This window comes from Pseudomonas guariconensis (assembly GCF_015680235.1).
Classification (GTDB): Bacteria; Pseudomonadota; Gammaproteobacteria; order Pseudomonadales; family Pseudomonadaceae; genus Aquipseudomonas; species Aquipseudomonas guariconensis_A.
In genome coordinates this window covers 1-55,393 of record NZ_JADLJL010000023.1, presented here as the reverse complement: position 1 = coordinate 55,393, position 55,393 = coordinate 1, and the positions used below count along the sequence as shown (strand labels likewise).

The window sequence follows — 55,393 nt, the reverse complement described above, 5'->3', positions numbered from 1 at the left end:
CAGTTGAACGGCTGGGTCATGGCCAGGCAGCGCATGGCGTTGAGCAGGTCCTTCTTGCCATAGACATAGAAGGCCCGGGCCAGTGCCTCGCGGTAGCTGTCCACCGTGGGCTCGTCGAACAAGAAGCCCGTGACGCCATTCTCGATGGTGTCTGCCAGGCCGCCGGTGTTGCGCGCCACCGGCAGCGAGCCGAAGCGCTGCGCGTACATCTGGCTCAGGCCGCACGGCTCGTAGCGCGACGGCATGAGCAGGAAGTCGCTGCCGGCGAACATGCGCCGGGCGTCGGTTTCGTTGAAACCGATGCGCACGCCCACGCGGCCCGGGTAGCGTAGGGCCAACTCGCGCATGGCCTGTTCTTCCTCCGGCTCGCCACGGCCGATGATAGCGATCTGGCCTCCTTGGCTGACGATGTAATCGGCAACGCCGAGTGTCAGGTCCAAGCCTTTCTGGTAGACCAGGCGCGAGACCACGGCGAACAGCGGCCCTTCGGATGCCTCAAGTTGGAACAGCTCGCGCACTTGTTGTGCATTGCGCGCCTTGCCGTCCCAGTCGTTGAGGCTGAAATTGTGTTCCAGGTACTTGTCGGTGGCCGAATCCCAGCTTTCATCGATGCCATTGGGAATGCCGCCGAGCAGGCCTTGCTGGGCCTTGCTGGCGAGGAAACCGTCCAGCCCGCAGCCGAACGCCGGGGTGGTGATCTCCCGGGCGTAGGTGGCGCTCACCGTGGTGATGTGGCTGGAGTAGGCAAGGCCCGCCTTGAGGAACGACAACTTGCCGTAGAACTCCATGCCCTCCTGTTGCAAGGCATGGTCGGGGATGGCCAGCTCAGGGCAGCAGCCGCGGCTGAACACGCCCTGGTAGGCCAGGTTGTGAATGGTGAACAGGGTCGGGGTGTTCAGGCCACGCCAGTGCATGTAGGCCGGTGCCAGGCCGGCCGGCCAGTCGTGGGCGTGCACCAGGTCGGGGCGCCAGTGGATCATGCTTTCGCCGGCGGCGATCTCCGCAGCAGCCAGGCCCAGGCGGGCGAAGCGGATGTGGTTGTCGGGCCAGTCGCGGCCATTGTTGGCGCCATAGGGCGTGCCGTCGCGCTGGTACAGTTCGGGGCACAGCAATACATAGATGACCAGGCCGTCGGGCAGGTCCATGCGCCCGATCTTGCACGGCGGCAGTGCCGCATGGCCGCCGAGTTCGCCGACGATATGGATGGGGTTGTCGCTTTCCACCACTTGGCGGTAGCCGGGGATCAGCAAACGTACGTCATGCAGATGGGAGAGGGCCCGTGGCAGGGCCGATGACACATCGCCAAGCCCACCGGTCTTGACCAGGTCGGCGATTTCCGACGTCACGAACAGGATCTTGCGCTTGTGGAGATTATGACGCCGCTGGGCGCCGGGTGCCTTGGCTGTCGTGGCGAAGTCCGGCAGGAGCGGTTCGCGGTTGTCCGGGTTGAATGTGTCTACGTGAGGCTCGACAGCGGCACTGATCATACTTCTCTCCGTCCCTTGTGTCGGGTGGCTGGCACCCTTTGCGTTATGTCGTGTTGGTTCTCTCTGGTCGTACGTCTTCGTAGTGCGTTCCTTGCCCCTGAGTCGTGCGCGCAAGCACACCGTGCAATCGGCATTCCAGCCGAAGGCAGTCGGACTGTTTGGGGTGGGTGGGCCGAGGCTGGGGTCGTCCCGTTGCTCTGGCCTACTTAATTCCTGACCTGCCGCTTTGTTGGAAAGTTTCGATTTTTTTCCGTCGGGTTACCCAGACGGTTTGGCAGGAGGAATCCCGAGTGTAGGAGAGGTTGCGTTACAAATGTGACCCGCTGGTCATTTATAGGGTGACCGTAGGTCTGCGCAAACGTTGGCGGGTTGTTACCGGATATGAATAGCTTGAGAGGGGGCGGCGCTGGATCTTAAGAAGGGAAAAACATGCAAGGTGGGAGCCGACAAGCTCCCACGCGAGGGAGGGGATGAATCAGAGACTGACGGCCTTGTCTTCGCAGCGGGCCTGTTCCAGCAGCAGGTTCAATTGGGCGACCTGCTGGCGCAGTTGGTCGCGTTCATCCTTCAGACGGCGCAGTTCGTCACGGCGCACGGTGACATAGAGGGTCTGGGTTGGAGTAGCAGGCATCAATGTACCCATGTAAACACCTCGCAATTCTGGACGTTTTTTTGGGAGCGGGCGAGCCCGCGAATGTGCCGGTACTGGCGACAAACCGTTCTAGGTTGAACACGACTCCCTATCGACGAGCGTTCCTTACAAGGGTAGACGCTCGTGCGGCGGGCATTCTGAATTCTTTTCCTGGCCTTGGGAACTTTTTTGTTTATCGTTGTCGCCCCGTTCGTCGGTGAACCCTCGGGCGGAGCGCTGGACTAATCTGAACACCTGAACCGCGTTGTCATCTATTTACCAAGGGGAGCTTCGGCACATGCAACTGGGAATCGTCGGGCTGGGCCGCATGGGCGGCAATATCGCGAGAAGGCTGATGCTCGCAGGGCACCGCACCGTGGTGCATGACCGTAACCGTGATGCGGTCGTGGCATTGGAGGGCGAGGGCGCCCAAGGGGCCCACGACCTGGGTGCACTGGTGCAGAAACTCAAGGCCCCGCGCGCTGTGTGGGTGATGCTGCCAGCCGGCGAGCCCACCGAGCAGACCATCGCCCAGCTGGCCGAACTGTTGGAGCCGGGCGATGCGATCATCGACGGTGGCAACACCTTCTACAAGGACGACATGCGCCGCGCCACCGAGCTGGCCACGCGTGGCCTGCATTACCTCGACGTCGGCACCTCCGGCGGCGTGTGGGGCCTGGAGCGGGGCTACTGCATGATGATCGGCGGCGAGAAGGCGGTATTCGAGCGCCTGGAGCCGCTGTTCAAGGCGCTGGCCCCGGGCGTGGGCGACATCCCTCGGACCCAGGGCCGCGAAGGCGAGCATGGCCGCGCCGAGCATGGCTACATTCACGCCGGCCCCGCCGGTGCCGGGCATTACGTGAAGATGGTGCACAACGGCATCGAATACGGCCTGATGCAGGCCTACGCCGAAGGCTTCGACCTGCTGCGCAGCAAAGGCGGCCCGGAACTGCCCGAAGACCAGCGTTTCGACCTGGACGTGGCCGAAATCGCCGAAGTGTGGCGCCGTGGCAGCGTGGTCACCTCCTGGCTGCTGGACCTCACCGCCGATGCCCTGGTGGCCGACCCGCAGTTGGCCCGCTTCAGTGGCTCGGTATCTGACAGCGGGGAAGGCCGCTGGACCATCGATGCCGCCGTCGAACAGGCCGTGCCGGTGCCGGTGCTGTCCAGCGCGCTGTTCGCCCGCTTCCGTTCCCGCCAGCAGCAGGGGACCTACGGTGACAAGATTCTCTCGGCCATGCGCCTGGGCTTTGGCGGCCACGTCGAGAAAGGCAAATGAAGCCACAGAAGATTCCTGCCGCGCCGCCGTGCACGTTGTTCCTGTTCGGTGCCAACGGCGACCTGGTCAAGCGCCTGCTGATGCCGGCGCTGTACAACCTCAGCCGCGATGGCCTGCTGGACCGCAACCTGCGCATCGTCGGCGTGGACCACAACCCGGCCACTGCGCAGGCGTTCGCCGATCGCTTGCATGAATTCATGGCCGAGCGCGACAAGGGCGAAGGCGCCAATAAATGCCTGGACGACAAGCTCTGGGCGCGCCTGGCCAAGCGTCTGGACTACCAGACCGGCGACTTCCTCGACCCCGCCACCTACGCAGCCATCGCCCGGCGCATCGACAAGACCGCCCACGGCAATGCCATCTTCTATCTGGCCACCTCGCCGCGCTTCTTCCCTGAAGTCGCGCAGCGCCTGGGCGATGCCGGCCTGCTGGACGAGTCGGGCGGCGGTTTTCGCCGGGTCGTGGTGGAAAAGCCCTTCGGCACCGACCTGGCCAGCGCCGAGGCCCTCAATGCCTGCCTGCTGGGTGTGATGACCGAGCGCCAGATCTACCGGATCGATCATTACCTGGGCAAGGAGACGGTGCAGAACATCTTGGTCAGCCGCTTCTCCAACGGCCTGTTCGAGTCGTTCTGGAACAACCATTACATCGATCATGTCCAAATCACCGCCGCCGAGACTGTCGGTGTCGAGACCCGCGGCGCCTTCTACGACAACACCGGCGCCCTGCGCGACATGGTGCCCAACCACCTGTTCCAGCTGCTGGCCATGGTCGCCATGGAGCCCCCGGCCGCGTTCGCCGCTGATGCCGTGCGCAGCGAGAAGGCCAAGGTGATCGGCGCCATACGCCCCTGGTCGCAGAAGATGGCCCTGAAAAACTCCGTGCGCGGCCAGTACGTGGCCGGCAAGCAAGGCCGCAAGCGTCTGGCGGGCTACCGGCAGGAGCCCAACGTGGCCCCTGACAGCCACACCGAAACCTACGTGGCCTTGAAGGTGATGATCGACAACTGGCGCTGGGCCGGCGTGCCGTTCTACCTGCGCACCGGCAAGCGCATGAGCGTGCGCGACACCGAAATCGCCATCTGCTTCAAGCCCGCGCCTTATGCCCAGTTCCGCGAGTCCGAACTGGAGCGGCCCAAGCCCAACTACCTGAAGATCCAGATCCAGCCCAACGAGGGCATGTGGTTCGACCTGCAGGCCAAACGCCCTGGGCCGGAGTTGGTCATGGAGAACGTCGAGCTGGGCTTCGCCTACAAGGACTTCTTCCAGATGACCCCGGCGACGGGGTACGAGACGCTGATCTACGACTGCCTCACGGGCGACCAGACCCTGTTCCAGCGTGCCGACAACATCGAAAACGGCTGGCGTGCGGTGCAGCCATTCTTGGATGCCTGGGCCGGTGGCGGAGAAGTCCATGAATACGCCGCCGGCGAGGACGGCCCTGAGGCGGGTAATGAGCTGCTTACGCGTGACAAGCGGGAGTGGCATACCTTGGGCTGATGCGTCGTCCGTACCGGCCCAATCGCGGGGCAAGCCCGCTCCCACAGGTTTCGGCGTCGGCACGGGCCCTGTGGCAGCGGGTTTGCCCCGCGATCAGGGTGCGTGGCGCCCCCAAATGCGCAGTCCAACAAAGGAGCCCCCATGCCTGCCCCGATCGAAGACTACGCCCTGTTGGGCAACTGCCGCAGCGCCGCTCTGGTCAGCCGCGACGGCTCCCTGGACTGGCTGTGCCTGCCACGCTTCGACGCCCCGGCGGTCTTCGCTGCGCTGCTGGGCAATGAGGAAAACGGCCGCTGGCGCCTAGCCCCCTGCGATTGGGTGGAAACCACCCACCGGCGCTACCTCGACGACACCCTGATCCTCGAAACCACCTATACCACCGCCAGCGGTCGCGCCCGTGTCCTGGACTTCATGCCGCTGGGCGAGCACAACGCCGTGGTCCGCATCGTCGAAGGCCTGGCCGGTGAAACCGGCTTCGAGATGGACCTGGTACTGCGCTTCGACTATGGCCGCAGCGTCCCTTGGGTGGAAAAGATCGACCCTCTTACCTTGAGCGCCGTCGCCGGCCCCGACCGGCTCATCCTGCGCAGCACCGAGCCCGTCCATTCCCACGATCACCACAGCGTTTGCCGTTTCCGTGTCCATGCCGGCCAACGCCAGGTGTTCAGCCTGCGCCATCAACTTTCGCACTTGCCCCCGCAGCCTGACTTCGATGCCGACCAGGCCCTGGAAAACAGCCATACCCAATGGCAAGCCTTCGCCGCTCGCTGTCCCGACGTCGGCCCCTGGACGCCCCTGGTCCGCCGCTCCCTGCTGACCCTCAAGGCCCTGACCTACGCCCCCACCGGCGGCATGGTCGCCGCCGCCACCACCTCCTTGCCCGAGCGCGTCGGCGGCGAGCGCAACTGGGACTACCGTTACTGCTGGCTGCGCGATGCCACCATGACCCTGTTGGCGCTGATGAACCTCGGCTACTTCGACGAAGCCCAGGCCTGGCGCGAATGGCTGCTGCGCTCGGTGGCCGGCAACCCGGAACAGATGCAGATCATGTACGGCCTGGCCGGTGAGCGCGACCTGCCGGAGTTCACCCTGCCGTGGCTCAGTGGTTACGAACAGTCCCGACCCGTTCGCATCGGCAACGCCGCGGCCCAGCAACTGCAACTGGACATCTATGGCGAGCTTGCCGACGCCATGACCCAGGCCATCCGCGGCGGCCTGCCTCGACACCCACGCAGCTCGGCCATTGCCCGCCTGATCCTGCCGTACCTGGAGCGCATCTGGCGCGAGCCCGACGAAGGTCTCTGGGAAGTACGCGGGGGGCGGCAGCATTTCGTGCATTCCAAGGTCATGGCCTGGGTCGCTTTCGACCGCGCCGCAAGCCTTGCCGAAACCACCGAGGAAGACCGCGAGCGCGGGCGGCACTACCGGCAGGTGGCCGACCAGATTCACCGCGAAGTCTGCCAGCAAGGGCTCGACCCAAAACGCCAATGCTTCGTGCAGGCCTACGGCTCGACGGAGGTCGACGCCAGCTTGCTGCAGATCGCCTTGACCGGCTTCCTGCCGGCGGAAGATCCACGGTTCCTGTGCACGCTGGCGGAAATCGAAAAGCGCCTGCTGCGCAACGGCTTGCTGCTGCGCTATGACAGCGACCGCTGCAGCGACGGGCTGACGCCGGGGGAGGGCGTGTTCCTGGTGTGCTCGTTCTGGCTGGCGGATGTGTACGTGTTGCTCGGCCGCCAGGAACAGGCGCGGGCTCTGTATGAGCGATTGGCGGGGCTGTGCAACGACGTCGGCCTGCTGGCGGAGCAGTACGACCCGGTGGGCAAGCGTATGTTGGGCAATTTCCCCCAGGCGTTCAGCCATATCGGGATCATCAATACCGCGCTGAACCTGCACCGGGCACAGTGTCCAGTGCGGGATCGGGCGAGCTGTAGTTGAAACTTGCCGGTTGTCGTGGGAACGGGGTTACTCGCGCTGCCTCTGCATCAGCGCTGTGGGAGGATCAGCCGCTGCCGAGCAATGACTTGATGAACTGGGCAAATACCTTGATTCGGGTAGAGTCCCGATTGATCGGCAGATACACCAGGTTGATCGATGCATCTGCCGACGTCGGGTTCACCTCGAATCGAGGCAGCAACCGGACCAGGCGCCCATCCTGTACGTCTTCGGCAACCAGCCAGTCGGCCAACAGCGCGATACCATGGCCGTCCACCGCTGCCTGGCGCAGGACGTCGGAATTATTGCTCTGCATCCGCCCTTGCACCGCGACAGGCAGCGTTTCGTCGTCGATCTGGAAATGCCAGGCCCGCATGGGCCCGCCGTAGTCGAACCGCAGGCATGCGTGGCGGGTCAACTCGTTCGGGTGGGCAGGTAATCCGTGCTGTTCCAGGTAGCCAGGGCTCGCCACCAGCCACCGCTGGAAATGGCCAATGGTGGTGCAGACGACGTCCTCGCTGGAAATGCTCGACCCGAGGCGCACGCTCAGGTCGATGCGGTCTTTGAAGAGATCGACCCGCTCATCGCTCAGACTCAGGGTCACCTCCAACTGCGGATGGCATGCGAGCAGTTGGGCCAGGTGAGGCGAAATCAAGCGGCGGCCGAACTCAACGGGCACGCTGACCCTGAGCTTGCCTTTAGCTTGTGGCCCACGGTCGGTCACCATGCTGTCTGCAGCGGCCAGCGCGTCGAGGATGGCAACGGCGTTGTCAAAATAGGCCTGGCCTAGGTCGGTCGGGCTGTTTCGCCGCGTGCTGCGGGTCAGCAGGGTGGCGCCCAGCGCCGATTCCAAGGCTGCAACCTGCCGGGTGACCGACGAGGTCGCGACGCCAAGCTTTCGCGCTGCGGCAGCGTAGCTACCGCAGCGCACCGTTTCGACGAACATGCTCAGCGCGAGAAATTTATCCATAGGTGCAACTCTGTCGAAGGGGATCCGCGAGCGGTAGCGCGTCTGCGCACAGTGCCCGAGGATATCGACAGCCGAGACGATAGTCATGCGCGAGGACTAACGTCTGTGCCGGGCGAGGAAGATCATCAGCGCCAGGGTTGGAATCGCGGCCGCTGCGTAGAGCGAAGAAGACCACCCGAAACGTTCATACAGCGGGCTTGCCAACACCGAGCCCAAGGCTCCGCCGACAAAGATGCAGGTCATGAACACAGCGTTGAGGCGTGCCCGGCTGTGTGGGTCCAGCGCGTAGACTTCGCGCTGTCCCAGAACCATGTTCATTTGTACGGCAAAGTCCAGGGCGACAGCCGCAGCTACCAAGCCCAGATAGCCAAGCCCAGGAATGCCGGCGAGCAGCAGCGAGAGGGGAGCCAGCAGCAAGGCGACCAAGGTGCTCGCATGGCCATGGCCGGCATCGGCAAGACGCCCGGCGATGGGCGCGGCAATCGCACCAACGGCACCGACCAGGGCAAACACCGCCACACCGTTCTGGCTGAAACCGTAATGGCGGATCAGCTCGATGGGAACGATGGTCCAGAAGAAGCTGAAGCTGGCGAACAGCAGCCCTTGGTACAGCGAGCGCTCACGCAGCACGGCGTGTCGCCTGGCCAAGGCGAAAACCGAACCGATCAGACGACCGTAGGTAGTGCGCTGGTTCGGCATACGTTCGGGCAACAGCATCGCGACCAGGCCGGCTATGACTACCATCAGTACCGCAGCACTGTAGAACATGCCTCTCCAACCGAAGTATTCGGACACCAGGCTCGATACCGGGCGGGCGAGCAGGATGCCGAGCAACAGGCCACTCATGATGTTTCCCACCACCCGACCCCGGGTACTTTCCGGGGCCATGTGGGCGGCCAGGGGCACAAGGATCTGCACCGCTACCGAGGTCAGGCCGATCAGCAGCGACGCGGCCAGGAACAGCGAAGGCGAATCGGCCAGGCCGGCCGCGGCCAGGCAGGCGCCGACAACCAGGGTGAGGCCGATGACCAGGCGCTTGTTTTCCAGGAGGTCGGCCAACGGCACCAGGAACAGCAGGCCGACGGCATAGCCCAACTGGGTCAACGCCACGATCAGGCTGGCATGTTCGGGTGTAAGCCCGATGCTGGGTGCGATGAGTTCAACGATGGGCTGGGCGTAATACAGGTTTGCAACGACGGCACCACAACAGAACGCCAGGAAAAGGATCAGTGCCTTGGACAGGGCGGGCGAAGTGTCGGCCTCTATCGAGGGTGAAGCGGTAATCTCAGGGCTGCTCGCTGACATGGCGAGATCTCCGTTTGGGGGGAAGTCAACGACAAGCCTATGTGTGCAGGCGTGCTGTTGGTATCCGAGCTTGCCGCAATGAACCTATGCGCGTTGCGCAACACTGGCCGTCGTCGTTGCGCTAGAGCAACTCGACGGAACGCACCGGTTTCGCCCATCGTCTGAACAGACAGGCATTCGAGTCCTGGAGGTCAGTCCCGCCTATGACGTTGTTCATTGGTTGTGCCGGTTGGAGCTTGTCCCGCGCCTATGCCGAGGCGTTTGCGCAGGTGGGCAGCCATCTGCAGCGCTACGCGGCACGGTTGGGTGCGGTGGAGATCAACAGCGCGTTCTACCGCCCGCACAAGCCCCAGACCTACGCCCGATGGGCCGCTTCGGTGCCCGATCATTTTCGTTTCTCGGTGAAGGTGCCCAAGACGATCACCCATGAGCAGCGTTTGCATGCCTGCGATGCACTGCTCGAAGCGTTCCTCGAACAGTCCGGGCAACTGGGCGAACGGCTGGGCTGCCTGCTGGTGCAATTGCCGCCTTCGTTGCAATACGACCCGCACGTCGCCCGGCGCTTTTTCGAGGCTCTACGCAGGCGTTATGCCGGGCCGCTGGCCCTCGAACCACGGCATGCGTCATGGCGGTCCGCAGGGCCGATGCTTATCGACCTGCAGATAGCCCAAGTGGCCGCCAGCCCAGCGCGTTTCGAAAACGATGCCCAGCCCGGCGGATGGCCTGGGCTGGTCTATTGGCGTTTGCATGGTGAGCAACGGATCTATTACAGCGAGTACTCCGAGGCCTACCTGCAGCGTCTGGCCGCGCAGCTGCGAGCGAGCTGTGAGGCAAACGTGACGACCTGGTGTATTTTCGACAACACCGCTGCCGGGGCCGCCTTGGGTAATGCTCTGGCACTGCAGGCAAGCCTGGACCTGGTCCGATGAGCTGCGCGCCGAAAACGGTATTCACCGTGGGGCACTCGACCCGATCGATCGAGGTCTTCATCGCATTGATGCGCAGCTTCAGTGTGCAGGTGGTGGTCGATATCAGGACCGTTCCTCGCTCCCGTACCAACCCGCAATTCAACTTGGAGGTACTCCCAGAACGGCTGAAGCACGAAGGCATGGATCACCGTCGGATCGCAGCGTTGGGCGGGTTGCGCAAGAAATCGACGAGCATCGCGCCGCACACCAATGGGTTGTGGCGCAACCGCAGCTTTCACAACTACGCCGACCATGCGCTGGGTGCCGAGTTCGCAGCGGGGCTGGATGAGCTGATCGAGCTCAGTGAGGCCCGGCGCTGCGCGATCATGTGTTCCGAGGCGGTCTGGTGGCGCTGTCATCGGCGCATCGTTGCCGATCACCTGCTGGTACGGGGGATCGAGGTCATGCACATCATGGACATCGGCAAGGCCACCCGGGCGCAGTTGACGTCGGGTGCCGAGATTCGTGGCCTGCTGGTCGAGTATCCAGGCTGACATCGTGCATGGGCTCAATCGCTGGCAAGCCAGCTCCCACAGGTACAGCGTTACGCTTGAGAGCTGCGCCGCCCTGTGGGGGCTGTCTGGCAAAGTTTATGAGAACTGGCACGATCCCAGTGGGAGCCGGCTTGCCGGCGATGGGGCCAGCATCAGCTAGCCCATGGACATCGACAGGGCCACCCGGGCGCAGTTGACGCCGGGTGCCATGAGTTCAGTAGTTGAAATCATGCCCCAGCTGACCCTGCACCCAATCGAGGAACAGCCGCACCCTCGAGGCTTCGGCATGCCCACGAGGGAACACCAGGTGATGGGCACTGACGGGCGTGGCCAAGTTCCTCTGGGAACACCGGCACCAGCTCGCCCTGGCAATGTAGTCCTGGGCCAACAAAGAACTCTCAAGGGCAAATCCATACTCATGGCCAGCGGCTTCCAGGCTCATGTAGGAGCGGTCGAAGCTCAACGCAAATGGGGCTTGTGGCAGAGGCACACCTTGCTGGGCGAACCATTGGGGCCACTGGACCAGGGCGGCTTCGGAGAGGATCAGGTTTTCACGCAGCAGGTTGCTGGGCTGCGCTATCTGCCGGCGTGCGAGCAACTGTGGCGAGGCCAGCACCGTCGCACGTTCATGACGGATGGTGCGTACCTCCAGGCTCGGCCAGTTGGGGTAGCCATGGCGGATGTCCAGGTCGATCTGGTGACGGCCGAAATGCAGGGACTCGTAGGAGCACGACAGGTTGATCTGGATTTGCGGATGGCTGCTGCGAAAGTGTTCCAGGCGCGGCAACAGCCACAGCAGGCCGAAGCTGGGCGCTGAGTGAAGCCGCAGGCAATCGAAGCCAACCGCGATCCCGGCACGCTCCGTGGCGCTGGCCAGGCTTTGCAGGATGCCGGCGACCTCGCGCAGGTACTGCTCGCCGGCAGGCGTCAATGACACACCCCGGGCTTCGCGTATGAACAAGGGACGGCCGATCAGCACTTCGAGATTGGCAATCTGGTGACTGACCGCCGAGGGTGTGAGGTTGAGCTGCTCGGCGGCCCTCGCCACATTGCCAAAGCGGGCGACCTGTTCGAAGGCCTGAATTGCTTTCAGTGGAGGGATCTGTGGCGGCTTGCGGATCGCGTCCTGGTCCATGGTCGTTCCCTGCTCAGCGCGGAAGGCAGGGGTGTTTGTACACCCATTTCATTCGCGTCGATGAACACGAATGGGATCTCGCCCTGCAGGCGCTGGACGCCGGGAGCCAAGCATGAGCACTGTAAACGCCGCGAAAAAGCGTCTGAGCACCTCGGCGATGATCGCCTCCATTGCCGCCGAAGGCCAGCCAACCCGTTCGGCACCATTCGGCCACGCCCTGGCAAGCTTGGCCGAGCAGCGTCAGGACATCGTCGGCCTGAGGGCCGACCTGTCGAAGTACACCGACCTGCACATCTTCGCCAAGGCCCACCCGGAGCGTTTCTACCAGATGGGCATGGCCGAGCAGTTGTCGATGAGCGCTGCCGCCGGCATGGCCCGCGAAGGCATGACGCCGTTCGCGACTACCTATGCGGTGTTCGCCTCGCGACGGGCCTATGACTTCATCTGCATGGCCATCGCCGAGGAAAACCTCAACGTCAAGATCGTCGTCGGCCTGCCTGGCCTGACCACGGGCTACGGTCCCAGACACCAGGCCACCGATGATCTGGCGATCTTCCGTGCGATGCCGGACCTGATGATCGTCGACCCTTGCGACGCGCTGGAAATCGAACAGGCGGTACCTGCCATCGCCGGGGCCGGTCTACATGCGCCTGTTGCGTGGCAACGTACCTTTGGTGGTGGTGACGGCGGAGAACCATTCGATCATCGGTGGGCTAGGGGAGGCGGTCGCCGGTGTGTTGTTGCGCAACGGGGTGACGCCGACGTTCCGCCAGATCGCGCTGCCGGATGCGTTCCTCGACGCAGGCGCACTGCCGACCTTGCATGATCGCTATGGTATTTCCCCCGAGGCTGTGGCGCGGCAGATCAAGGCTTGGCTGTAGTGCTCAAGTGGTGGGAAGCCCCTCATGGGCTGCTCGCTCCAACAGGATGTGCGCAAACCTGAGCGGGCTTGCCCCGCGATCAAGGGCCACCCCTTGCCCTGCAGGTGCGGCGGCAGGGCTGCCCAATCGCGGGACAAGTCGGACCGCCGCACCGCCGCTCCCATAGGTCTGCGTGAGCATCAGGTAACCGGGTCAGACTTTGCTACGCCGCCGCACTTTCCGAGGAAATCATCGATCTGCTCTTTGCCGCACAGGTGCACTGTCGGAACCTCCGGCGCAACGGCCAGGCGGATCGCTTCGATGCCTGCACGATAGTCGCTGTCGAACTGCCAGACGAATTTCAGGAACTCTAGAAATGCTTTATCCAGCCGCTCCTTGCAGCCAGCTGGTCGATCGGGCCGAGGCCTGTTCATCACGCTACGCACGATTACGCGGGCGAGGCATGTGAGCCGTGGTGTATCAAGCCAGATGACCAAGTCAGCACGGGGTAGACGCAGGTCGAATGTGCGTCGCGCATAGTTGCCTTCGCAAATCCAGGCACCCGTAGCGACTGCGCCGCGAACGCGTTCGCGGAACTGTTCAGGGTCGGGCTCCGTCCAGTCAGGCTCCCAGAAAAATGTGTCGAGGTGGATGACGGGGGCCTTCAGACGCTTGCCCAATTTACGGGCGAGTGTCGATTTGCCGCTGCCGGCATTGCCCAGGATAACAATCCGTTGCATGGGAAGACTTCCAGTCGCAAAAGAGGGGCGGCGATTTTGCGTGTTTTTTTCCAGCTGTCAATGATGAAGAGAATGCGGCTGTTCTGGGTCGTGGCATGCAGAAACTATTTCTGTCACTACGCTGTGCAGCAAACACCATCCTGATTTGCGATGAATGGGAGCAGCATGATGATCGGCGACTTGGCGCTTGAGATCATTTTTCGAGGTGCTTGCTTTCCAGTGGGTTGGCCGGTGGTGAAACTTGCTACAGCGGGCAGATACCCGTCAAAAGGGGCCTGGTTCGCTCAACGTGTTGAGTCTGATTGGACTTCTGCAGTCGGCCTTGTGGTGCTGTTGGTCGTGATGATGCTGTTGGCCCGGCAGTTCTCTTAGCTGGACATTTCACCTTTATTGATGACCGCTTCTTACCAATACCATTTGCTGATACGGCGATCTGAGTCAAGCGCCGGCAGGCTTGGCAGGGCCGCGGGCAAATCGGCATGCCTGGACAGGGAGGCAGAAGGTCAAAGGCTGTTTCGCGTCGAGCAAGGTGTTTGCTGCAATTACTGAGCACTGCGATGGCGAGCGAAGCCTCGCCATCGCGCCATACGATCAGAGCGTCTCGCCGACTGCGTTGGCGGCAACCTTGTTGCGCCCGCCGAGCCATACCAGCAGCAGGCCACCCGCGGCCAGCAAGCCCCCGGCGACCGGAACCGCGGCGTAGCCGAGGTTCAGGCTGATGACCCCGCCGCCCAAGGCCGCGCCCACGGCGTTGCCGAGGTTGAAGGCGCCGACGTTGATCGAGGAGGCCAGGCCCGGGGCTTCGGCAGCGGCGATCATCACGCGCATCTGCAGGGGCGGAACCACGGCGAAGGTGAATACGCCCCATACCAGCAGGGCCAGGGCGGCGCCGACATGGGTGCCGAGCACCAGCGGCATCAGCAGCATGATCAGGGCCAGCACGCCGAGGAAGATGCGCGCCGCGCCGTCCAGCGACCAGTCGGCCAGGCGCCCGCCCAGGCTATTGCCCAGGGTGAAGCCGACGCCGATCAGCACCAGGCCCAGGGTGACGAAGCTGTCCGAGGCGCCGGTCAGTTCGGCAAGCACCGGGGCCACGTAGGTGTACAGGGTGAACATGGCGCCGGCACCGAGCACGGTGGTGGCCATGGCCAGCAGGACGTTCGGCCGGGCGATCACGGCCAGCTCCCGGCGTACATGGGGCACGCTGCCGCGTTCACCCTTGGGCAACGCGTACCACAGCGCAGCCATGGCCAGGATGCCGAGCATTGCGGTGCCGGCGAAGGCCAGGCGCCAGCCGACCTGCTGGCCAATCCAGGTGGCGGCGGGCACGCCGCCGATGTTGGCGATGGTCAGGCCCATGAACATGGTGGCGATGGCGCTGGCCTGTTTCTCGCGGGGCACCACGCTTGCCGCTACCACCGCCCCCAGGCCGAAGAAGGCGCCGTGGTTGAGGCTGGTGATCAGGCGCGAGGCGAGCAGGGTGCCGTAACTGGGCGACAGGGCCGAGAGCAGGTTGCCCAGGGTGAAGATGGCCATCAGCGCGATCAGCGCGCCGCGCTTGCCGAAGCGGCTAAACAGCAGGGTCATGATCGGTGCGCCGACCATCACGCCGACGGCGTAGGCGGTCACCAGCATGCCAGCACTGGGAATGCTGACATTCACGCCATCGGCGATGACCGGTAGCAGGCCCATGGGGGCGAATTCGGTGGTGCCGATGCCGAAGGCGCCGATGGCCAGGGCGAACAGGACGTGTCCGGGTTTCATTGCATAGGCTCCTCGAGCGTAGTGGATCAGGTAGGGGCGCAGTATGGCCGTTGACGGGATGTGGATTAAGTCACGATTGCGCGAATGACTTTTGATCTGGAGTCATTAATCCTGACGCACAGTGCGGGAGCGCTATTGATTTTGCGCCCACCCCGTCTGTGGGAGCGGGCTTGCCCCGCGGTCAAGAGCGGAGCCCTTGCAAGGCGGCGGGGGTCGGGTCTGGCCCCATCGCGGGACAAGCCCGCTCCCACAGCGGGCCGCAAAATCTGTTCAGCGGTGCCAGGCCATTTGTCATGGGGGGCTGGGCATGAGCCGCCCATTGCGCCCCATGTGGTAACGCTGCAGGTCCCTGGCCAGGATCAGGTTGCCGCTGTAGTGCGCCATCGCTTCGGCGCGCACATCTTCGATCGATGGGCTACGTCGTGGGTCGGGCTGGTAGCGCGCGCTGAAGTGCGTGAGCACGAGGTTGGCGATGCCGGCCGCCTCGGCGAACTGCGCCACGGCCGCAGCGGTGCTGTGGCCGAAGGTCACCTGGGTGCGCTCGACGATCGGCTGGGTGAAGGTCGCTTCGTGTACCAGCACATCCACATCCTGGGCGACCTCTGCGAGCAACTGCGGGGTGTCGTTGTCACCGCAGACGATGATGCGCCGTGGCGGGCGGGAAGGGCGCAGGTAGTCCGAGGTGTTCAACACGCGGCCTTCATGTTGCACCGGGTTGCCGTGGGCCAATTCGCCCCACAGCGGGCCACGGGGAATGCCGTCGGCCTCCAGGCGCGCGATGTCCAGTCGCGGTTCGGGGTTGATTTCGCTGAACACGAAACCATGGCTGGGCACTCGGTGCGACAGCGGCACGGTACTCACCTGGATATTGTCGTTGCGCCAGGTGCCGAGTTCTTCGAGCGCCAGTAGGCGCAGTTCGAATTGCAGGTAGGTCTGGCTGACGGCCAGGCCCAGGCGCAGCCAGTCGTGCAGCGCGGCGGGCAGGATCAGGTCCAGTGGCTGGGTGCGCCCGGACATGCCGGCGCTGGCCAGCAGGCCCGGCAGGCCGAAGCAATGGTCGCCATGCACATGGGTGATGAACACACCGCGCAGGTCGCGGATCGATAGAGAGGTATGCAGCAACTGGTGCTGGGTGGCCTCGCCGCAATCCACCAGGTACCAGTGGCTGCCCGTGGCTTCGATGACGGCGGTGCCGGTAACATTGCGGGCCTTGGTGGGCACGCCGGCGGAGGTGCCCAGAAACTGCAGGTCCATTGGCTGGCTCCTTTGCGGGTCGCAGGTCGGGTCATTGTACGACCATGCGCACGGGCAGGAGGTCAGTTGGTGTCGGTACTGGCCCAATCGCCGGCAAGCCAGCTCCCACAAGGGTCTGCAAAATCAAGTAGTTATGCATTGTTCTGTGGGAGCGGGCTTGCCCCGCGATGGGGCCAGCCTGGGCAACCACTCACCCATGGAAATGTCGGCCTGTGGCGCCCCGTGGTGTCAGAAGGTGTATTTGGCCGTCAACATCAGGTTGCGCGGGTCACCGAAGGTATCGCCGCCATAGTCCACCGATTTGGAAATGGAGGAGTAGTATTTCTTGTCGAACACGTTGTTGGCGTTGAGCTGCAAATCGAGGTTTCGGTTCACCTGGTAGCCGGCCATCAGGTCGGTCACCGCATAGCTGCCCTGGATCAGCCGGTACTCGCCGCCCTCGGTCGGGATGTCGTTGTACATGCGGCTCTGCCAGGTCACGCCACCGCCGATGCGCAGCTTCTCCAGCGGGCCCTGGAAACGGTACGTGGTGTATAGCTTGAACTGGTGCTCGGGGGTATCGGTTTCAAGCGGCTTGTTGACCTTGGCGGGGGCATTGTCATCCTTGATCGTGTGCACGCGAGCGTAGGTGTAGCCGGCACCGATCTGCCAGCGGTCGGTCAGCGCACCTTGCAATTCAAAATCGATACCTTGGCTGCGCACTTCGCCGGAAGCCTGGTAGCACGTCAGTTGCGGGCAGTTCGGCAGTTTGACCTCGACTTGGCGGTTTTCCTGGTCGATACGGAACAGCGCCAAGCTGGCGTTCAGCGCGCCATCGAAATACTCGCCCTTGATCCCGACCTCGTAGTTCTTGCCCACGATGGGCGTCACCGGTTTGCCGGCGCCATCCCGGCCGTCTTGCGGCGTGAAGATATCGGTGTAGCTGGCGTAGACGGAATGGCGCTCGTCCAGGTCGTAGATCAGGCCACCGTAGCGAGTGACCTTGCGCGTCACCTTGTAATCGCCGGTGTCATTGTCGCGCTGGTCGTAGTCGTACCAGTCCAGCCGCCCGCCCAGGATCAGCTTGAGCGGCTCGGCCAGGCTCAGGCGGGTGGTGGTGTAGACCCCTTCCTGGTTGATCAGGTAGCGGTTATTGCCGGTATGCACGAAGTCGGGCTTGCCGCCGTCGAGGGGGTAGTCGGTGTCATACGGGCTGTAGTTGTGCTCGTTCATGTCATAGAGGCGCTTGCTGGCACCGACCACCAGCTCGTGGGTGCGGCCCAGGGCTTGGAACGGGCCGCTGGCAAAGGCATCCAGGCCCAGCTGGTTTTCGTCGTGCTTGGACTGGTAAACGGTACGGCTCAAGGTCTTGGCCGTGTTCCAGCGCGATTGGTACGAGCCCCGGAACAGGGCATTCTGCTCGCTGTAGTTGGCGTTGGCCTGCAGCTTCCAGTCGTTGGCCAACTGATGACGCAGTTCGGCGAACAGGGTATTGATTTCCTGGTCCTTGTTTTCCCAGTCCGTGCCTGGGTTGTACGAGCGAGACACATCCAGGTGGTGGCCGCTGAGGTCGGTGGGGATGGCGCCCCAGAAGAAATTGGTCTTGTCCTTCTGGTGGGAGAAGCCGAGGGTGAGGGTGGTGTCCTCGCTCAGGTCGGCTTCGGTGATCGCATAGAACAGGCCGTGATCTTCCTTCTGCCCATCACGGAAGCTATTGGCATCACGGTACGAGGTGACCACCCGCCCGCGCAGCGTACCACTGTCGTTGAGCGGGCTGGAGGCGTCGAGTTCGCCCCGGTAGTTGTCCCAGCTGCCGGCGGCGCCCGTCAGGGTGACTTTACGTTCGGCCAGTGGGCGCTTGCGCACCAGGTTGATCGCCGCCGATGGCGTGCCGGCCCCGGTGACCAGGCCGGTGGCACCGCGCACCACTTCCACACGGTCGAACATCGCCAGGTTCGGTTGGGCGCCTACCACCCAGCCGGTGTACGAGCTGGGGATGCCGTCGTACATGATGCTGTCGACGTCGAAGCCTCGGGCTGTATAGGACTGCCGGCCAGGACCGCTGGATTGATTGAGAAACAGGCCGGGGGTGTACCTGGCTACATCGTTGATGCTGGTCATGTTCTGGTCATCCATGCGCTGGCGGGTGACGACGGTCACCGCTTGGGGTGTTTCGCGCAGGGTCAGGGGAAGCTTGGTGGCGGTCGACATGCTACCGGTGGTGTACGACTGCGACCCTTCGGTGGTACTGCCCAGGCCTGTATCGGTGATAGCCGTGGCGCCGAGCTCGAGCACCGCGGGCGCTGCGGGTTGTTCGCCGGCGGCCGTGGGCGCGAGTGGTGCCATGCAGATGGCGATTGCCAACAGGCTACGTGTGGGCGTGAAGCGTTGGGGTGAAGGGACCAGGGACATGCCGTCATCCTTGTTACTGATGATTATGATAATGATTAGCAATAAGTTTGTCAGAATATGTCCCTCACTGACAATGCGTTCGAATGGGCGGATGTGGGGTTGGGCTATTCAGACGGGGGAACGGTGAGTCATTTGACCAACAGCCAGAATTGCCTGGTTAATGATTTGCGGCCAAGGGGTAGGGCCCGATGTCGGAGCCAGCGGATTTATTGGCCTGATAACGAAAAGGGTCTTCTGATCGTGCAGAAGACCCTTATCAAGACGCGATGTTATTTCTATCAAGACGCGATGTTATTTCTGCTCAAGTGAGTCATCGAGGTGCCGGCAATGAAAATCGAAGCCGCGAGCAGACCCAAGTCCTTCAATAGGAACTGGCCAGGCACCACGGAAATCGCAGGGAAACCGAGGCTAGGCTCGAATACGCCTGGCGTGGTCAGCATGAATGAAAGCGTCGTGATGAACAGGCCGGCGGAGAGCAACCCGCCCAAAGCCGAGAATTTGGCAGAAAACACCCGGCCAGCGATCAGTAGACCGATAGAGACCTCCAGAACACCCAGAAAGTTAGAGAATCCTTGGATGCTCATGAGGTTGTACACCCAGTAAAGCAACGGGCTGTTACTGACGAAGCCATGAATGCCGTTCGCCTCATAGCCAGTGAACTTCATGCCTCCGAACCAGAAGTAGATGATGGCCATGGCCACGTAGATGCCTACAACGCCGGCACGTGTGGCGTGCTGGCCCAGGCCTTTGTTCAGGAGGCGGGTGGTGAAGGAACGGTCAGCAATAGAAGTGTTCATGAGCGATCTCCAAAGAGTCTGTTGTATCAGTGGGCATACGGCGCACTTCCTAGCGCCGTTTGAGTACGGGGCCATGATGCAAGGGAACGACATTCTTTTGGGTTCAATTAGCCTATAATTTGCTGCAGATCGTCCAAATCCGAGGTGCGCGTACTCATGGATCGATTATCCAAACTGCTGACGCTCTACGGTGTGCGTGCCGAGCTGTATTACAGCGGTGGGCTTTGTGGCACTAGGCAATACACCGACGCAGACCGCAGGGGCCATATCCATCTGCTGCAGAGCGGGGTGTTGGCCTTATCGATCGAGGGTCGATCGAGTGTATTGCTGACCGAGCCGAGCCTGATTTTCATTCCTCGCCCCAACCGGCACCAGGTATCCAGTACACCGGCAGGTGAAGCCCGCTTGCAATGCGCATCCCTGGCCTTCGCGGGCGGGGAGGACAATCCGTTGGCAGCGGCCTTGCCTGATGTGATGGTTTTGCCGCTGGCCGGGCTGCCAATGCTCTCGGACACGGTCAAATGGTTATTCGCCGAGGCCGACGGCGACCATTGCGGTCGTCGCGCTACGCTGGATCGACTCTTCGAGCTGGTGGTCATTCAGTTATTGCGGCATCTGCTCGACCACCATCAGCTCGAGTCCGGAATGATGGCGGGCCTTGCTGATGCTCGCCTGTCTCGTTCATTGGTCAAGATTCATGAAATGCCTCAGCACCCCTGGTCGATTTCGCAACTGGCCAGCGAGTCGAATATGTCACGCGCGAGTTATGCCGCGTACTTCAAGGCTGTGGTTGGGCAGACGCCTGCCGATTATCTGTTGAGCTGGCGGATCAGCCTGGCGCAGAAGCTGTTGCGAGAAGGAGGCTCCATGGCTTTGATCTCCGATCAGGTTGGGTACGAGAGCCCCTCTGCATTAGCGCGGGCATTCCGGCGCAAGACCGGTCTCAATCCGCGCGACTGGATGAAGTCGATCGATGCAGCTGATGCGCATCCTGTTTGATGTTTGCCTCGCGTATCAAAAGAACGGACGACAAAAAAGCTCAAGCCCCAGCACGATCAGGAACAGCAAGAAACAGTGGCGAAAGCGCTTGGGGCTGATTCGCCTCCGCACAACTTGACCGGCCCACATTCCGATCAACGCCGGAACGATGGCCATCGCGGAGGTGCCCAGTTGCGTCACCTGAAAGGCGCCATGCATGAACAACCCTATGGCGAGCGCGACGGTGGAAACGGTGAACGACAAACCAAGCGCCTGAACCAGCTCCTCGCGGCTTATGTTCAACGACCCAAGATAGGGAACCGCCGGCATCACGAACACACCGGTAGCGCCGGTGACCATACCCGTGGTCAAGCCGATCGCCGGCGATAGCCATCGCTCGAGCTGCGTGGGCACAGTAAAGGCCGGCGCGATGAGTGCATAGGTGGCGTACACGATAAGTGCAACGCCAAGGCCAAACCCAGACCAAGCCGGGCTCACCTTTACCAGCCATGCTGATCCGGCAACCGTTGCGAGGGTGATGCACAGCATCATGGGCCATAGGCGGCGCATCACTCGCGCCACTGCCGGGCCACAAAGCAGCTGCCACACATTGGTCACCAAGGATGGGATGACCAGCATTGCGGCGGCGCCGGCTGGGGGCATTACCGTTCCCAGCAACCCCATGGCAATGGTAGGAAGCCCCATGCCGGTTACGCCTTTCACCATCCCTGCAAGCAGGAAGGTGCCGATCAACAGCAAGATGTTCAATGCAGAGTCGTGCATGGCAGGGCTTCTACAGCAGGGCATGGGTGTTCAATTGAAGCTGTTGGTGAGGCCAGGCACAATGCGGAAATATTCATTGAAGCTTCGGACGCTCCGAAGGCAGGAGTAGGGCTTACATGCGCCTCGACTTGGCAGACCTGCAGCTGTTCCTGTGTATCGTGGATGCCGGCAGCATCACCGCCGGGGCCGCGCGCGCGAATCTCGCCCTGGCCTCGGCAAGCGAGCGCCTGCGCAACATCGAAAGCGCAGCCGGTGTGGCGTTGCTCGAGCGCCGCCCGAGAGGCGTCGTCACCACGGAAGCTGGTGAGGCACTAGCCCATCACGCCCGCCTGATTCTCAGGCAGCAAGAAAGGCTCAAGGGCGAGCTTCAAGACTTCGCCGCAGGTGCCAGGGGAACGCTGCACCTGTATGCCAATACTGCCGCGCTCATCGAGTTCCTGCCCAGCCGTCTTGCGCCATGGCTGGCAGCTCGGCCTCGTTTGCGCATCGAACTCAAGGAGCGCACCAGCATCGAGATCGTTCGCGCCGTTGCCTCGGGGTTGACCGAGGCGGGTGTGATTTCCGATGCCATTGCGGCTGATGGGCTTCAAGTGCAGGCAGTGGCACGGGACCACCTGGTCGTGATCACGGCTGCACAGAATACCTACGCGCTCGGCAAGCAAGTGACGTTCGCAGAGGTTCTGGAGCTGCCCTTCGTGGGCCTGTCTCAAGCAAGTGCATTGCAAGACCACATCGATGAACATGCCCGCGTAGCGGGCAGGCCGCTCGACCTTCGAATTCGCATGAAGACATTCGAAGGGGTGTGCGAAATGGTCGCGCATGGCGTTGGCATCGGGATCGTGCCGCAGAACATTGCAAAACGTTACCGACGGCGCTACGCCCTTCAAGTGGTTGCATTGGAAGAGAGTTGGGCGCGGCGCCAGCTGTGTCTGTGCTTCAAGGACTGGAGCGAACTGACGGGGCCGATGCAAAGCCTGCTGGCCCATCTGGGTGGTCGCCCATAGCCCTCGGAGGTAAGGTCTGGCGGGCTCCGTTACGGTAGTTTCGCGATCACTTTGATCTCGAAGTCGAAGCCCGACAGCCAGGTCACGCCGACTGCGGTCACCGTTGGGTAGGGCGCTTCGCCCCAATACTCGGACGCCACCTCCCAGATGGTTTCGAACTTCGAATCGGGGTCGACCATGAAGATGGTCGTGTCGACCACATCGTCGAAACTGCTGCCGGCCTCGGCCAGGATCGCGTTGAGGTTGGCGAAGGCCAAGCGCACTTGCGCCGCGAGGTCCGGTTCGGGCGAGCCATCCTTGCGGCTGCCGACCTGGCCGGACACGAACAGAAAACCGTTGGACCGAATCGCTGGCGAGTAGCGGTGAAGCTCATACAGTGCATGGCGGTCAGGCGGGAAAACGGCATTACGTTTGTTGGACATTGCATACCTCGTTCTGGGCCATCGCGGCTCGGTGTCTATGTTGACGCCACTATAAGGATCGCTTTCGACGTGGATAAACGGGCAGTCTTGTTCAGGACTGTTTGTATAATCCAAACAATCCAGGCGCGAGGGAGACGTGAGATGGACCGTTTCGATGCAATGCAGGCCTTTGCCCGGGTAGTGGAGACTGGCAGCTTCACCAAGGCCGCTGCGACCCTGCACATGAGCAAGACCACCGTGACGCAACTGGTTCAGCAACTGGAAGCGCGGCTGCGGGTGCGCTTGCTCAACCGCACCACGCGCAAAGTGAATGTCACCGCCGACGGGGCGGCCTACTACGAACGCGTGGTCCGGCTGCTGGTCGACCTGGACGACGCCGAGACCAGCGTGTCCAGTGCATCCATGGCGCCGCGCGGGCGACTTCGGGTAGATGTTCCCAGCCCACTGGCGCGCCTCCTGTTGATACCCGCCTTACCGGAGTTCTTTGCACGTTATCCGGATATTCAATTGACCTTGGGCGTGAGTGATCGCGTCGTCGACATCATTAGCGAGAACGTCGATTGCGTGGTGCGTGGTGGCGAGATCACCGATCAGTCCCTGGTGGCGAGGCATGTGGGCGATTTGCAGCTCGGTATCTATGCCGCGCGCAGTTATTTGCAGCGCTTCGGGATGCCGGAGCACCCTCGTGAGTTGGAGGAGGGCAAGCACAAGACCGTGGGTTTTCTTTGGACTCGTACTGGCAAGACGCTGCCCTACGCGATGCATCGCGGTGAGGAGCGCATGGAGGCTCAAGGCCGCCCGCAACTGATCGTAGACGACGGCAATGCCTACCTTGCTGCCGGCTTGGCTGGCCTTGGCATACTCTGGCTACCGCAGTACATGGCCGAACCACACCTTGCCAGCGGTGAGCTGCTGGCGCTGTTCGACGACTGGCAGATGCCGCCAATGCCGATGTACTTGGCATTTCCGCCGAACCGCCATGTCAGCGCCAAGGTCAGGGTGTTTATCGACTGGATCACCGAATTGATGTCTGAGCGTGCGCCGGTGGTTGAGTAAAACAGGCAGGACCACTTTGAATTACGGATTGCCCTGTCGCGCAAAGAACAAGCGGCTAGCGCTGGTCCCCCTGTGGGAGCGGCGGTGCGGCGGTCCGACTTGTCCCGCGATCAAGGGCGAAGCCCTTGCCAGGCTACGGTGATATCTAGCCCGGCCCAATCGCGGGATAAGCCCGCCCACAGGAGGCGGGCGGCGCGGCTGGCAATCAGCGCCCGATTCCGCGCAAGGTGTTTCGCTCATCGGTTGGGCCATTTATCCAGCAGGATCGACACGAACTTCTCTGCCGCTGGCGACAGCGACGCCCCTCGCCGATAGACCAGCCCCAGGGTGCGGGTGACCTGGGGTTCGATCAGCGGCACGCTGACCAGCGTCGGATGGTCGGCGCTGGGCATGGCCAGGCTGGGCATGGCCGAAACGCCCAGCCCGGCCTCGACCATGCCCAGCGAGGTGGACAGGTGCTGGACCTCATAGAACCACTTGGGCCGTAGGTTGAGCCCGGACAGGGCATGGTCCAGCAGCATCCGGTTACCGCTCAGGCGGCCCACGCCGATCAGGCGGTAGTCGGCCAGTTCGGCCCAGGTGACGGCGTCGCGGTTCGCCAGCTTGTGATCACGGCGGCAAGCCAGGACGAAATGCTCCTGCACCAGGGAGACGAACTCGATGTCCGGGTGTTGGCCGCTCATCATGTTGATGCCGAAATCCGCCTCGCCCCGCAGCACGGCCTCGAGCCCGTCGTTGGCGCTGAGATCCAGCAGGCGGATGCGGATCTTGGGGTATTGCTCGTTGTAGTCGCGGATCACCGACGGCAGGAAATAGAACGCTGCGGTTGGAATGCAGGCGAGGGTGACCTGCCCCGTTTGCCGTTCGGCGAGCTCCCGAATGCTCAGGATCGAGTCTTCGAAGTCATCCAACAGGCGCCTGGCCTTGGGCAAGAAGTCTCGCCCGACGCTGGTCAGGCTGACGCGACGGGTCGTGCGCTCCAGCAGCGAGGTGCCCAGCCCTTCCTCGAGCTTCTTGATCCGCCGGCTCAGGGCCGGCTGGGATAAGTGCAACGCTTCCGCGGCCTCGTGGAAACTGCCAAGTTCAGCGATTTTCACGAAAGATCGTATGTCTTGAAGCTCATATTCCATCTCGGATCACTCTTTGGTCACGGTCATAGATTGATTAATTAATCGCAATAATAGCTACGATATTTGCATTGGATTGATTTATCTATCCCTGTCAATCTTGTGCTCACAACATCAATGATCGCTATTGATCAACACGAGTGCGAAATCATGCAACGAATTCCTTGCGTACTCATGCGCGGTGGTACCTCCAAAGGGCCTTTTTTCCACGCCTGGGATCTTCCTTCCAATGTGGTCGAACGCGACGAATTGCTGATCAACCTGATGGGTTCCGGGCACGAACTGGAAATCGACGGCATCGGTGGCGGTAGCCCTCAGACCAGCAAGGTGGCGATCGTCAGCCCCTCGCTGCACGCCGATGCCGACGTCGATTACCTGTTCGTGCAGGTCATGGTCGCCCAGCGCCGAGTCGATACCGCGCCTAACTGCGGCAATATGCTTTGCGCGGTCGGCCCCTTCGCTATCGAGCAAGGGCTGGTCAAGGCCCAGGATGGCAAGACCTTGGTACGTATCCGCAACCTCAACACCAACACGTTCGTCAACTCGCTGGTGGAAACACCCGGTGGCGTCGTGCGTTACGAAGGCCGCACGGTGATCGACGGGGTGCCGGGTAGCGCCGCCCCGGTGCACCTGACCTTCCTCGACGCGGTAGGTAGCAAGACCGGCAAGCTGTTCCCCACCGGCCAGGCCCAGGATGTGATCGACGGTGTGCCGGTGACCTGCATCGACATGGCCATGCCGATGATGATCATCGAGGCCAGCGAGCTGGGCGTGACCGGTTCCGAGACCCCGGCTCAGCTGGATGCCGACAGCCGCTTGCTGAAACGCCTGGAGGCCTTGCGCCTGAAGGCCGGCAAGGCCATGGGGCTGGGTGATGTCAGTGGCATGGTGATCCCCAAGCCCGTACTGGTTTCTCCACCTCGTCACGACGGCACGCTGCAGGTGCGCTACTTCATGCCTCACAATTGCCACCGCGCCTTGGCCATCACCGGTGCGATCGGCCTGGCAACGGCCTGCGTCAGCCCAGGCACGGTGATCATGGACATGTTGGGAGAACACGCGCAGCAGCTCGAGGAAGTCCGCCTGGAGCACCCGAGCGGTGGCATCGACGTGGCGCTTTCGCGCAGCGGTGCCGATGGCAAGACGCTCCAGGCCTCCGTGGTGAGAACCGCCCGCCGGCTGTTTTCAGGCTTCGTCTACGCCCCGACCTTGCGCAAGCGGGCGGGGTAGGCAGGGTCTGCAGCACATCGGCAACTCGCACATCCGCACAATTTCAACAATGGGTGATGCCTCATGAAACTCGCGAAGTCACTGTATTTCCAGATTCTCTGCGCCATCCTGCTGGGCGTGGTGGTCGGTCATTTCTGGGCCCAACAGGCCGTTGCGCTCAAGCCACTGGGTGATGCATTCATCAAACTGATCAAGATGATGATCGCCCCGGTCGTGTTCTGCACCATCGTGACCGGCATCGCCGGCATGACCGACAAGCGTACGCTGGGTCGGTTGATGAGCAAGACCTTGCTGTTGTTCCTGGGGTTGACGATCGTCAGCCTGGTCATCGGCCTGGCTGCGGTATACCTGTTCCGCCCGGGTGTCGGCATGAACATCGACCCAGCCACCCTCAGCACCGAGGGGCTCGGCCAGTACGCCGCGTCTGCGGCCAAGCTCAGCGTGGTCGACTTCTTCATGCACATCATCCCCGACACGTTCATCGGGGCGTTCAACAAGGGTGAGGTGTTGCCAGTATTGTTCATCGCGGTGCTCAGCGGTTTTGCCCTGTCGTCGATGGGCGAGAAGGGCAAGCCGGTACTCGATGTGCTGGAGTCGGCCTCGACCATGGTGTTCCGTATCTTCGGCTACCTGATGCGCTTCGCCCCGGTCGGTGCTTTCGGTGCGCTGGCCTTCACCGTCGGGCAGTACGGCGTGACTTCCCTCGGGGCGTTGGCCAAGCTGGTGGGTACGCTGTACATCGCCTGCGCTTTCTTCGTGCTGGTGGTGCTCGGTGGCATCTGCCGTGCTCATGGCTTCAGCCTGTGGAAGCTGCTGCGGTACTTCCGCGAGGAGTTTCTGGTGGTGTGCTCGGCACCTCGTCCACCGAGCCCGTGCTGCCGCGCATGTTGGAAAAACTAGAAAAGCTCGGCTGCAAGAAAGGTGTGGTCGGGCTGGTGCTGCCAACCGGCTATTCGTTCAACCTCGACGGTACTGCCATCTACCTGTCGTTGGCGGCGGTGTTCATCGCCCAAGCCTGCAACATCGACCTGACCCTGGGGCAGACGGTGACCATGCTGGCGATCATGCTGTTGTCCTCCAAAGGCGCTGCGGGCGTGACCGGCAGTGGTTTCGTGGCGCTGGCCTCGACCTTGACCGTAATCCACGATATCCCGCTGGCAGGGCTTGCCCTGCTGATCGGCATCGACCGTTTCATGTCGGAGGCCCGAGCCCTGACCAGCCTGGCCAGTAACGCCGTGGCTACGGTGGTCATTTCACTGTCGGAGAACGCCTGTGAACGGGACACCTTGCTACGCCACCTCAATGGCACCCCGGCTGCACCAGCCGAGGGCGACACCGTGCACGCCGATTGGTCTGCCGAGCCTCGGCATCACGGCTGAAAGCCCTTCCACCTCACTGTGTTGACTTAGAATCCCACTCGACATCCCAGCGATGTGGAGTGGGGTAGGGGGCCGTCTGCCTTGCCGATGGCCGCAATAGAATAAAAACAAGAGAGAAGACCATGCTCGCACTCCTGGGCCTGATCATGGTGGTGACCTTCACCTACCTGATCATGAGTAAACGCCTGTCGCCGATCGTTGCGCTCACCGTGGTGCCCACTGCCTTCGCGGTGATCGGTGGCTTTGCCCCCGAGCTGGGCAAGATGATGCTCGACGGCCTGAAAATGGTGGCGCCCTCGGCGGCCCTGTTGCTGTTCGCCATTCTGTTCTTCGGCCTGATGATCGATGCCGGCCTGTTCGACCCGCTGATCCGCAAGATCCTCAAGCGCGTCAATGGCGACCCGATCAAGATTGCCATCGGCACAGCGCTGCTGTCGCTGTTGGTGGCGCTCGACGGTGACGGCACCACCACTTACATGATCACCTGCGCGGCGATGCTGCCGCTGTACAAGCGCATTGGCATGAACCCGATGATCCTGGCCACGGTGTCGATGCTGTCGCTGAGCATCATGAGCGGCATGAGCCCCTGGGGCGGGCCGGCAACCCGGGCCATTGCCGCGCTCGGGCTGGATGCGACCGAGTACTTCATCCCGTTGTTGCCCACCGTGATCGGCGGTGCGGCGTGGGTGGTGTTCACCGCCTACCTGCTGGGCCGCGCCGAGCGCCGACGTATCGGCAACATTGCCCTGGAGTCCGGGGGCGGCAATTGCTACATCAAGGAAATCCTCGGCGACAATCCGCACAAGCGTCCACGGCTGGCATACGTGAACCTGGTGCTGGTGATTGCCGTCATGTCGGCGTTGGTGATGGGCGTGATGCACTCCGCGCTGTTGTTCATGATCGGTTTTGTCGCGGCGCTGATGATCAACTACCCGCAACTGGACCTGCAGAAGGAGCGCATCCTCGCTCATTCGGGCAACGCCATGACTGTGGTGCTGCTGGTATTCGCTGCCGGCATCTTCGCTGGGATCTTCTCCGGCACCAAGATGGTCGATGCCCTGGCGCAGACACTGGTCGACTGGATCCCCGAGGCGTGGAGCCACTGGTTCCCGCTGGTGGTGGCGCTGACCAGCATGCCGCTGACCTTCGTGCTGTCCAACGATGCCTATTACTTTGGCGTGGTGCCGATTCTCGCCAACGCCGCCGCTGCCTACGGCATCGACCCGGTTGAAATCGCCCGCGCCTCGGTGCTGGGGCAGCCGGTGCACCTGATGAGTCCGTTGGTCGCCTCGACCCTGTTGCTGGTCGGCATGGTCGATCGCGATATCGGCGACTTCCAGAAGGCCACCGTCAAATGGGCGGTACTCACTTCGCTGGTCATCACGGCGCTGGCGTTGCTCACGGGGGCGCTGTCCTTCTTCGTCTGAGCCGCATCGGGCGCAGCCGGCGCCCACCTTCACTCAATAACAACAATAGAGTACCGAACATGTCCCGAGTTGTTTTCCGTGGGGCCACCTGTGGCCTGCTCTGCGGCTGGTTGCCTGTGGCCGGCGCTGCCGGATTCATCGATGACGGCAAGCTCAAGCTGCAGCTGCGCAACGTCTATTTCAACGAAAACTTCCGCGATGAACAGGGCATGAGCGCCCGCGCTGCCGCGACTGCCAAAAGCGAGCGGGTGGAATGGGCGCAGGGTTTTCTGCTCGACTACCAGTCAGGTTTCACCCAAGGGGCGCTGGGCCTGGGGCTCGATGCCCTGGGGCTGGTGGGTGTCCGGCTGGATTCGGGTCGAGGCCGCAGCGGTACCGGCCTGTTGCCGGTCCACGACGATGGTCGCGCTGCGGATGAGTTCACCAGTGCCAGGGTGACGGCCAAGGCGCGCCTGGGGCAGACCGTGGTCAAGCATGGCACCTTGCTGCCCAGGACACCGGTGCTGGTCTACAACGATGCGCGGCTGCTGCCGCAGACTTATCAAGGCACGCAACTGACCAGCACTGATGTCGAGGGACTGACCCTGACCGCTGGCCACTTGGACCGCTTCAAGCAGCGCGATTCCTCCGATAGCACCGGCCTCTCCCTGGATGATTACGGAGGCGGCGAGTCGGGCGATTTCAGCTTCGCCGGCGCCGACTATGCCGTCACCAAGCAGCTGCGCCTGAGCTATTTCCATGGTCAGCTCGAACACTTCTACCGCCAGGACTATGCGGGCCTGGTACACGAGCTGCCGTTGGCCGGCGGGGTATTCACCACCGACCTGCGCTACTTCAGGAGCCGCGACAGCGGAGCCGCGTATGGCGGCAGGATCGACAACGACATGGTCAGTGGGCAGGTGTCGTATACCCACTCGGGACACACCGTCGGAGCCGTTTACCAGGTACTCGATGGCGAGGCGGGGCTGCCGTACATCAGCGGGGCGACGGTCTATTCGTTCAGTAATGTCGGCATCGGCAAGTTCATCGAGGAGGAAGAGAAGACCTGGATGGCGAGCTATGCCTACAACTTCGCCGCGGCCGGTGTCCCTGGGCTCACCTTCATGACGCGCTACCTGAGCGGCGACAACGGGCGCGCTGCCGACGCCGGGCTCAGCGAATGGGAGCGTGACATCGAGCTCGCCTATGTCGTGCAAGCCGGGCCCATGAAGGGCTTGGGCGTGAAACTGCGCAACTACGTCTACCGCTCCGATTTCTCCCGAGGGCGTGACAGCAACCGGATCTACCTGACCTACGACATTGCAGTGTGGTAGACGCGCCGATGCGGGTTGGCGGGCCCTGTCGGTCCCCTGTGCGCACGATGCCCGGCGCAGGTCAGATCAAGCCTTCGGCCTTCGTGTACCAGGGCGCTGCGAAATCGATGTATGTTTCTGCTTCTTGGGGAAGAACGATGAGCTATTTGGGACATCTCATTGGGGCTGCTAAGCAGCCCATCGTGGGACAAGTCGCAGCGCCGCTCTTACAGGATCACGCAAACCTTGCCGATGGCGGGTTTCCTGAGCGGCCTTGTGCCGCGATGGGGCGCGTAGCGGCCCCAAATGCTTAACTGACCGGCATTAGTGCTTAGGCTGGCTTTAGTGTCTTAGCGATCATATTTCGAGGACCACTGCTCAATCTGTTCCAAGGTGGCAGTTGCCCCTCCACACACCACTACCAACACGTTCTGGTACTCACCGAGCAAGTGCGGCTCATAGGCCAAGGCCAACGCCGCACCACAAGCGGGCTCGACCAGTACGCGGTGATCGACCAGAAATTGCTTGCATGCCTTCAGAGCCGCCTGGTCGGTTACCACAACGCTCTGGATGCTGTGCGTTTGGCTGTACTGGTAAGCCTGTTCGCAGATACGTTTGGCACCCAATGACGTTGCGATTGAGCTGATGCGGTCAAGTTCAACCAACTGGCCCGCCTCGGTGGCGGCGTGGAAGGATGCTGCGCCTTCGGTTTCCGCGGCAATAACCGGCACATCCTGCCAACCGTTACGCATTAAACCCTCGATCACACCACAGAGCAGTCCACCCCCTCCAACCGAAAGTACAACGGCATCGGGCTTCTGGCCAGCTTGCGCGACCTCATCGATCAAGGTCGCGTGACCCGTCCAGAGCAACGGATCATCGAACGGGTGAATAAAGGCCTTGGTAGGGGAGAGCAGCGTCAATGCCAGCTGGTTCGCCTCCTGCCAGGAACTGCCATGCACAATGACTTCAGCGCCTTCCAAGCCAAGCAATTCCTTGGCACGTTCAGTGGTCGTTTCAGGCACGACCACGGTAACCGGGACGCCCAGCTTGCGACCTGCATAGGCGACCGCCAAGCCTGCATTGCCTCCCGATGAAGAAACGAAATGGGTAGCGCCGCGCTGGTGATGTATTTCGCAGGCGTAGCCCACACCACGCAGTTTGAACGAGCCGCACGGTTGCAGCGCATCGAGCTTGAGCCAGACAGAACGCTTGGCCGTGACAGACAAAGGACGGGATTCGATCAGCGGTGTGTTGATGTGAAGGGGCATACAATTCTCTCAAAACGCGGTCAGGTCGGCGGAGCACTCTTCGATCGGCCATGACAGCAAGCGACGAGCCTGCGATCTGACCAAGCTTCGCATGTGCGATGTTGCTCATGGACCAGTGACCAAAGTCAGTGACGAGTCGTGGTCGCATAAGTAATTCATGATTAGTGTGGGTGGTGCATATTCTATTCGCGCAAACCCAAATCCTAAGCGTAATTAGAAAGCACTTTTCTTTCTGGAAGCATCATCATATTTCCCAGCGTTGAGCCAACCCGGCCGCGCGGCTTGAGGCGCACCCGCCTTCTCCCTGAAACAAGAATCCCAAAAGGAACCCCATCGTGCATCAGGTGAAATATGACCTGTCCGAGGCTCAAACGAGCCTTGAGTTCATTCTTGAGCAAGTCATTTACGGAACAGAAGTGATCATACTCCGCCATGGGGTTGAGATCGCTCGCATCACCGCAGTGGAAGGCCTGCGCCCGCGCGGCACAGTCCTATTGGGTGCGCCGTATGAACTGTGATACTGCCTCCTACCCGCGACACAGCGCGCTGGATGACGCATACGGCCTCTTCACGGGGATCGCCTTGGCGGCGACAGGGATCGCCATCCTGGGCAAGAGTGGGCTCATCACTGGGGGGATTGCTGGAATGGCGCTGTTGGGCTCATTCATCAGCCCATACCCAACGTCGGTACTGGTACCTGCGATAAACGTGCCTTTCCTGATGTTCGCGTTTTTCACCATGGGCCGCAATTTCACACTCAAAAGCGTCTTGGTGAGTTTTGGGCTTGGGGCAGGCGTCCAGGTCGTTACTCCGGCACTGAACACAACGGGTATCGACCCCGGGCTTGGCTGGGTGATCGGAGGGACGCTTCTAGGCATGGGTATCCTATGCTTAGCCAGACACAACGCGTCCATGGGCGGAACGGGCTCCGTCGTCCTTTGGGTTCAGCGAAGATTTTCGATCAATGCCGGGATCTCTCAACTGGTCTGCGACTGTATCTTGTTCATCATCGCGATGATCTATCTGCCGGGGGAAAAGCTCGTCTGGTCGCTGGTTGGCACAGTAGCGATGAACCTGGTGCTGATCATCTGGCATAAACCGGGACGCTACCGAGGCTAAGGCATAGGATGGCCATCGCCCCAGGCTGTGTGAAAACCCCAATAGCTCGTTAGAGCGCGCGGCCTTCGGGCTGCGCTGTCGCGCGGAAAACAAGCGGCTACGCTGATCCTCTGTAGGAGATTACCCAGCCCTTCGGGCTGCGCTGGCGCGCAGAGAACAAGCGGCTAGCGCTGCCCCCCTGTGGGGGCGGGCTTGTCCCGCGATCAAGGGCGAAGCCCTTGCCAGGCGACGGTGATATCGGGCCCGGCGGCACGCTGCCGAGCCGAAAGGCATCAACGTTGCATTTACCCCTCAGGCGGTGTCACGCCACAGATAAAATCATCCGATCCCAACCGGTGCGAGCCGTATTCCACGACGTAGCCCTCACCGCACCGCTGCGCTTGCGCCCGGGCAGTCTGCTGGTCGGCATAGACATCCACGAAATGCCATGGATGCCGGTCTCTAAGTACGCCCCAACCCAGGACCCTGCCTTCGTGATCAGGGTCTGCTGGAAGGTTCTTGGCCAGGCTTCGAATGTTCATATACCCCTCCGTGATACCGTCAAGGCTCAACGCTACTCTGCTGCGAGCTACCCCGTTACTGGCTTTGCATCCATCTGGATGGGCAGCCAGGCATAATCCTGGGGCTAGCGCGAACAATCGTCAGCGCTGCTGTTCGTCTTTTCCCTTATGCAACACGAACCTCCTCGCCGCCTCACGAATCCCTTCGACCCCCAGCAAGCCAATCACGCCACCGAAAAACGGCGCGGTATCGAGGGGCATGCCGATCAGCGACAGGCCATGGCTGGCGGACAGGGCGAGGGTGCCGCACAAGGGGGCTTCTATTGCCATCCGGCGCAGTGAGCCGCCGCCATAAACCACGCGAAGCCCGGCAATGACGACAGCCAGGAGCCCGGCATACAAGGCTGGCCAGTTTTCCTGAAGCCAGCCGACGACCCATGCCCAGACATCGATATGGTCAAGCACGATGCACCCCACTCATAGGGTCGCATCCAGGCGGCCAGTTTCGAATGGGGCTGGCTTGCCGGGCGGTGGAGGTTGTTTCGAGGTGCATGCGTTGTGTCCTTGTCAGCGAGATAAGCCATGGTCTGCAGCCGGCAGAGCGACGGCAACCAGCTGATGTCACAGGTACGGCATTTGTAGGCCAACGGATAGCTGGTCATTGACTCTCCCTGGCATAGGTCTATGCTCGAATCGTGGGAAAAAATCCCACGCATAAAAGAACAGGCTGACTGGCCCAGAAGGAACGTGCACAAGCACATCGGCACAGACACCGGGATGGAGAACCCGCTGGTTGCCCGTAAGGCAGCCGGGATTCGTTGGTTGTTGCGTCTGTTTCGAGCGTGAAACTGCAACCCTGAAGCGGAGATTCATCATGCTGCTCAAGAAATGCTTGCTGGCGCTCGCCATTGGCGGCGCTCTTTCGGCGTCGCTGGCCTTGGTACCTGACCAGATCAGTGATTTCTACAGCGCTTATGCGAAAGATGGCGGTGGCGGTGGCGGTGGCGGTGGCGGTGGCGGTGGTGGCCATGGCGGTGGCGGAGGCCATGGCGGTGGCGGAGGTCATGGCGGCGGTGGTGGTCATGGTGGTGGAGGCGGCCACGGTGGTGGAAGTGGCGGGGGCGGTCATGGCGGCAGTGGAGGTGGTGGTGGCCACGGTGGAGGCGGCAGCGGCGGTGGAGGCGGCCATGGCTCAGGCCACGGCGGTGATGGTGGCGGCCACGGCGGCAACAGTGGTTCTGGCCACGGCGCAGAGGGTGGCCATGCTGGTAACAGCGGCCCGGGAAGCGCGAACAGCGGGCGTGGCCGCGACGACGGTAGAGATCACGATGAAGGCGGCCTGCATGGTGTTGGCCATGGCGCCGACGATGGCCCCAACCACGATGTCGGCGAGGCGCACGGCGTAGGCCACGGTGCCCATGATGGCCCCAACCATGATGTCGGTGAGGCCCACGGCATCGGCCACGGTGCCGATGACGGCCCGGCTCATGACGTCGGTGATGATCGCGGCGGTGCCTGACCGCTGAACGCAGGACGACGGGGCCCGGCGTGAGGGTCGGGCTCCGTGTTGAGGCCGGGCGTAGGCCAGGAGGGTTGTGATGCCTTGGGCAAGCTGCTGCAATGGCCTGGGACCACACCGCCCGTCGATAAGGAAGACCTGCAATGCAATTGCCTACCTTGCCTCCCTCCCTCTTGCCAGCGTTGAGGCACGTCATGCGTCCGCTGGTGAGGCTGATGTTGCGCAAAGGGGTCACATTCAACAGCTTCACTCAGATGCTCAAGGAGATCTTCGTGGAGGTCGCCGAGCGGGAATTCCGTCTTGAGGGCAAACCGGCGAGTGACAGCCGGATCAGCCTGATCACCGGCGTGCACCGCAAGGATGTTCGGCGTCTGCGCGCCCAGCCGGTAGACGGCGACGCCGGAATGCCGGAGGCGGTTTCTTTCGGTGCGCACTTGGTGAGCATCTGGTTGAACCAGATGCCGTTCTGCGATCAGCCCGGCCAGCCGCGGCCCTTGCCACGCCTGGCCAGCATGGGTGGCGACGGCTCGTTCGACGGCCTGGTCGCGACGCTGAGCACCGATATCCGCGCGCGTGTGGTGCTGGATGAATGGCTGCGCCTGGGCGTGGTGCGGGTAGACGAACAGGACCAGGTGCACCTGCAGACCCGGGCGTTCATCCCGCAGCGAGGCTTCGACGAAAAGGTGGCGTACCTGCGCCATAACCTGCATGACCACGCTTGTGCAGCCGTGCACAACCTGACCGAGCCGGGCGAGCCATTCTTCGAGCGTGCGGTGCACTACGACAGCCTGTCCGTGGCTGGGGTTGAGCACCTGAAAGCGCTGGTGCAAACCGACGGCATGCAGGTGCTCATCGCCCTGAACCAGCTAGCCGCGGAATTGGAAGAGCGGGACCCTCCGCCCGCCGATGCCCGACAGCGCATTACTGTAGGCCTTTATCTCTACACCGAACCCAGCCCGCCCGAGGCTCCCCCTGAAGCCAAGGCCAGCCCACCATGAACGAAGTCCCGCGCCTGGTTGGCAGCCTCGCCGTGCTGCTCGGCCTGCTCATGCTGCCATTTTTTGCGACGGCAGCACCGGCTTGCGTCGAACCCGGCGGCATGGGCGGCACAGGTGCGATAGCACCCGGCGGTGCGGGTGCGCCAGCGGACACCGGGGGCGTCGGTGGCACCGGTGCGCGGCCAGGCGGAGGGGGGATCGGGGGCACCGGGGCTCCGGTCGAGGATGGCGGGGTGGGTGGCACCGGTATTGTCGGCACCATTACCGGGTTTGGCTCGATTTGCGTCAATGGCGCGGAAGTGCATTTCGATGACCACGTGGCCTTCAGCGAGAACGGCCTGCCCGCCAGCAGCCAGCGCCTGGCGATCGGCCAGGTCGTCGCGGTCGAAGCGCACCAGTCACGTCGGGGGCTGGAGGCGCGCAGCATCGCCATCCTCAACGCGTACGAAGGCCCGGTAACAGGGCTTGCCTCTGGCGATGTGCCTTTGCGTGTGATGGGCCAGCCGGTGCGCGTGGCTCCGGGCGCTCGCCTGGCCCCCGGCCTGCGCATCGGTGAGCCGGTGCGCGTCAGCGGCCTGCGTAACGCCCAGGGCGAGGTGATGGCCAGCCGAATCGATCGAGCGCCAGGCCTGATGCAGGCCAGTGCCATTGGCGATATCCGGCAGGCAGGCAATCTGCAGGGCCTGGCGCTAAGCAAGCCGCTGCCGGCCACCGGTGAAATGCTGGTGCGCGGTGCGTGGAACGGCCAGCAGCTTGACGTTGCCAAGGCTAGCCAGGACCCCGGTTTCCCCTTCGCCGGGCGAGTGCGCAACGCACTGGTGGAAGGGCTGGTGCGCGGGCAGCAAGGTGATCGTGTCGAAGTCGGCGGTTTCACCGCCTATGTCGGCGGCAGCCAGGCGGCGAGCCTTGCCATCGGCCAACGTGTCCGGGTGAGCGGCGTATTCGAGCAAGGGCGCAGCATTCGGGCCGATCGGGTCGAAGTGCTGCCCGAGCATTCCGGCCAGACCCTGTATCAGGGAGGGCGTAAGGTTGAGTCGCAAAACCATGAAGGCACAAGTGCCGGACGTGGGCAGGGAAATACCCAGGAGCGCATCGAGCACGATGGGTCTGGTGAGAAGGTTGAGCGCCAGGACCTGTCAGGCTCGGGAGCGCTCGAGCGTCGGGAGCGGATCGAAACGCGTGACGATGGGGAGCGTGTGCAGACCCGCGAGCGGATCGAGGTGTTCGAAAACGGCGTGCGTGTGGAGCGCATCGAGCGGACCGAGAAGATCGAGCGCTCCGACCGGCCAGACAAGCCTGACCGCATCGAAAGGATCGAGCGGGTAGAACGTACGGAACGGCCGGACAAGGTCGAACGGCCCGAAAAGGTCGAACGCCCAGAGAAAATCGAGCGCCCTGAAAAAGTGGAGCGCCCAGAAAAGGTCGAGCGTGTGGACCATTCGGGACCGCATTGACACTGGGCCTTGCTTGATGGGCTGGTGGCCCATGTAACCGTCGATATGCAATCGCCACGAGGTGAGCATGGTACCGATACGCGCGCTGTTTCCCTGCCTGATGGCCCTGGCATTGCCCGCCGTGGCAGGTGACCTCAGCCTTTCGACAGGGGTGGACTACTCGCGGGGCGACTATGGCACGGCCGCCACCAGCGAGACCTGGTACGTACCTGTGATCGGCAAGTACGAAGCCGGCCCGATGATCTACAAGCTCACCATTCCCTACCTGCGCATTACCAACCCCGCGGTTGGCCCCGGCGGAGAGCCGTTGGCGGGCGATGATTGCGGGCGCGTCGAGAGCGGCCTCGGAGACACGGTGGCCAGCGTCGATTATGCGCTGTTCGATGGCCGCGACGGCGGCAACCTGTTGGTGGACCTGGTGGGGAAGGTGAAGTTGCCCACGGCGGACGAAGACCGTTGTCTGGGTACGGGCAAAGCCGATTATTCCGCCCAGGTCGATCTGGTGCGGGCCTTTGGCGCCGTGAGCGGCTTTGCCACGTTGGGCTGGAAGAAGTTCGGTGACCCGGCGGACAGCGATTTTCGCGACCCGGTCTTTACCTCCGTAGGCCTGGTTACCCGCCTGGCACTTGGTACGTCCGCGGGGGCAGCCTATGACTGGCGGCAGAAAGTGACTGCCGACGGTGATGAAATCCGGGAGCTCACCTTGTTCCTGACCCAAAGGCTCGATGCGCACTGGAAGGTCCAGCTCTATGCATTGAAAGGCTTTTCCGATGCGAGCCCCGACACCGGCGGCGGGTTACAGCTCAGCCGCGCTTTCTAAGACAACCCAGTCACTGCAACGTCGGTACAGCCGGCAGGCCGCGAAGCGTCGTCTCGATATCGGCGATTTGCTTGGCAAGCCTGTCGGCTTCCTCATGGCGTGCCTGGGACCTCAGCAGGTCGCGTTTCTGGCGCAGGTTGAGCAGGGTCTTTTGTAGGGAGAGGGCAGAGGTTTGATACGGGTCCATGTCGGTCTCGTGCTGCTGGCATCCGTGCCGCTGTAGGAAAGCGGCGACCGTATCAGCTCGTTCAAACAGGTGAAACTGATGTTTCATACAGGGACTGGGCTTTACGTAGGACCCAGGCTACGCGTGCTTCGGACGAGTCCTGCAAAGCCGGCGTGAGATACGTTTCGACTGATGACCTGGGACAGGGTGTTCCCCCTGTAGACAAGGGGGCGCGCGCTCGTTAAGCCCTCGAATGGCCTGTTGGGCTACATAAGGTCAATGCCGAGTTAATGGGAAAAGAAATGTTTCAATTCCCTGGCACCGAGTATGTCTTGCAAACGGAAAACAGCAGGATTGAACCCTTCATCTCACGCATGGCTCGAACCCAGCACAGGCTCACGTCGAGGTGGATCATGAAAAAGAATACCGGCAGCACACCCGCTCAACGCACGTCAGGTGAAGTCGAGCGGGACAACGATGCCCTGCGACCGAACGCTAGACGGCCCCAGGTGGGGAAGACCACGGCCCAACGCACCGCCGAGCAGGAGGGCGATGTGGCGCGAGGTAATGAAGGGACGCGATAGCAGGCGGAGCGCCTCAAGCCGATTGCTTCGAAAACTTTGCATCAAGGTTGCAACGATGGCGTGTGGGCTGTAGCTCACAGGCCCCGAATACGTATGGCCAGCGCCATTCGAGGCAGGTTTCGAGTGGTCTGCAAGTATTCGTTTTATTGCACTCAACCCCCATTTAATTTCAATTAATTTCAGCGTGCCAGCATTCTAAGCTCGTCCTGTCGCCGCGCAGTCCAGCGGCTTCAGGAGTTTTCCATGTCACATGTTTGTGAAACACAGGGCCCTGCCATACCGCCCTCCGACGATCTGATCGACTGGTTGCGCATGCTCATGCGCGCCGAGCGTGCTGGTGCCAGGCTGATGCTCGACAGCGCCAGGCAGACCACAGACCCCTTGTTGCTTCAGCGCCTGGAGCAGCTGCACCACGGCGAAGCCGAGAGCTGCCGTCGCCTGCGCAACTGCCTGGAACGCCTGGATGCCAAGCCCGGCGGCGGCATGGGCGAGTTCTATGGCAAGGCCATGGCCATCGCCGACCTGCACGAGCGCCTGCATTTTATCGCCCGCGGCCAACGCTGGGTCGCCCGCCAATTGCAGGCACGCCTGCCCTCGATCGAACAGCCCTGGCTGCGCCAGGAGCTGCAAGTGGTGCTGGGGCTGCACCAGGACACCCCCGACGTTTGAAGCGCGTCCGATTTCCAATACCCACAAGGACACACCATGCCTTCCGAGCTTTCCTCCAACCTGCCCGGCGCTGCGCCGGCCAGCCGTACCACCCGCTTCGCCCGTGAGCTGCTGGCCCAGGCCGGCCTTGGCCTGGAGGGCGAACAGCCCTGGGACATGCAACTGCACGCCGCCGATGTACCCCAGCGCGCCCTGGCCCAGGGCAACCTTGGCCTGGGCGAGGCCTACATGGATGGTGACTGGGACTGCGAGCAACTCGACGAATTCTTCACCCGCCTGCTTCGCGCTGGTGTGGCCGACCAGGTCAGCCCGATGGCGCTGATCTACCATGCGCTGCAGGCTCGTCTGCTCAATCGCCAGACGTCCCGACGCGCCTGGACCGTGGGCGAGCGCCACTATGACCTGGGCAACGATTTCTACGCAGCCATGCTCGATCCGCGCATGACCTATACCTGCGGCTATTGGAAGGACGCCGACGACCTTGCCCAGGCCCAGGAAGCCAAACTGGACCTGATCTGCCGCAAGTTGGGGCTGCGCCCGGGCATGCGGGTTCTGGACATCGGCTGCGGCTGGGGCAGCTTCATGGGTTTTGCCGCCGAGCGCTATGGCGTCGAATGCGTCGGGGTGACTATCTCCCGGGAGCAGTGCCAATGGGCCGAGAAACGCTACAAAGGCCTGCCGCTGGAGTTTCGCCTCCAGGATTATCGCGAGCTCGACGAGCGCTTCGATCGCGTTGTCAGCATCGGTATGTTCGAGCACGTGGGGCGCAAGAATCATCGCACCTTCATGGAAGTCGCCGCGCGTTGTCTGGAGGACGATGGCCTGCTGCTGTTGCACACCATCGGTAAGAACCGGCGTCGCGACGTGCCGGACCGCTGGATCGACAAGTACATCTTCCCCAATGGCGACCTGCCTTCGATCGGCCAGATCGGCGATGCCGCCGATGGCCTGTTGGTGGTCGAGGACCTGCATAACTTCGGTGCGGACTACGACCGCACGCTGATGGCTTGGTACGAGAACTTCGAGGCCCATTGGCAGTATTTCGCCAACGAACTGGGCGAGCGCTTCCGGCGTATGTGGCGCTACTACCTGTTGTCCTGCGCAGGTGCATTCCGTGCCCGGGACATCCAGTTGTGGCAATGGGTGATGTCACGCCGGGGTGTGCTCGGCGGCTACCAACGGGTCAGTTAAACCACCTGAGTGGGCTTGCCCTGCGAACAAGGGCGAAGCCCTTGCCAAGCAGCGGCGATGGCAGTGCTGCCCAATCGCGGGACAAGCCCGCTCCCACAGGATTACCGCAGCCCTGAAATAACGCTGTCCCTGAGCGGGCTTGCCCCGCGAACACCGGCAACGCCGGTGCCCGTTAGCGCGAAGCATGCCTCGTCGGTAAACCCGCTCCAACAAGGATCCCCCGATACGAAGGCCGCCAGCGCTCATCTGATACGCTTTTTTTACATGAACCTGAATCTGTAACCGTATCAGCCTCACGCCGACAATACCCATCAGGCCCAGCCTTTCCTACCGGCGAGCGCTGGGCAAGCTGAGCTGCACTGCATCCGCACCAGCCAGCCTCGCCGTTCCCGTACATCCATGTAGAGGTTCCGATGGGCAAGCTCGCACTGTTTCTGGGTGGTTTCCTGTTCCTGACAATCCTGATCGGCCTGCTGGGGACCATTCCGCCCAGCTGAATCCGTTGTTCATGGCCCGCTTTCCTGGAGCCTGGCCTGTACGATAAGTCGTTCTTTACGCTGGGAAATCTGTCCACAAAAAAAGTGGGTAGGTCTGTGGATAAAATGCTGCAACCCAAGCCGGCGGCGGGCTCTGTTAAATTGAACAGAATTTGAGCAGCGCTGTCGAAGCGCAGCCGAACCTTCGCGTCACGGGGGAGCCAGGCGCAGTGTCTGCAGCAATTCCCTTACTCGCGCCGGTAATTCGCCAGCCGGATACAGGGCATGCATCTGCGGGTCCTGGCCCGTGCTGGAGGTCAATCGAAAACCGGGGCACACCTTTACCAGCCGACCGGCGCGTACATACGGGTCGCCTGCCCAATCCGCCAGGCGGGCGATACCAGCGCCGGCCAGGGCGCTTTGCAGCACCGCGCCTCCTGAACTCAGGCGCAGGCGAGGGTGCGGGCGCAGGCTGGTGATCTGGCCGTCGCGATAGAAGTGCCAGGCTTTGAGGATGCGCGGTGCGGTGTGCAGGATCACCGCGTGCCGCTCGAGGGCTTCCGGGTGCTCAGGCATGCCTGCCCGGGCCAGGTAATCGGGGCTGGCGTACAAGTAGCGCCGGTAGCGCCACAGTGGGTAGCCGATCAGCTCGCTGGACTGCGCAAAGGCGCCACGAATGACGAAGTCGAACTTGCCTTGCAGAGGGTCCAGCGCCACGTCGCTGAATTGCACGTCCAAGGTGACCTGAGGGTGGCGCTGGGAAAACTCTGCCAATACCTGGGGCAATACCTGCTGGCTGAGCAGTTCTGGCGCGGCGAAGCGGATCCAGCCTTGGGCGGTGCCGCTGAGCGCGGCCAGTTCGTCGGCTGCGTCGCGTTGCACATCCAGCAAGCGTTCTGCATGGGGCAGCAGGCGTTCGCCCGCCTCGGTGAGGGTCACGGTGCTGGCGCTGCGGTTGAGCAGCTTGGCCCCGGCATTGTCTTCCAGCGCTTGCACCGCGCGGGTCACGGAGCTGGGCGAGCGCCCCAGGGAACGGGCCGCGGCAACGAAGCTGCGCTTGTGCGCGACGCTTACGAACGCCTGGATCTCGCGCAACATATCCAATGCCATGAAAGGTTCCTTAGTTGCAGTTTTCGCAATACGGCATTTCACCATAAGCGCACGGCTTTGATTAGCCTTGGCGCTTGCCTTGATGCCCGGAACTCCGCCCCATGATGGATATAGCCCTGCTTTCGCTGTTCGCCTTCGCCGCTGGCCTGATCGATGCCGCCGTCGGCGGCGGTGGGTTGATCCAGATTCCAGCACTGTTCAACGTATTGCCGAACGCGCAACCGGCGGCCCTGCTGGGCAGCAACAAGCTGGCCTCGGTCTGCGGCACGTCGTTCGCGGCGCGCTCATTCATCCGCAAGGTGAAACTGGATTGGGGGCTGATCGTGCCGGCGATGCTCAGCGCCTTCGTCATGTCGTTCGTTGGCGCGGCGACGGTGTCTCTGGTGCCGCCAAGCCTGATGCGCCCGGCGGTGCTGGTGCTGATCGTGCTGATGGCGATCTATACCTTCTGCAAGAAGGACTTCGGCACCTTGCACAAGCCAACCCACATCGGCCGCAAGGAGCAATGCCTGGCGGTGCTGATCGGAGGCGCCATCGGTTTCTACGACGGGCTGTTCGGGCCGGGCACCGGAAGTTTCCTGATCTTCCTGTTCATCCGCTTTTTCGCCCTGGATTTTCTCCACGCCTCGGCCTCGGCCAAGCTTGTGAACATCGCCACCAACTTGGCCGCGCTGGTGTTCTTCATCCCGTCGGGCAACGTGCTGTGGGCCATCGCCTTGCCCATGGCGGCGTTCAATATCCTCGGCGCCCTGACTGGTACCTGGCTGGCGGTACGCAAGGGCGCGGGCTTCGTGCGCGGGCTGTTCCTGGTGTTGTTGTGCGTGCTGATCGCCAAGCTGTCCTGGGATTTGCTGGCGGGGTAGGTCACATCGCCTGGCGCTGGGCTTCGGCCTGCTCGACGCGGTTGCGGCCATCGGCCTTGGCCCGGTAGAGCGCCTGGTCGGCATGGGCCAGCAAGGTGTCCAGGTTCACCGAGTGCTGCGCGGCGGTGCAGCCAGCCACGCCGATGCTGACCGTCACCTGCAGACGCTGCTCGGCTTGGACCACGCGCAGGTCCTGCACCGCCCGGCGCAGGCGTTCGGCGGTGAACTTGGCCTGCTCCGGCGCAAGGCCCGGCACGATGATCACGAATTCCTCGCCGCCCAGGCGGGCGAACAGCTCACCTTCGTGTAGCTGGTCTTGCAGGGTGCGGGCGAACTGGCGCAAGACCTGGTCGCCCACGGCATGACCATGCTGGTCGTTGATGCCCTTGAAGTGGTCGATGTCGAGCATCATCAGGGTCAGCGGCAGGGCCTGCTCGTGTTGCTGGCGACTGTCGAGCAGGGCCGTGGCGCGATGGGTGAAGGCGCTGCGGGTCAGGGCTCCGGTCAGGTGGTCTACCGTGGCCTGGTGCGCCAGGCGTGCCAGCAGGCTGCGGTTGGCCTGGCTGACACAAGCGACTACCAGCGGGCCGAGCACCAGCATGGCGATGCCCAGGCGCGCCGACATCAAGGTGGTGACCCCAGGCACGCTCTGCGGCAGGCTGAAATGCATGAGGCTCTGGGCTACGGCGACGATCAGCGTGGTACCGGCGCTGAAGGCCAGTACGCAGACCAGGAACGGCGAATAGATCCAGGCACACCAGAGCAATGCGGCGATGGGAAAGGCGATGGCGCCTGGCCCGCCGAAAGCGATACTCAAGGCCAGGGAGGCCAGCAACACCAGCATGGGGGACACGTGAATCGCTTGGGCGCCACCGCGTACCAGGGTTCGCAGGTTCGGTGCGGTGAGCAGCATCGGCAGCACCAGCACGTTTGTGGAGAACTGCTCGCTGAACCAGGCCAGCCAGGTGGCCCGCAGCGACTGCTGGAACCACGGCGCTGCCACGACGCAGGCCAGGCTTGCCGCCACCATGGCGCCAGCGGCGCAAGCGCCGAACACCCACAATACGCCCTGTGGCGTGCGCATGCGACGATGCATGCGCGGCAGGCGCGACAGCACTTGCCAGAGGGTAGCGATCACGCTCAGGTTGCACAGGTTGAGCCACAGCGCTGGCTTCAACGCGCTGCCACTGGCTAGGTCGGCAGCGACCATGGCCACCCAGATAAGCACAAAGCCTCTTGCGTTGGCCTGGCGCGGATAACGCAACAGCACACCGGCGAGCACGGCGTTTACCGGCCAGAACAGCGACAGGGATTCGATCGGCCGGGCCAGGATGCCGCCCACGGTCAGGTCGAACGTCAGGGCGAACAGGACCAGGGGAGGAAGCAGGCGCGACTGGGCTGGAAACACCATGGGCTCGACCGGCAAGCGGGAACTGAATCCAGGAAAACGACCGAAGGCACCTGGGGCAATTCGTATCAGTGTGTTTCGAGAGCAGGGACAATGTCAATTAGCTGGTGTCCTGCCGGTCGAAATGTGAACGTATTGATTTTTCGTCGTTTTCTTGACGTCAGCTACAAGCCGAAGAACCATGGCACCATGAACACCGTGACCAGCATCACCAAAAAGGTGAACGGCACACCGACCTTCACGAAGTCGGCGAAGCGGTACTGGCCCGGCCCCAGCACCAGGGTATTGACCGGGGAGGATACCGGCGTCATGAATGCCGCCGAAGCCGCCAGGGCCACGGTCATGGCGAACGGGTAGGGCGACATGCCCAGTTGTTGCGCGGTACTGATCGCCACCGGTGCCATCAGAACCGCCGTGGCGGTGTTGGAAATGAACAGGCCGATCACGGCGGTAACGACGAACAGACACGCCAGGATCGCGCTGGGCCCGGCGCCGCCTAGCAGGCCGACCAGGCCACTCACTGCCAGGTCGATGCCGCCGGTTTGCTGCAGGGCCAGGGCGAACGGCAGCATGCCGACGATCAGCACCAGGCTTTGCCAATGGATGGCGCGGTAGGCGCTGTCCATGTCGATGCAGCGCCCGGCGCCCATCAGCACGCAACCGATCAGCGCGGCCACCACATTGGGCACCACGCCACTGACCATCAGGCCCACCATGACCGCCAGGCTGAGCAGCGCATACGGCGCCCGTGTGCGCGCCGGGGCCACCTGGTCGATTTCCGCCGGCAGGCTCAAGACCAGGAAGTCCCGGGGTTGTCCCTGCAGCTGGCGTACGGCCTTCCAGGGCCCCACTACCAGCAGCGTGTCGCCCAGACGCAGTTTTTCCTCCACCAGCTGTGCTTCGATCGCGGTTTGCTCCCGACGCAGGCCGACCACGTTCAGGCCGAAGCGGCTACGAAAGGCCAAGTCCAGGATGCTTTTGCCGATCAGCTGCGAGCCGGGCGGCAGAGACACCTCGGCCATGCCCAGCTCCTGTGACTGGTCGATGAAGTAGGCCGCCTTGAAGTGCAGGGGCTCGAGTTGCATGGTCTGGCACAGGCTGCGCAGGTCGTCGACGTTGGCGAAGAGGTCGAGCAGCAGTACATCGCCCTGGTGCAGCACCGTGCTGGAGTCGGCCGCGATGACCCGGGTGGTGAATTTGTGCTGGCGCTCGATGCCGATCACGTTGGCGCCATGGCGGGTGCGCAACTCCAGTTCGCCCAGGGTGTGCCCGACCAGGGGCGAATTGGGACGCACACGCAGGCGCCGTTCGCGGCCGTTGAGCTTGTAGTCCAGCACCAGGTCGAGCAGCGTGCGGCGGGTTTCCACGCGGCCATCCTTGCGCACTTCGCCATTGAGCCAGCGGCGGGCGAACAGCATGTAGCCGATGCCGAGCACCAGCACCACCAAGCCGAACGGGGTGAAGCTGAAAAAGCCGAAGCCCTGCCCGCCATGACGTACCAGTTCGCTGTGCACCACCACGTTGGGTGGCGTGGCGACCAAGCTGAGCATGCCGCTGATCAGGCCGGCGAAGCTCAGCGGCATCATCAGCCGGCTGGGTGAGAGCTGCAGGCGTGCGGCGATGCTCAATACCACCGGGATGAAGATGGCCACCACGCCCGTCGAGCTCATCACCGAACCCAGGCCGGCCACGGCGATCATCAGCAGCACCAGCAGGCGTGCCTCGCTGTTGCCGGCGCGTTCGCTCATCCATTCGCCGATGCGGTAAGCGATGCCGGTGCGTACCAGGCCTTCGCCGATCACGAACAGTGCAGCGATCAGCACCACGTTGGGGTCGCTGAAACCGGCCAGGGCCTGCTCGATGGTGAGGATGCCCGAAAGCGGCAGGGCGAGTATCACCAGCAGGGCGACCACGTCCATGCGCGGGCGGTTGACGACGAAGAGAATGACGACGACGGCCAAAAGGCCGAGGACCCAAAGCAGTTCATGGTTCATGGGGAGGGGTGATCCTTCACGCGAGGGGCACGGTAGAGAGTAGCGTCAGTGTGCCGACGTGTGGTGAAGGAGGTATTGATGCACTGCAAGGCTGCAGTTCGGATGACGCTTTTTCTGTAGACGCGGCGTTGTGCCGCGAAAGGGCTGCAAGGCAGCCCCCGCGGACGATGGATCAGTGGCGATGACGACGGTGGTGGCGGTGGCCGTGGTCGCGGTCGTTGTCGCCGATGTGGTTGCCCAGTGCGCCGCCGGCAGCACCACCAAGGCCTGCGCCGATGGTCGAGCCGGTGGAGCCGCCTACCGCGCGGCCCAGCACCGAACCGCCGGCCGAACCCAGACCGCCGCCGATGGCAGCTTCGGTACGGTTGCCCTTGCGTGCACCGACCGCGCTGCCGGCCGCGCCGCCCAGGCCTGCACCAATGGCTGCGCCAGTGCCGCCGCCGATTTGTTGGCCAACGATGTTGCCCAGGGCGCCACCCAGGCCGCCGCCAATGGCCGCGGTGCCGTCGCCGGCAAATGCGCCCTGGCAGAGCAGCAAGCCGAGGGCAAGGGAAGGCAGAGTCAGACGCATGATATGAACCTCAAAGGAATCATCAGGGTAAAAGTGCCGCGCCACGGCGGCGGGTCAGGGTTAGGACGGTATCGGTTTCAATCGTCATCGTCATCATCGCGATCACGGTCGCGGTGACGGTAGTAACGGTCGCGACGGTCCCGATCGCGGTAACGGTGGTCATCGTCATCGCGGTCATAGCGGTAGTAGCGATGGTCGCGGTCACGGTCCCGCCAGCCATAGTCATCATCGTCGTAATGGTGGTAGCAGCCGCCAAGCAGCAGCACGGTGGCAATCAACGAAAAGCTCGCAATGCGCTTGATCACGATATAGGTCCTTGATCCGCAAAGGTTTACGGGGTACTTCGTGAGACAGGCATCGCTCGATTTGGTTTCTTGCACGCGCAAGATTTTCCCGCTCCAGCGATAAGCGGCATGGGTTGGGTCGCCAAAGGGCCCGGGCAAGCAGCGGCGCGTCTATCGCCTGGGCGGGCTTGCCCGGGTGGTTGGGTCAGGTGGCGGGCTGGATGGCGAGAATCACGCCATTGGTGGTCTGCACCAGCACGTAATGGTCGGCCAGGCGTACCCAGTGGCTGTCCTCTTCCGGGGCAGGCAGGCCTTTGGCGCGCCAGTCGCGCACGGCCAGGTCGTCGCGCTTGTATTGGTCCGGCGCCTTGTCGCCGACCTTCAGTTCACGTTCGGTGTGTGGTGCGGTGACGCTTTCTTCTGACACATCCGCCGCGGTCGCTGCCAGGGGCAGGCAGGACAAGGTTGCGCCGAGCAGCAGGGCATATAGGGTTTGGCTAGGCTTCATGGAAGTCTCCTTGTAGGCAGGGCATGCCCTATTGCCTGTTAGTTAAGGACGCGGGGCGCTGCACGCCCATCGCCGGCAAGCCGGCGATGGGCTGCGTAGCAGCCCCCAGTGCAGCTGGCATTTGGGCATGCCCTATCTGCGACAACGGCACGCGCGGGACAATTCACTCGCGCTGGCGCCAGTGCTAGAGTCGCCTTCTTTTTTGCCCCGAGGATGGAACATGCGAGCAATTCTGCCGATCGCCGTAGCGCTGGTACTGGCCGGTTGTGCTTCAGCGACCATGGACGCCGCGCGTAACGGCACGCCGACCGCCCAGCTCGACTCGACCAAGGCGCCCGACCTTGTCGCCCAGTGCATTCAGTTCAGCTGGCAGGAAGAGGCGGCATTCGGGGTCGATGCCAGCGGCTACCTGGAGCCGCGCAAGCAGGGTGGTTTTACCGTCTACACCCGGGAGGCGGAGTCGTTCGCTGACGTCTACCCGCAGGCCGGCGGAACCCGCGTCGACTACTACGCGCAAGGCAAGGACACCAACGCCTTGCGCCGTCGCGCCGCGGCGGCGACCTGCCTGTGATTCAGCGTGGCATGTAGCGCAACTGCCAGCGCCGCGGAATTTTCAGCGAAGCCAGGCCCAGCAGCAGGGCTAGCAGGGCGCTGGCGAGCAGGGCGGCGCGGTCGAAGCGCTGCTCCAGCAGGACCCCGGCGATCGCGCCCAAGAACATGCCGCTCCAAGGGATCAACTGCACCCGCCAGCCCTGCCGGCGTTGGCCCAGCAACGTGCGCCCCAAGCCTCGGCCGAAGCGTGATAGGGCGCCGGTGACGTAGGTGAGGCCGATCGGCAGGCCGTTCACTTCCTCCACCACAGCGTTGATCATGCCCATGGCCGTGACCGCCGCCAGCAAGGCGGGCAGTTGCAGCAATTCTGGCAACACGGCAGCCAGCGCCAGCAGGGCGGCGATCAGGCCGAGCAACGGCCAGGGGCGCCGGCCGCTTTTCGCCGCGACGATCACGCCCAGGGCGTTGCCCAGGACAAAGGCACCGATCACCAACACCAGGCGCAGGACCAGGCCCAGTTCGGCGCTGCCCAGCGATACCGCCAAGCGCGTGGTGTTGCCACTCATGAACGAGACGAAATCGCCGGTGGCCATGAAGCCAATGGCATCGGTCATGCCGGCCAGCACCGAGAGCCCAGCGACGAAATACAGCCCCACGGTGCCGCGGCGCTGCACATGGTTACGGCTTTGGCCATTGGCTGACAGGCTCCCGGGCAGCATCGTCACGCTTCTCCGTCTAGTTAAGGCGAGCTTGCAGGCCGGCGATATGGGCTTGCAGGCGTTCATGTTCGTCGCGCTCGGCGGTGATGTCCTCGAACACGCTGATCAGGTGCTCGGGCTGGCCGTCGACGTGGCGTTGCAGCGAGGTACGGGCGCGCACCCAGATATAGCGGCCATCCTTGTGGCGCACGCGTTTTTCCACTTCGTAGCGGTCGATTTCGCCCGCCAGCATGCGCTCGAGCAGCACCAGGTTGCCGGGCAGGTCGTCGGGGTGGGTAAGCTGCTGGAAGGTCATGCCGTACAGCTCCTGTTCGGTATAGCCCAGCAGTTCGCAGAAGCTGCCGTTGACGCGGCTCCAGGTGCCGTCCGGGTCGATATAGGCCAAGGCGCCCCAGGCCAGTTCGAAGATGGTGCGAAAGCGCTCCTCGCTCTGGCGCAGTTCCGCCTCGGCCACCTTGCGTTCGGTGACGTCCATGCTGATACCGACCATCTTTACCGAACGTCCGACGCTGTCCTGCAGCACCGTGGCGCGAGAGGCGATCCAGCGCTGGCTACCGTCGGGTCGGGTGATGCGAAAATCACATTCGCAGCGGGTGCCGCTGGCCACGGCGCGGGTGTACATGGCGTGCATCTGCATGGCGTCTTCCGGCGCCACGTGCACCCAGAAGTCCTCGTTGTGCCGCACTGGCCAGCCGTACACGTCCTCGACGTTGGGCGAGTAGGTCACCTCGTCGCTGACCAGGTTCCATTCCCAAGTGACGATACGCGCACCTTCCTGGGCCAGCTTCATGCGCGTTTCGCTTTCCATGATCTCGGCGGTGTAGCGCCGACGCAGATCGGTCATCGGCAGCTCCACCACTTCGGCCTGCTGCACGCTTTGCAGGGCCTCTTCGCCGTAGCGCAGCCAGATCCAGTTGACCTTGAGAAAGTCTGCCAGCTTGCGCAGATTGTCGTAGTCGATCTCGCCGCCGCGGGTCCACTTGTGCACTGCCGTGCGCGAGATGCCCAGTGCCGTGCCTACTGCCTGGAGGGTCAGCTTGTGGTGTTCGAGCAGTTCCTTGAGGCGAAAGGCAAAGCTGTTTTCCGTCATGGTCAGGATCCTGGGCTTGGGCCGAAGCCGGCAGTATACCTGAGCTGTAAACTTCAGGTTGACGGGTTGCGTCAACCTTTCATGCGTTGATTTGGGGTTTGTACGAAAAGTAGCCGAGCGGCGATCAGGCACTTTTCGTACAAAGCCTAAGGCACACGGCTTCGCGGGGTAAGCCCGCTACGGAAGGGGGCAAGCGGGCGTTTTTTGTACGGTCAGGACAGGTAGCCACCGTCGACGTTCAGCGCGGTGCCGGTGGTATAGCTGGACGCCTCGCTGGCCAGATACAGCACTGCGCCGGCCATCTCGCTGGGGTTGGCCACGCGCTTGAGCGGGATGTGCTGCAGGGCGGCATTGAGGATGGCGTCGTTCTTGACCAGGGCCGAGGCGAACTTGGTGTCGGTCAGCCCCGGGAGCAGGGCGTTGCAGCGGATGCCGAATTGCGCACATTCCTTGGCGAATACCTTGGTCATGTTGATCACCGCGGCTTTGGTCATCGAATAGATGCCCTGGAACAGCCCCGGCGAAACCCCGTTGATCGAGGCCACGTTGATGATGCTGCCGCCACCGTGCTCGCGCATCAGCTTGCCGGCTTCCACCGACATGAAGAAGTAGCCGCGGATGTTTACGTCCACGGTCTTCTGGAAGGCGCCCAGGTCGGTATCCAGCACATTGCAAAACTGCGGGTTGGTGGCGGCGTTGTTGACCAGGATGTCCAGGCGACCGAACTGTTCACGGATCCCGGCGAACACCTGCTGGATCTGCTCCATCTCGCCGATGTGGCAGGCAACGGCGCTGGCCTTGCCACCCGCGGCGACGATGGCATCGGCGACATGCTGGCAGCCGTCGAGCTTGCGGCTGGAGACGATCACGTGGGCGCCTTGCTGGGCCAACAGGTGGGCGATGGCCTCGCCGATGCCGCGGCTGGCGCCGGAGACGAAGGCGATCTTGCCGTCGAGGTCGAACAGGGTGGTCTTGGACATGTCGGTTTCCTTGTTGTCAGAGTGAGGACTTACCGATCACCTGCAGGGCCATCTGCTCCAGCAGCCGGTTCATGTGGATGAACTGGGCGAAGCGTTTGTCCTGGGTCTGGCCGTGGTGGAAGCGGTAGTAGATCTGCTGGACGATGCCGGCCAGGCGGAACAGGCCATAGCAATAGTAGTAATCGAAGTTGTCCAGGCGGATGCCGGCGCGCTCGGCGTAGTAGTCGACGAACTGGCGGCGGGTCAGCATGCCCGGAGCATTGCTCGGCTGGCGGCGCATCAGTTGCACCGGCGGTGGGTCGTTGGCTTCGATCCAATAGGCCAGGCTGTTGCCCAGGTCCATCAGCGGGTCGCCCAGGGTGGTCATTTCCCAGTCCAGCACGCCGATGATGCGCATCGGGTTGTCGACATCGAGGATCACGTTGTCGAAGCGGTAGTCGTTGTGCACGATGCCCGGGCGCGGGTGGTCGGCGGGCATCTTGTCGCGCAGCCAGGCGATTACCTGTTCCCAGTGCGGTGCATCTGGTGTCAGGGCTTTTTCGTAGCGGCTGGTCCAGCCCTCCACCTGGCGCTGCACGTAGCCTTCGGGCTTGCCCAGGTCGGCCAGGCCACAGGCCTTGTAGTCGACTTGATGCAGTTCTACCAGGCGGTCGATGAAGCTCTTGCACAGGGCCTCGGTGCGGCTGGCGTCCAGGCCCAGGGACGGCGGGATGTCCGAACGCAGGATGATGCCCTTGACCCGTTCCATGACGTAGAACTCGCTGCCGATCAGCGACTCGTCGGTGCAGTGCACGTAGGCCTTGGGGCAATAGGGGAAGCCGCTGTTGAGCTGGTTGAGGATACGGAACTCGCGGCCCATGTCATGGGCGGTCTTGGCCTTGTGGCCGAACGGCGGGCGACGTAGCACGAACTCTTGTTCCGGGTAGGCGACCAGGTAGGTGAGGTTCGACGCACCGCCCGGGAATTGGCTGATGATCGGAGTGCCGCTCAGCCCTGGCACCTGGGCCTTGAGGTAAGGGTCGATGACGGCCGCGTCGAGTTCTTCGCCGGGACGTACCTGGGTGGACTGGTCGGTGAGCGTCATGCGTTTACCTTATTATCGAGCATGAGGATTATTGGCTAATCTAATTTCAGGTCAGCCCGGGTACAAGCGTACCCGCAACCGATAGACGTCGGTGTTGGTGCGCAATCAGTAGGCCTGATGAATGTTGGGTGCCTGGTAGCTGGCAAAAAAAAACCGAAGCCCATCGGCTCCGGTTTCTTTCATCGGCCAGCGCCCATGCCACTCAGGCCGGGAACAGCTCGCTGAGCTTCATCGACAGCATCATGTCGCCTTCCACGCGCAGCTTGCCGCTCATGAAGGCCTGCATACCGTCGGTGTCACCGCTGACGATGCCCTTGAGGGTCTCGCTGTCCATGACCAGGGTGCAGTTGGCGTCCGGGTTCTCGCCTTCCTGCAGGTCGCAGGTGCCATCCTTGACGATCAGGGCGTAGTGCTTGTCTTCGTCGGTGATGTTGAAACCGAACACCAGGTCCAGGCCGGCGGCAGCGGATGGGTTGAACTTCTCTTGCATCTTCTTGACGGCATCAGCTACGGAGGTCATGGCGCATTCCTTATAGAGTGATATTCACGTCCCCACGGGGACAACAGGCCGGGCTCATCGGTAGGTGACGAGCTCCGGCGCCCTCAACAGCTGCACATGGGCTTGGCTGTTGAAGGAAGCCAGTGCCACGTCGCGGCCACGGAACTTCAACTGGCTGAGCGACGTGTTGATGATCTGCCAGTTCAGCGCGAAGGCTTGGCTAGGGGTGATACGGGTGACCAGGTGGAGCAGGGCGGCAATGGTGCCGCCGGAGGTGAAGATGGCGATGTTGTCGCCGCTGTTGGCGCTTTCGAGCACCCGCGCGAGGCCGGCGTCGACCCGACCGGTGAAGGCTTGCCAGGTCTCCAGGCCGTCGCTTTCATGCTCGCCATCGTGCCAGCGTTGCACCATCAGGGCGAACAGGCGCTGGAACTCGCTGCGGTTGCTAGCGGCATTGCGCAGGATATGCAGCGCTTCGGGCTCCTGCGGCAGCAGGCCGGGGAGCAGCGCGCGGATCATGCCGTCGGCGTCGAACTCGTTGAACGCGGCGTCGGTCTCAATGGCGGGCGTGTGGCAGCCCTGGGCCTGCATCGCCTGGAGCGTCAGTCGTGCGGTGTCCTGCTGGCGGCGCAGGTCGCCGGCCAGGCAGCGATCCAGGCGCAGCCCGAGCTGAGCCAGGTGCTCGCCCAGTGCGTGGCTCTGGCGCGCACCCAATGGCGAGAGGACATCGTAGTCGTCGGCGCCGAAGGAGGCTTGGCCATGTCGGATCAGGTAGATGTTGCCCACGTAGAGGTCCGGTCGATTGGAGTTGCTGCGAGGTTAGGATGCGACAGACAGGCTGTCAACGAAAAAACATACAAGCGTTTGAAAAGGTTGTTTGAACTGTGTTGCCAGCGTTTTCCCCGGCTGGCAGCGCTCCAAGCGCACCGGTATGCTTGCAACAGTTTCGCGCCCTGAGGCGCTGGTCTATCAAGGAGTCACTGTGGAGTTTCTTGCCGAATACGCAAGCTTTCTCGCCAAAACCGCCACCCTGGTGATCGCCATCCTGGTGGTCCTGTCGGCTATCGCCGGCCTGCGGGGCAAGGGGCGGCGCAAGTCGGGCGGGCAGTTGCAGGTCACCCGCCTGAACGAGTTCTACAAGGATCTGCGCGAGCGCCTGGAGTCGGGCCTGTTCGACAAGGCCCAGCTCAAGGCCTTGCGCAAGCAGCAGGCCAAGGCGGAAAAACAACAGAAGAAGGGCAAGGCCAAGGCCGAGGAAAAAGGCCGTGTGTTCGTCCTCGATTTCGACGGCGACATCAAGGCCTCGGCCACCGAGAGCCTGCGCAACGAGATCACCGCGCTGCTGACCCTGGCCACTCCGCGTGACGAAGTGGTGCTGCGCCTGGAAAGCGGCGGCGGCCTGGTGCACAGCTATGGCCTGGCGGCCTCGCAACTGGCACGAATCCGCCAGGCCGGCATTCCGCTGACCGTGTGCATCGACAAGGTAGCCGCCAGCGGCGGCTACATGATGGCCTGCATCGGCGAAAAGATCGTCAGCGCCCCGTTTGCCGTGCTCGGCTCGATCGGCGTGGTCGCCCAGCTGCCGAACGTCAATCGCCTGCTGAAAAAGCACGACATCGACTTCGAAGTGCTCACTGCTGGCGAATACAAGCGCACCCTGACCGTGTTCGGCGAGAACACCGAGAAAGGCCGGGAGAAGTTCCAGGAAGACCTGGACATCACCCACCAGCTGTTCAAGGATTTCGTCTCCCGCTACCGCCCTCAACTGCACATCGACGAAGTGGCCACCGGCGAAGTCTGGCTCGGCGTCGCCGCCTTGAACCGCAAGCTGGTCGACGAGTTGCGCACCAGCGACGAATACCTCAGCGACCGCGCTCGCGAAGCCAACCTGTTCCACCTGCACTACGCCGAACGCAAGAGCCTGCAAGAGCGCATCGGCATGGCCGCCAGCGGCACTGTCGAGAACACCTTGGTAGGCCTGTGGAGCAAACTCGGTCGCCTGCGCTAACACCTTGAGCCCCTTGAAGATTTTTTATCTTCAGGGGTTGCAAGGTCCAGAGAATGTAGACATAATGGCGTCCATCGAAACGCAGCAAGCTTGAAAAAGTGCTGAAGTTTCAAGGAGATAGCGAAGCGCAAGCTGCTAGATCCGAACTTTGAGGCCGAGTAGCAAAGTGGTTATGCTCCGGATTGCAAATCCGTCTACGCCGGTTCGATTCCGACCTCGGCCTCCACCATTCGAAAGCCCCGCAGCCATTGAGGTTGCGGGGCTTTTTTCATGCTTGCGGATTGCCCAGGGGCCCTCAGTTTGGGACAAATCTGGGACATCGAAGGAAATTGCGCGCCACGCAAGCTCGCGGCGAAACTAGGTTCACTCCCAATGAGTGAACACCAATTCTGCTCCCAGCGTTGATTCTTGCCTCTCTCATCCGGGAGCAGGTGCACAAAATGTCCAAGTTTTACGGCAGATCGGTTACGCGAACTTTGCACTACGATCCCGCCACCGGCATCTTCACCAACATCGCCCCGCGCAAAAAAGTGGTTGCTGGAATCGTGGCTGGTTCATTGGACAAAAACAGTGGTTATTAGATGATTGGCGTGGATCGGCGTCGCTATTACGCCACCGGCTGGTCTGACAATCCAGATGGTGGCGGATTGCCAAGATCGAGTAGGAGACGGGCTCTCACCCGTCGTCCTCTCACACCACCGTGCGTACGGTTCCGTACACGGCGGTTCAGGTTATGCGGCTAAGCCTGT

53 protein-coding genes, 1 tRNA gene and 2 pseudogenes (1 of these 56 cut by a window edge) are annotated in these 55,393 nt (G+C 62.7%); 27 read left to right on the top strand and 29 right to left on the bottom strand.

Translation table 11 applies throughout. The features are described from left to right. Both glgA and IRZ56_RS16190 read right to left on the bottom strand, forming a co-directional pair. Positions 1–1,487: the 5' portion of a glycogen synthase GlgA gene (gene glgA / locus IRZ56_RS16195; protein ID WP_196145855.1), read on the bottom strand. It extends 73 nt beyond the left edge of the window; 1,487 of the gene's 1,560 nt are visible here — the first part of the coding sequence; its start codon is at positions 1,485–1,487; the stop codon falls past the left edge of the window. A gap of 475 nt (positions 1,488–1,962) precedes the next feature. Further along, positions 1,963–2,130, bottom strand: coding sequence for a DUF6026 family protein (locus tag IRZ56_RS16190; protein WP_196145854.1), 168 nt, complete (start codon positions 2,128–2,130; stop codon positions 1,963–1,965). Positions 2,131–2,392: 262 nt separating this feature from the next. On the opposite strand from IRZ56_RS16190, the gene gnd reads away from it, so the two are divergent. The 3 genes from gnd to IRZ56_RS16175 all read left to right on the top strand — a co-directional run bounded on the left by gnd (position 2,393) and on the right by IRZ56_RS16175 (position 6,834). Next, entirely contained in the window at positions 2,393–3,397 is a 1,005-nt protein-coding gene (gnd, locus tag IRZ56_RS16185) for a phosphogluconate dehydrogenase (NAD(+)-dependent, decarboxylating) (RefSeq protein ID WP_328311725.1), read from the top strand. Continuing rightward, positions 3,394–4,896 carry a glucose-6-phosphate dehydrogenase gene (gene zwf, locus IRZ56_RS16180; protein ID WP_196145852.1) on the top strand — a complete coding sequence of 501 codons (1,503 nt, stop codon included), beginning with the start codon at positions 3,394–3,396 and terminating at the stop codon, positions 4,894–4,896. The genes gnd and zwf overlap by 4 nt, the downstream gene beginning before the upstream one ends. 141 nt (positions 4,897–5,037) lie before the next feature. Next, positions 5,038–6,834, top strand: coding sequence for a glycoside hydrolase family 15 protein (locus IRZ56_RS16175; RefSeq protein WP_196145851.1), 1,797 nt, complete (start codon positions 5,038–5,040; stop codon positions 6,832–6,834). A 64-nt stretch (positions 6,835–6,898) separates the two neighbouring features. Here IRZ56_RS16175 and IRZ56_RS16170 read toward each other — a convergent pair whose 3' ends face one another. Together IRZ56_RS16170 and IRZ56_RS16165 are read right to left on the bottom strand one after the other, a co-directional pair. Next, on the bottom strand, positions 6,899–7,801 hold the full coding sequence (locus IRZ56_RS16170; RefSeq protein ID WP_196145850.1) for a LysR family transcriptional regulator: 903 nt from the start codon (positions 7,799–7,801) through the stop codon (positions 6,899–6,901). A 96-nt stretch (positions 7,802–7,897) separates the two neighbouring features. Continuing rightward, entirely contained in the window at positions 7,898–9,106 is a 1,209-nt protein-coding gene (locus IRZ56_RS16165; protein WP_196145849.1) for an MFS transporter, read from the bottom strand. A 203-nt stretch (positions 9,107–9,309) separates the two neighbouring features. Here IRZ56_RS16165 and IRZ56_RS16160 point away from each other — a divergent pair, with 203 nt between their 5' ends. Together IRZ56_RS16160 and IRZ56_RS16155 are read left to right on the top strand one after the other, a co-directional pair. Then, a complete protein-coding gene (locus tag IRZ56_RS16160; protein ID WP_196145848.1) occupies positions 9,310–10,035 on the top strand; it encodes a DUF72 domain-containing protein in 726 nt (241 codons plus the stop codon). Continuing rightward, positions 10,032–10,568 (top strand): DUF488 family protein, encoded by a 537-nt coding sequence (locus IRZ56_RS16155; protein WP_196145847.1) that lies wholly within the window; start codon positions 10,032–10,034, stop codon positions 10,566–10,568. Before IRZ56_RS16160 ends, IRZ56_RS16155 begins: the two co-directional genes overlap by 4 nt. 214 nt (positions 10,569–10,782) lie before the next feature. On the opposite strand, the gene IRZ56_RS16150 is transcribed toward IRZ56_RS16155, so the two are convergent. Next, positions 10,783–11,703 (bottom strand): LysR substrate-binding domain-containing protein, encoded by a 921-nt coding sequence (locus IRZ56_RS16150; protein WP_196145846.1) that lies wholly within the window; start codon positions 11,701–11,703, stop codon positions 10,783–10,785. A gap of 112 nt (positions 11,704–11,815) precedes the next feature. Here IRZ56_RS16150 and IRZ56_RS16145 point away from each other — a divergent pair. Then, positions 11,816–12,584 (top strand): annotated as a pseudogene (locus tag IRZ56_RS16145) (transketolase family protein). 179 nt (positions 12,585–12,763) lie between these two features. Here the strand turns inward: IRZ56_RS16145 and IRZ56_RS16140 are convergent. From IRZ56_RS16140 to IRZ56_RS16120, 5 genes are all read right to left on the bottom strand, one after another. Next, positions 12,764–13,303: an AAA family ATPase gene (locus tag IRZ56_RS16140; RefSeq protein WP_196145845.1), complete on the bottom strand. Its 540-nt coding sequence runs from the start codon at positions 13,301–13,303 to the stop codon at positions 12,764–12,766. 591 nt (positions 13,304–13,894) lie between these two features. After that, entirely contained in the window at positions 13,895–15,067 is a 1,173-nt protein-coding gene (locus tag IRZ56_RS16135; protein WP_196145844.1) for an MFS transporter, read from the bottom strand. A 291-nt stretch (positions 15,068–15,358) separates the two neighbouring features. Further along, entirely contained in the window at positions 15,359–16,321 is a 963-nt protein-coding gene (locus IRZ56_RS16130; protein WP_196145843.1) for an MBL fold metallo-hydrolase, read from the bottom strand. A 228-nt stretch (positions 16,322–16,549) separates the two neighbouring features. Further along, on the bottom strand, positions 16,550–18,712 hold the full coding sequence (locus tag IRZ56_RS16125) for a TonB-dependent siderophore receptor (RefSeq protein WP_196145842.1): 2,163 nt from the start codon (positions 18,710–18,712) through the stop codon (positions 16,550–16,552). 278 nt (positions 18,713–18,990) lie between these two features. Beyond that, positions 18,991–19,509, bottom strand: coding sequence for a YkgB family protein (locus IRZ56_RS16120; protein WP_196145841.1), 519 nt, complete (start codon positions 19,507–19,509; stop codon positions 18,991–18,993). Between the two features lie 156 nt (positions 19,510–19,665). Here IRZ56_RS16120 and IRZ56_RS16115 point away from each other — a divergent pair, with 156 nt between their 5' ends. After that, entirely contained in the window at positions 19,666–20,508 is an 843-nt protein-coding gene (locus IRZ56_RS16115; protein ID WP_196145840.1) for an AraC family transcriptional regulator, read from the top strand. Between the two features lie 15 nt (positions 20,509–20,523). Here IRZ56_RS16115 and IRZ56_RS16110 read toward each other — a convergent pair whose 3' ends face one another. Beyond that, on the bottom strand, positions 20,524–21,270 hold the full coding sequence (locus tag IRZ56_RS16110; RefSeq protein ID WP_196145839.1) for a sulfite exporter TauE/SafE family protein: 747 nt from the start codon (positions 21,268–21,270) through the stop codon (positions 20,524–20,526). Positions 21,271–21,386: 116 nt separating this feature from the next. On the opposite strand from IRZ56_RS16110, the gene IRZ56_RS16105 reads away from it, so the two are divergent. Further along, positions 21,387–22,274 carry a LysR family transcriptional regulator gene (locus tag IRZ56_RS16105; RefSeq protein ID WP_196145838.1) on the top strand — a complete coding sequence of 296 codons (888 nt, stop codon included), beginning with the start codon at positions 21,387–21,389 and terminating at the stop codon, positions 22,272–22,274. A 29-nt stretch (positions 22,275–22,303) separates the two neighbouring features. Here the strand turns inward: IRZ56_RS16105 and IRZ56_RS16100 are convergent, their stop codons facing one another. Next, positions 22,304–22,696 carry a RidA family protein gene (locus tag IRZ56_RS16100; RefSeq protein ID WP_196145837.1) on the bottom strand — a complete coding sequence of 131 codons (393 nt, stop codon included), beginning with the start codon at positions 22,694–22,696 and terminating at the stop codon, positions 22,304–22,306. 141 nt (positions 22,697–22,837) lie between these two features. Between IRZ56_RS16100 and IRZ56_RS16095 the strand changes: the two genes are divergently transcribed. Beyond that, positions 22,838–23,752 (top strand): LysR family transcriptional regulator, encoded by a 915-nt coding sequence (locus IRZ56_RS16095; RefSeq protein ID WP_196145836.1) that lies wholly within the window; start codon positions 22,838–22,840, stop codon positions 23,750–23,752. 236 nt (positions 23,753–23,988) lie between these two features. On the opposite strand, the gene IRZ56_RS16090 is transcribed toward IRZ56_RS16095, so the two are convergent. Next, on the bottom strand, positions 23,989–24,882 hold the full coding sequence (locus tag IRZ56_RS16090; RefSeq protein ID WP_196145835.1) for a LysR family transcriptional regulator: 894 nt from the start codon (positions 24,880–24,882) through the stop codon (positions 23,989–23,991). A gap of 147 nt (positions 24,883–25,029) precedes the next feature. Between IRZ56_RS16090 and IRZ56_RS16085 the strand changes: the two genes are divergently transcribed. From IRZ56_RS16085 to IRZ56_RS16070, 4 genes and pseudogenes are all read left to right on the top strand, one after another. Next, entirely contained in the window at positions 25,030–26,109 is a 1,080-nt protein-coding gene (locus IRZ56_RS16085) for a 4-oxalomesaconate tautomerase (protein WP_196145834.1), read from the top strand. A 63-nt stretch (positions 26,110–26,172) separates the two neighbouring features. Beyond that, positions 26,173–27,488 (top strand): annotated as a pseudogene (locus tag IRZ56_RS16080) (dicarboxylate/amino acid:cation symporter). A gap of 122 nt (positions 27,489–27,610) precedes the next feature. Continuing rightward, on the top strand, positions 27,611–28,915 hold the full coding sequence (locus IRZ56_RS16075) for a CitMHS family transporter (protein WP_196145833.1): 1,305 nt from the start codon (positions 27,611–27,613) through the stop codon (positions 28,913–28,915). A gap of 59 nt (positions 28,916–28,974) precedes the next feature. Next, the gene (locus IRZ56_RS16070; protein ID WP_196145832.1) at positions 28,975–30,228 is read left to right on the top strand and encodes an OprD family porin; all 1,254 of its coding nucleotides are present in this window, start codon (positions 28,975–28,977) and stop codon (positions 30,226–30,228) included. 329 nt (positions 30,229–30,557) lie between these two features. On the opposite strand, the gene IRZ56_RS16065 is transcribed toward IRZ56_RS16070, so the two are convergent. Then, entirely contained in the window at positions 30,558–31,478 is a 921-nt protein-coding gene (locus tag IRZ56_RS16065; protein ID WP_196145831.1) for a pyridoxal-phosphate dependent enzyme, read from the bottom strand. Between the two features lie 335 nt (positions 31,479–31,813). Between IRZ56_RS16065 and IRZ56_RS16060 the strand changes: the two genes are divergently transcribed. Further along, positions 31,814–31,996: a type II toxin-antitoxin system Phd/YefM family antitoxin gene (locus tag IRZ56_RS16060; RefSeq protein ID WP_196145830.1), complete on the top strand. Its 183-nt coding sequence runs from the start codon at positions 31,814–31,816 to the stop codon at positions 31,994–31,996. Then, complete coding sequence (locus tag IRZ56_RS16055; protein WP_196145829.1) at positions 31,986–32,597, top strand: YitT family protein; 612 nt, start codon at positions 31,986–31,988, stop codon at positions 32,595–32,597. Before IRZ56_RS16060 ends, IRZ56_RS16055 begins: the two co-directional genes overlap by 11 nt. Before the next feature lie 284 nt (positions 32,598–32,881). On the opposite strand, the gene IRZ56_RS23175 is transcribed toward IRZ56_RS16055, so the two are convergent. Together IRZ56_RS23175 and IRZ56_RS16050 are read right to left on the bottom strand one after the other, a co-directional pair. Continuing rightward, positions 32,882–33,118: a hypothetical protein gene (locus IRZ56_RS23175; RefSeq protein ID WP_196155008.1), complete on the bottom strand. Its 237-nt coding sequence runs from the start codon at positions 33,116–33,118 to the stop codon at positions 32,882–32,884. Positions 33,119–33,238: 120 nt separating this feature from the next. Further along, positions 33,239–33,562 carry a phage holin, lambda family gene (locus IRZ56_RS16050; RefSeq protein ID WP_196145828.1) on the bottom strand — a complete coding sequence of 108 codons (324 nt, stop codon included), beginning with the start codon at positions 33,560–33,562 and terminating at the stop codon, positions 33,239–33,241. Between the two features lie 409 nt (positions 33,563–33,971). Between IRZ56_RS16050 and IRZ56_RS16045 the strand changes: the two genes are divergently transcribed. From IRZ56_RS16045 to IRZ56_RS16030, 4 genes are all read left to right on the top strand, one after another. Beyond that, positions 33,972–34,616 (top strand): hypothetical protein, encoded by a 645-nt coding sequence (locus tag IRZ56_RS16045; RefSeq protein ID WP_196145877.1) that lies wholly within the window; start codon positions 33,972–33,974, stop codon positions 34,614–34,616. A 143-nt stretch (positions 34,617–34,759) separates the two neighbouring features. Further along, entirely contained in the window at positions 34,760–35,614 is an 855-nt protein-coding gene (locus tag IRZ56_RS16040) for a DUF6502 family protein (protein ID WP_196145827.1), read from the top strand. Beyond that, entirely contained in the window at positions 35,611–37,068 is a 1,458-nt protein-coding gene (locus IRZ56_RS16035; RefSeq protein WP_196145826.1) for a DUF5666 domain-containing protein, read from the top strand. Before IRZ56_RS16040 ends, IRZ56_RS16035 begins: the two co-directional genes overlap by 4 nt. A 67-nt stretch (positions 37,069–37,135) precedes the next feature. Continuing rightward, on the top strand, positions 37,136–37,888 hold the full coding sequence (locus tag IRZ56_RS16030) for a hypothetical protein (protein WP_196145825.1): 753 nt from the start codon (positions 37,136–37,138) through the stop codon (positions 37,886–37,888). A 10-nt stretch (positions 37,889–37,898) separates the two neighbouring features. Here IRZ56_RS16030 and IRZ56_RS16025 read toward each other — a convergent pair whose 3' ends face one another. Next, on the bottom strand, positions 37,899–38,075 hold the full coding sequence (locus IRZ56_RS16025) for a hypothetical protein (RefSeq protein WP_196145824.1): 177 nt from the start codon (positions 38,073–38,075) through the stop codon (positions 37,899–37,901). Between the two features lie 392 nt (positions 38,076–38,467). Between IRZ56_RS16025 and IRZ56_RS16020 the strand changes: the two genes are divergently transcribed. The 3 genes from IRZ56_RS16020 (at position 38,468) to cfa (ending at position 40,498) form a co-directional block, all read left to right on the top strand. Beyond that, the gene (locus IRZ56_RS16020; protein WP_196145823.1) at positions 38,468–38,638 is read left to right on the top strand and encodes a hypothetical protein; all 171 of its coding nucleotides are present in this window, start codon (positions 38,468–38,470) and stop codon (positions 38,636–38,638) included. Between the two features lie 243 nt (positions 38,639–38,881). Then, positions 38,882–39,307 (top strand): DUF892 family protein, encoded by a 426-nt coding sequence (locus IRZ56_RS16015; protein ID WP_196145822.1) that lies wholly within the window; start codon positions 38,882–38,884, stop codon positions 39,305–39,307. Between the two features lie 36 nt (positions 39,308–39,343). Continuing rightward, positions 39,344–40,498, top strand: a complete 1,155-nt coding sequence (gene cfa / locus IRZ56_RS16010) for a cyclopropane fatty acyl phospholipid synthase (protein WP_196145821.1) — start codon at positions 39,344–39,346, stop codon at positions 40,496–40,498. A 686-nt stretch (positions 40,499–41,184) separates the two neighbouring features. Here cfa and IRZ56_RS16005 read toward each other — a convergent pair. Continuing rightward, positions 41,185–42,084, bottom strand: coding sequence for a LysR family transcriptional regulator (locus tag IRZ56_RS16005; protein WP_196145820.1), 900 nt, complete (start codon positions 42,082–42,084; stop codon positions 41,185–41,187). Between the two features lie 101 nt (positions 42,085–42,185). On the opposite strand from IRZ56_RS16005, the gene IRZ56_RS16000 reads away from it, so the two are divergent. Then, positions 42,186–42,947, top strand: a complete 762-nt coding sequence (locus IRZ56_RS16000) for a sulfite exporter TauE/SafE family protein (protein WP_196145819.1) — start codon at positions 42,186–42,188, stop codon at positions 42,945–42,947. A gap of 1 nt (position 42,948) precedes the next feature. Here the strand turns inward: IRZ56_RS16000 and IRZ56_RS15995 are convergent, their stop codons facing one another. The 5 genes from IRZ56_RS15995 to IRZ56_RS15975 all read right to left on the bottom strand — a co-directional run bounded on the left by IRZ56_RS15995 (position 42,949) and on the right by IRZ56_RS15975 (position 47,712). Then, positions 42,949–44,373 carry a GGDEF domain-containing protein gene (locus IRZ56_RS15995; RefSeq protein WP_196145818.1) on the bottom strand — a complete coding sequence of 475 codons (1,425 nt, stop codon included), beginning with the start codon at positions 44,371–44,373 and terminating at the stop codon, positions 42,949–42,951. Positions 44,374–44,519: 146 nt separating this feature from the next. Continuing rightward, the gene (locus tag IRZ56_RS15990; RefSeq protein WP_196145817.1) at positions 44,520–46,349 is read right to left on the bottom strand and encodes an SLC13 family permease; all 1,830 of its coding nucleotides are present in this window, start codon (positions 46,347–46,349) and stop codon (positions 44,520–44,522) included. Positions 46,350–46,521: 172 nt separating this feature from the next. Then, positions 46,522–46,920: a glycine zipper domain-containing protein gene (locus tag IRZ56_RS15985; RefSeq protein WP_196145816.1), complete on the bottom strand. Its 399-nt coding sequence runs from the start codon at positions 46,918–46,920 to the stop codon at positions 46,522–46,524. 77 nt (positions 46,921–46,997) lie between these two features. Next, the gene (locus IRZ56_RS15980; RefSeq protein ID WP_230390412.1) at positions 46,998–47,225 is read right to left on the bottom strand and encodes a hypothetical protein; all 228 of its coding nucleotides are present in this window, start codon (positions 47,223–47,225) and stop codon (positions 46,998–47,000) included. Between the two features lie 184 nt (positions 47,226–47,409). Beyond that, a complete protein-coding gene (locus IRZ56_RS15975; RefSeq protein ID WP_196145814.1) occupies positions 47,410–47,712 on the bottom strand; it encodes an RcnB family protein in 303 nt (100 codons plus the stop codon). A 220-nt stretch (positions 47,713–47,932) separates the two neighbouring features. Here IRZ56_RS15975 and IRZ56_RS15970 point away from each other — a divergent pair, with 220 nt between their 5' ends. Beyond that, positions 47,933–48,283, top strand: a complete 351-nt coding sequence (locus IRZ56_RS15970) for a hypothetical protein (protein ID WP_196145813.1) — start codon at positions 47,933–47,935, stop codon at positions 48,281–48,283. A 1-nt stretch (position 48,284) separates the two neighbouring features. Here the strand turns inward: IRZ56_RS15970 and IRZ56_RS15965 are convergent, their stop codons facing one another. From IRZ56_RS15965 to IRZ56_RS15940, 6 genes are all read right to left on the bottom strand, one after another. Continuing rightward, positions 48,285–48,983 carry a YoaK family protein gene (locus tag IRZ56_RS15965; protein WP_196145875.1) on the bottom strand — a complete coding sequence of 233 codons (699 nt, stop codon included), beginning with the start codon at positions 48,981–48,983 and terminating at the stop codon, positions 48,285–48,287. Between the two features lie 16 nt (positions 48,984–48,999). After that, on the bottom strand, positions 49,000–50,073 hold the full coding sequence (locus tag IRZ56_RS15960; protein WP_196145812.1) for a helix-turn-helix domain-containing protein: 1,074 nt from the start codon (positions 50,071–50,073) through the stop codon (positions 49,000–49,002). A gap of 212 nt (positions 50,074–50,285) precedes the next feature. Further along, positions 50,286–51,053, bottom strand: a complete 768-nt coding sequence (locus tag IRZ56_RS15955) for an SDR family oxidoreductase (RefSeq protein WP_196145811.1) — start codon at positions 51,051–51,053, stop codon at positions 50,286–50,288. 16 nt (positions 51,054–51,069) lie between these two features. Further along, a complete protein-coding gene (locus IRZ56_RS15950; RefSeq protein WP_196145810.1) occupies positions 51,070–52,137 on the bottom strand; it encodes a phosphotransferase family protein in 1,068 nt (355 codons plus the stop codon). Positions 52,138–52,339: 202 nt separating this feature from the next. After that, the gene (locus IRZ56_RS15945) at positions 52,340–52,657 is read right to left on the bottom strand and encodes an SCP2 sterol-binding domain-containing protein (protein ID WP_084855671.1); all 318 of its coding nucleotides are present in this window, start codon (positions 52,655–52,657) and stop codon (positions 52,340–52,342) included. 54 nt (positions 52,658–52,711) lie between these two features. Continuing rightward, a complete protein-coding gene (locus tag IRZ56_RS15940) occupies positions 52,712–53,422 on the bottom strand; it encodes a histidine phosphatase family protein (protein WP_196145809.1) in 711 nt (236 codons plus the stop codon). Between the two features lie 196 nt (positions 53,423–53,618). Here IRZ56_RS15940 and sohB point away from each other — a divergent pair, with 196 nt between their 5' ends. The 3 genes from sohB to IRZ56_RS15925 all read left to right on the top strand — a co-directional run bounded on the left by sohB (position 53,619) and on the right by IRZ56_RS15925 (position 55,225). Continuing rightward, positions 53,619–54,644, top strand: a complete 1,026-nt coding sequence (sohB, locus tag IRZ56_RS15935) for a protease SohB (protein ID WP_084855669.1) — start codon at positions 53,619–53,621, stop codon at positions 54,642–54,644. A 152-nt stretch (positions 54,645–54,796) separates the two neighbouring features. Beyond that, a tRNA-Cys gene (locus IRZ56_RS15930) sits at positions 54,797–54,870 on the top strand. Between the two features lie 214 nt (positions 54,871–55,084). After that, on the top strand, positions 55,085–55,225 hold the full coding sequence (locus IRZ56_RS15925; RefSeq protein WP_196145808.1) for a hypothetical protein: 141 nt from the start codon (positions 55,085–55,087) through the stop codon (positions 55,223–55,225). Positions 55,226–55,393: the final 168 nt, after the last annotated feature.

Coding starts and splice junctions, on each gene's coding strand:
- IRZ56_RS16150 (WP_196145846.1), bottom strand. CDS start 11,703: ATGGACCAGGACGCGATCCGCAAGCCGCCACAGATCCCTCCACTGAAA.
- IRZ56_RS15970 (WP_196145813.1), top strand. CDS start 47,933: ATGCGAGCAATTCTGCCGATCGCCGTAGCGCTGGTACTGGCCGGTTGT.
- IRZ56_RS16070 (WP_196145832.1), top strand. CDS start 28,975: ATGTCCCGAGTTGTTTTCCGTGGGGCCACCTGTGGCCTGCTCTGCGGC.
- IRZ56_RS15950 (WP_196145810.1), bottom strand. CDS start 52,137: ATGACGCTCACCGACCAGTCCACCCAGGTACGTCCCGGCGAAGAACTC.
- IRZ56_RS16000 (WP_196145819.1), top strand. CDS start 42,186: ATGATGGATATAGCCCTGCTTTCGCTGTTCGCCTTCGCCGCTGGCCTG.
- IRZ56_RS16040 (WP_196145827.1), top strand. CDS start 34,760: ATGCAATTGCCTACCTTGCCTCCCTCCCTCTTGCCAGCGTTGAGGCAC.
- IRZ56_RS16120 (WP_196145841.1), bottom strand. CDS start 19,509: ATGAACACTTCTATTGCTGACCGTTCCTTCACCACCCGCCTCCTGAAC.
- IRZ56_RS16090 (WP_196145835.1), bottom strand. CDS start 24,882: ATGGAATATGAGCTTCAAGACATACGATCTTTCGTGAAAATCGCTGAA.
- IRZ56_RS16110 (WP_196145839.1), bottom strand. CDS start 21,270: ATGCACGACTCTGCATTGAACATCTTGCTGTTGATCGGCACCTTCCTG.
- IRZ56_RS16030 (WP_196145825.1), top strand. CDS start 37,136: ATGGTACCGATACGCGCGCTGTTTCCCTGCCTGATGGCCCTGGCATTG.
- IRZ56_RS15990 (WP_196145817.1), bottom strand. CDS start 46,349: ATGAACCATGAACTGCTTTGGGTCCTCGGCCTTTTGGCCGTCGTCGTC.
- IRZ56_RS16115 (WP_196145840.1), top strand. CDS start 19,666: ATGGATCGATTATCCAAACTGCTGACGCTCTACGGTGTGCGTGCCGAG.
- IRZ56_RS16155 (WP_196145847.1), top strand. CDS start 10,032: ATGAGCTGCGCGCCGAAAACGGTATTCACCGTGGGGCACTCGACCCGA.
- IRZ56_RS16130 (WP_196145843.1), bottom strand. CDS start 16,321: ATGGACCTGCAGTTTCTGGGCACCTCCGCCGGCGTGCCCACCAAGGCC.
- IRZ56_RS16105 (WP_196145838.1), top strand. CDS start 21,387: ATGCGCCTCGACTTGGCAGACCTGCAGCTGTTCCTGTGTATCGTGGAT.
- IRZ56_RS16190 (WP_196145854.1), bottom strand. CDS start 2,130: ATGGGTACATTGATGCCTGCTACTCCAACCCAGACCCTCTATGTCACC.
- IRZ56_RS15985 (WP_196145816.1), bottom strand. CDS start 46,920: ATGCGTCTGACTCTGCCTTCCCTTGCCCTCGGCTTGCTGCTCTGCCAG.
- IRZ56_RS16035 (WP_196145826.1), top strand. CDS start 35,611: ATGAACGAAGTCCCGCGCCTGGTTGGCAGCCTCGCCGTGCTGCTCGGC.
- IRZ56_RS16140 (WP_196145845.1), bottom strand. CDS start 13,303: ATGCAACGGATTGTTATCCTGGGCAATGCCGGCAGCGGCAAATCGACA.
- IRZ56_RS15965 (WP_196145875.1), bottom strand. CDS start 48,983: ATGCTGCCCGGGAGCCTGTCAGCCAATGGCCAAAGCCGTAACCATGTG.
- IRZ56_RS23175 (WP_196155008.1), bottom strand. CDS start 33,118: ATGAACATTCGAAGCCTGGCCAAGAACCTTCCAGCAGACCCTGATCAC.
- IRZ56_RS16125 (WP_196145842.1), bottom strand. CDS start 18,712: ATGTCCCTGGTCCCTTCACCCCAACGCTTCACGCCCACACGTAGCCTG.
- IRZ56_RS16165 (WP_196145849.1), bottom strand. CDS start 9,106: ATGTCAGCGAGCAGCCCTGAGATTACCGCTTCACCCTCGATAGAGGCC.
- IRZ56_RS15960 (WP_196145812.1), bottom strand. CDS start 50,073: ATGACGGAAAACAGCTTTGCCTTTCGCCTCAAGGAACTGCTCGAACAC.
- IRZ56_RS15975 (WP_196145814.1), bottom strand. CDS start 47,712: ATGAAGCCTAGCCAAACCCTATATGCCCTGCTGCTCGGCGCAACCTTG.
- IRZ56_RS15925 (WP_196145808.1), top strand. CDS start 55,085: ATGTCCAAGTTTTACGGCAGATCGGTTACGCGAACTTTGCACTACGAT.
- IRZ56_RS16170 (WP_196145850.1), bottom strand. CDS start 7,801: ATGGATAAATTTCTCGCGCTGAGCATGTTCGTCGAAACGGTGCGCTGC.
- IRZ56_RS16075 (WP_196145833.1), top strand. CDS start 27,611: ATGCTCGCACTCCTGGGCCTGATCATGGTGGTGACCTTCACCTACCTG.
- IRZ56_RS16085 (WP_196145834.1), top strand. CDS start 25,030: ATGCAACGAATTCCTTGCGTACTCATGCGCGGTGGTACCTCCAAAGGG.
- IRZ56_RS16045 (WP_196145877.1), top strand. CDS start 33,972: ATGCTGCTCAAGAAATGCTTGCTGGCGCTCGCCATTGGCGGCGCTCTT.
- IRZ56_RS16025 (WP_196145824.1), bottom strand. CDS start 38,075: ATGGACCCGTATCAAACCTCTGCCCTCTCCCTACAAAAGACCCTGCTC.
- IRZ56_RS16015 (WP_196145822.1), top strand. CDS start 38,882: ATGTCACATGTTTGTGAAACACAGGGCCCTGCCATACCGCCCTCCGAC.
- IRZ56_RS15945 (WP_084855671.1), bottom strand. CDS start 52,657: ATGACCTCCGTAGCTGATGCCGTCAAGAAGATGCAAGAGAAGTTCAAC.
- IRZ56_RS16095 (WP_196145836.1), top strand. CDS start 22,838: ATGGACCGTTTCGATGCAATGCAGGCCTTTGCCCGGGTAGTGGAGACT.
- IRZ56_RS16020 (WP_196145823.1), top strand. CDS start 38,468: ATGAAAAAGAATACCGGCAGCACACCCGCTCAACGCACGTCAGGTGAA.
- IRZ56_RS15955 (WP_196145811.1), bottom strand. CDS start 51,053: ATGTCCAAGACCACCCTGTTCGACCTCGACGGCAAGATCGCCTTCGTC.
- IRZ56_RS16175 (WP_196145851.1), top strand. CDS start 5,038: ATGCCTGCCCCGATCGAAGACTACGCCCTGTTGGGCAACTGCCGCAGC.
- IRZ56_RS16055 (WP_196145829.1), top strand. CDS start 31,986: ATGAACTGTGATACTGCCTCCTACCCGCGACACAGCGCGCTGGATGAC.
- IRZ56_RS16065 (WP_196145831.1), bottom strand. CDS start 31,478: ATGCCCCTTCACATCAACACACCGCTGATCGAATCCCGTCCTTTGTCT.
- IRZ56_RS16005 (WP_196145820.1), bottom strand. CDS start 42,084: ATGGCATTGGATATGTTGCGCGAGATCCAGGCGTTCGTAAGCGTCGCG.
- zwf (WP_196145852.1), top strand. CDS start 3,394: ATGAAGCCACAGAAGATTCCTGCCGCGCCGCCGTGCACGTTGTTCCTG.
- IRZ56_RS16160 (WP_196145848.1), top strand. CDS start 9,310: ATGACGTTGTTCATTGGTTGTGCCGGTTGGAGCTTGTCCCGCGCCTAT.
- cfa (WP_196145821.1), top strand. CDS start 39,344: ATGCCTTCCGAGCTTTCCTCCAACCTGCCCGGCGCTGCGCCGGCCAGC.
- IRZ56_RS16135 (WP_196145844.1), bottom strand. CDS start 15,067: ATGAAACCCGGACACGTCCTGTTCGCCCTGGCCATCGGCGCCTTCGGC.
- IRZ56_RS16100 (WP_196145837.1), bottom strand. CDS start 22,696: ATGTCCAACAAACGTAATGCCGTTTTCCCGCCTGACCGCCATGCACTG.